57 protein-coding genes and 1 pseudogene (1 of these 58 running past the window's edge) are annotated in these 57,671 nt (G+C 34.8%); 45 read left to right on the top strand and 13 right to left on the bottom strand.

Translation table 11 applies throughout. From position 1 onward, the window contains the following. The 3 genes from P8H68_RS03655 to P8H68_RS03645 form a co-directional block, all read left to right on the top strand. Positions 1–89 carry the final stretch of a sulfatase gene (locus P8H68_RS03655; RefSeq protein WP_300321741.1) on the top strand. 1,333 nt of this gene lie to the left of the window's left edge, so 89 of the gene's 1,422 nt are visible here — the last part of the coding sequence; the start codon falls outside the window, past its left edge; it ends in the stop codon at positions 87–89. A gap of 102 nt (positions 90–191) precedes the next feature. Then, entirely contained in the window at positions 192–1,643 is a 1,452-nt protein-coding gene (locus tag P8H68_RS03650; RefSeq protein WP_300321739.1) for a twin-arginine translocation signal domain-containing protein, read from the top strand. A 47-nt stretch (positions 1,644–1,690) separates the two neighbouring features. Next, positions 1,691–3,166, top strand: a complete 1,476-nt coding sequence (locus tag P8H68_RS03645) for a sulfatase (RefSeq protein ID WP_300321737.1) — start codon at positions 1,691–1,693, stop codon at positions 3,164–3,166. 191 nt (positions 3,167–3,357) lie between these two features. Here the strand turns inward: P8H68_RS03645 and P8H68_RS03640 are convergent, their stop codons facing one another. The 5 genes from P8H68_RS03640 to P8H68_RS03620 form a co-directional block, all read right to left on the bottom strand. Further along, positions 3,358–4,860 carry a DUF3360 family protein gene (locus P8H68_RS03640; protein WP_300321735.1) on the bottom strand — a complete coding sequence of 501 codons (1,503 nt, stop codon included), beginning with the start codon at positions 4,858–4,860 and terminating at the stop codon, positions 3,358–3,360. A 115-nt stretch (positions 4,861–4,975) separates the two neighbouring features. Next, positions 4,976–5,731: a pyruvate formate-lyase-activating protein gene (gene pflA, locus P8H68_RS03635; protein ID WP_300321734.1), complete on the bottom strand. Its 756-nt coding sequence runs from the start codon at positions 5,729–5,731 to the stop codon at positions 4,976–4,978. A gap of 53 nt (positions 5,732–5,784) precedes the next feature. Beyond that, entirely contained in the window at positions 5,785–8,010 is a 2,226-nt protein-coding gene (pflB, locus tag P8H68_RS03630; protein ID WP_300321731.1) for a formate C-acetyltransferase, read from the bottom strand. 299 nt (positions 8,011–8,309) lie between these two features. Further along, positions 8,310–10,670, bottom strand: a complete 2,361-nt coding sequence (gene gldG / locus P8H68_RS03625) for a gliding motility-associated ABC transporter substrate-binding protein GldG (protein ID WP_300321728.1) — start codon at positions 10,668–10,670, stop codon at positions 8,310–8,312. A 43-nt stretch (positions 10,671–10,713) separates the two neighbouring features. Next, positions 10,714–11,553, bottom strand: coding sequence for an SAM-dependent chlorinase/fluorinase (locus P8H68_RS03620; RefSeq protein ID WP_300321726.1), 840 nt, complete (start codon positions 11,551–11,553; stop codon positions 10,714–10,716). A 142-nt stretch (positions 11,554–11,695) separates the two neighbouring features. On the opposite strand from P8H68_RS03620, the gene P8H68_RS03615 reads away from it, so the two are divergent. Continuing rightward, positions 11,696–12,643 carry a PhoH family protein gene (locus P8H68_RS03615; RefSeq protein ID WP_300321723.1) on the top strand — a complete coding sequence of 316 codons (948 nt, stop codon included), beginning with the start codon at positions 11,696–11,698 and terminating at the stop codon, positions 12,641–12,643. Positions 12,644–12,745: 102 nt separating this feature from the next. Beyond that, positions 12,746–13,696 (top strand): phosphoribosylaminoimidazolesuccinocarboxamide synthase, encoded by a 951-nt coding sequence (locus P8H68_RS03610; protein ID WP_300321720.1) that lies wholly within the window; start codon positions 12,746–12,748, stop codon positions 13,694–13,696. A 66-nt stretch (positions 13,697–13,762) separates the two neighbouring features. On the opposite strand, the gene rlmB is transcribed toward P8H68_RS03610, so the two are convergent. From rlmB to P8H68_RS03585, 5 genes are all read right to left on the bottom strand, one after another. After that, complete coding sequence (rlmB, locus tag P8H68_RS03605) at positions 13,763–14,503, bottom strand: 23S rRNA (guanosine(2251)-2'-O)-methyltransferase RlmB (protein ID WP_300321717.1); 741 nt, start codon at positions 14,501–14,503, stop codon at positions 13,763–13,765. 76 nt (positions 14,504–14,579) lie between these two features. After that, a complete protein-coding gene (locus P8H68_RS03600; protein WP_300321714.1) occupies positions 14,580–15,326 on the bottom strand; it encodes a hypothetical protein in 747 nt (248 codons plus the stop codon). A 10-nt stretch (positions 15,327–15,336) separates the two neighbouring features. Next, positions 15,337–16,770, bottom strand: a complete 1,434-nt coding sequence (locus P8H68_RS03595) for a RagB/SusD family nutrient uptake outer membrane protein (protein ID WP_300321711.1) — start codon at positions 16,768–16,770, stop codon at positions 15,337–15,339. Positions 16,771–16,780: 10 nt separating this feature from the next. Then, complete coding sequence (locus P8H68_RS03590) at positions 16,781–19,942, bottom strand: TonB-dependent receptor (protein WP_300321708.1); 3,162 nt, start codon at positions 19,940–19,942, stop codon at positions 16,781–16,783. Positions 19,943–20,092: 150 nt separating this feature from the next. Next, the gene (locus P8H68_RS03585; RefSeq protein WP_300321706.1) at positions 20,093–21,616 is read right to left on the bottom strand and encodes a hypothetical protein; all 1,524 of its coding nucleotides are present in this window, start codon (positions 21,614–21,616) and stop codon (positions 20,093–20,095) included. A 339-nt stretch (positions 21,617–21,955) separates the two neighbouring features. On the opposite strand from P8H68_RS03585, the gene rpsL reads away from it, so the two are divergent. From rpsL to P8H68_RS03405, 36 genes are all read left to right on the top strand, one after another. Then, complete coding sequence (rpsL, locus tag P8H68_RS03580) at positions 21,956–22,330, top strand: 30S ribosomal protein S12 (RefSeq protein WP_152285527.1); 375 nt, start codon at positions 21,956–21,958, stop codon at positions 22,328–22,330. Positions 22,331–22,394: 64 nt separating this feature from the next. Beyond that, positions 22,395–22,871 carry a 30S ribosomal protein S7 gene (gene rpsG / locus P8H68_RS03575; RefSeq protein WP_139958430.1) on the top strand — a complete coding sequence of 159 codons (477 nt, stop codon included), beginning with the start codon at positions 22,395–22,397 and terminating at the stop codon, positions 22,869–22,871. A 3-nt stretch (positions 22,872–22,874) separates the two neighbouring features. Further along, complete coding sequence (gene fusA / locus P8H68_RS03570) at positions 22,875–24,998, top strand: elongation factor G (RefSeq protein WP_300321702.1); 2,124 nt, start codon at positions 22,875–22,877, stop codon at positions 24,996–24,998. 17 nt (positions 24,999–25,015) lie between these two features. Then, positions 25,016–25,321, top strand: a complete 306-nt coding sequence (rpsJ, locus tag P8H68_RS03565) for a 30S ribosomal protein S10 (protein WP_139958432.1) — start codon at positions 25,016–25,018, stop codon at positions 25,319–25,321. A 367-nt stretch (positions 25,322–25,688) separates the two neighbouring features. Continuing rightward, complete coding sequence (gene rplC / locus P8H68_RS03560; RefSeq protein WP_300321698.1) at positions 25,689–26,306, top strand: 50S ribosomal protein L3; 618 nt, start codon at positions 25,689–25,691, stop codon at positions 26,304–26,306. Further along, a complete protein-coding gene (gene rplD, locus P8H68_RS03555; RefSeq protein ID WP_300321695.1) occupies positions 26,306–26,935 on the top strand; it encodes a 50S ribosomal protein L4 in 630 nt (209 codons plus the stop codon). Before rplC ends, rplD begins: the two co-directional genes overlap by 1 nt. Positions 26,936–26,942: 7 nt before the next feature. Beyond that, positions 26,943–27,233: a 50S ribosomal protein L23 gene (rplW, locus tag P8H68_RS03550; protein WP_300321692.1), complete on the top strand. Its 291-nt coding sequence runs from the start codon at positions 26,943–26,945 to the stop codon at positions 27,231–27,233. A 9-nt stretch (positions 27,234–27,242) separates the two neighbouring features. After that, on the top strand, positions 27,243–28,067 hold the full coding sequence (gene rplB / locus P8H68_RS03545) for a 50S ribosomal protein L2 (protein WP_300321689.1): 825 nt from the start codon (positions 27,243–27,245) through the stop codon (positions 28,065–28,067). 6 nt (positions 28,068–28,073) lie between these two features. After that, positions 28,074–28,355 (top strand): 30S ribosomal protein S19, encoded by a 282-nt coding sequence (gene rpsS, locus P8H68_RS03540; RefSeq protein WP_300321686.1) that lies wholly within the window; start codon positions 28,074–28,076, stop codon positions 28,353–28,355. A 5-nt stretch (positions 28,356–28,360) separates the two neighbouring features. Continuing rightward, entirely contained in the window at positions 28,361–28,768 is a 408-nt protein-coding gene (rplV, locus tag P8H68_RS03535; protein WP_300321683.1) for a 50S ribosomal protein L22, read from the top strand. 12 nt (positions 28,769–28,780) lie between these two features. Further along, the gene (gene rpsC / locus P8H68_RS03530) at positions 28,781–29,497 is read left to right on the top strand and encodes a 30S ribosomal protein S3 (RefSeq protein ID WP_300321680.1); all 717 of its coding nucleotides are present in this window, start codon (positions 28,781–28,783) and stop codon (positions 29,495–29,497) included. A gap of 10 nt (positions 29,498–29,507) precedes the next feature. Next, on the top strand, positions 29,508–29,936 hold the full coding sequence (rplP, locus tag P8H68_RS03525; RefSeq protein ID WP_300321677.1) for a 50S ribosomal protein L16: 429 nt from the start codon (positions 29,508–29,510) through the stop codon (positions 29,934–29,936). 12 nt (positions 29,937–29,948) lie between these two features. Next, complete coding sequence (gene rpmC / locus P8H68_RS03520; protein ID WP_300321674.1) at positions 29,949–30,140, top strand: 50S ribosomal protein L29; 192 nt, start codon at positions 29,949–29,951, stop codon at positions 30,138–30,140. A 12-nt stretch (positions 30,141–30,152) separates the two neighbouring features. Then, positions 30,153–30,410: a 30S ribosomal protein S17 gene (rpsQ, locus tag P8H68_RS03515; RefSeq protein WP_152285516.1), complete on the top strand. Its 258-nt coding sequence runs from the start codon at positions 30,153–30,155 to the stop codon at positions 30,408–30,410. 1 nt (position 30,411) lies between these two features. Further along, entirely contained in the window at positions 30,412–30,780 is a 369-nt protein-coding gene (rplN, locus tag P8H68_RS03510; protein WP_300321670.1) for a 50S ribosomal protein L14, read from the top strand. Positions 30,781–30,791: 11 nt separating this feature from the next. Beyond that, the gene (gene rplX, locus P8H68_RS03505) at positions 30,792–31,100 is read left to right on the top strand and encodes a 50S ribosomal protein L24 (RefSeq protein WP_300321667.1); all 309 of its coding nucleotides are present in this window, start codon (positions 30,792–30,794) and stop codon (positions 31,098–31,100) included. Between the two features lies 1 nt (position 31,101). Beyond that, positions 31,102–31,653 (top strand): 50S ribosomal protein L5, encoded by a 552-nt coding sequence (gene rplE, locus P8H68_RS03500; RefSeq protein ID WP_300321664.1) that lies wholly within the window; start codon positions 31,102–31,104, stop codon positions 31,651–31,653. 3 nt (positions 31,654–31,656) lie between these two features. Next, positions 31,657–31,926 carry a 30S ribosomal protein S14 gene (gene rpsN, locus P8H68_RS03495; protein ID WP_300321662.1) on the top strand — a complete coding sequence of 90 codons (270 nt, stop codon included), beginning with the start codon at positions 31,657–31,659 and terminating at the stop codon, positions 31,924–31,926. Between the two features lie 249 nt (positions 31,927–32,175). Further along, positions 32,176–32,574 (top strand): 30S ribosomal protein S8, encoded by a 399-nt coding sequence (rpsH, locus tag P8H68_RS03490; RefSeq protein WP_300321660.1) that lies wholly within the window; start codon positions 32,176–32,178, stop codon positions 32,572–32,574. A 15-nt stretch (positions 32,575–32,589) separates the two neighbouring features. Beyond that, positions 32,590–33,135 carry a 50S ribosomal protein L6 gene (rplF, locus tag P8H68_RS03485; protein WP_300321659.1) on the top strand — a complete coding sequence of 182 codons (546 nt, stop codon included), beginning with the start codon at positions 32,590–32,592 and terminating at the stop codon, positions 33,133–33,135. A 17-nt stretch (positions 33,136–33,152) separates the two neighbouring features. Then, positions 33,153–33,506, top strand: a complete 354-nt coding sequence (gene rplR / locus P8H68_RS03480) for a 50S ribosomal protein L18 (protein WP_300321656.1) — start codon at positions 33,153–33,155, stop codon at positions 33,504–33,506. Positions 33,507–33,516: 10 nt separating this feature from the next. Further along, positions 33,517–34,041, top strand: coding sequence for a 30S ribosomal protein S5 (gene rpsE, locus P8H68_RS03475; RefSeq protein WP_300321653.1), 525 nt, complete (start codon positions 33,517–33,519; stop codon positions 34,039–34,041). A gap of 11 nt (positions 34,042–34,052) precedes the next feature. After that, positions 34,053–34,235, top strand: a complete 183-nt coding sequence (rpmD, locus tag P8H68_RS03470; protein WP_300321652.1) for a 50S ribosomal protein L30 — start codon at positions 34,053–34,055, stop codon at positions 34,233–34,235. A 14-nt stretch (positions 34,236–34,249) separates the two neighbouring features. Further along, positions 34,250–34,699, top strand: a complete 450-nt coding sequence (rplO, locus tag P8H68_RS03465; protein WP_300321649.1) for a 50S ribosomal protein L15 — start codon at positions 34,250–34,252, stop codon at positions 34,697–34,699. Between the two features lie 15 nt (positions 34,700–34,714). After that, positions 34,715–36,058, top strand: a complete 1,344-nt coding sequence (gene secY, locus P8H68_RS03460) for a preprotein translocase subunit SecY (protein WP_300321646.1) — start codon at positions 34,715–34,717, stop codon at positions 36,056–36,058. A gap of 1 nt (position 36,059) precedes the next feature. Continuing rightward, entirely contained in the window at positions 36,060–36,275 is a 216-nt protein-coding gene (gene infA / locus P8H68_RS03455) for a translation initiation factor IF-1 (RefSeq protein ID WP_093668881.1), read from the top strand. 11 nt (positions 36,276–36,286) lie between these two features. Then, positions 36,287–36,403: a type B 50S ribosomal protein L36 gene (gene ykgO / locus P8H68_RS03450; RefSeq protein ID WP_013621733.1), complete on the top strand. Its 117-nt coding sequence runs from the start codon at positions 36,287–36,289 to the stop codon at positions 36,401–36,403. A gap of 3 nt (positions 36,404–36,406) precedes the next feature. Beyond that, positions 36,407–36,781, top strand: a complete 375-nt coding sequence (gene rpsM / locus P8H68_RS03445) for a 30S ribosomal protein S13 (RefSeq protein WP_300321639.1) — start codon at positions 36,407–36,409, stop codon at positions 36,779–36,781. Positions 36,782–36,793: 12 nt separating this feature from the next. Next, a complete protein-coding gene (rpsK, locus tag P8H68_RS03440; RefSeq protein WP_152285502.1) occupies positions 36,794–37,177 on the top strand; it encodes a 30S ribosomal protein S11 in 384 nt (127 codons plus the stop codon). 81 nt (positions 37,178–37,258) lie between these two features. After that, positions 37,259–37,864: a 30S ribosomal protein S4 gene (gene rpsD / locus P8H68_RS03435; RefSeq protein ID WP_300321633.1), complete on the top strand. Its 606-nt coding sequence runs from the start codon at positions 37,259–37,261 to the stop codon at positions 37,862–37,864. A gap of 20 nt (positions 37,865–37,884) precedes the next feature. Then, positions 37,885–38,877, top strand: coding sequence for a DNA-directed RNA polymerase subunit alpha (locus tag P8H68_RS03430; RefSeq protein ID WP_300321630.1), 993 nt, complete (start codon positions 37,885–37,887; stop codon positions 38,875–38,877). A 63-nt stretch (positions 38,878–38,940) separates the two neighbouring features. Beyond that, complete coding sequence (gene rplQ / locus P8H68_RS03425; RefSeq protein ID WP_300321628.1) at positions 38,941–39,426, top strand: 50S ribosomal protein L17; 486 nt, start codon at positions 38,941–38,943, stop codon at positions 39,424–39,426. A gap of 171 nt (positions 39,427–39,597) precedes the next feature. Further along, positions 39,598–40,698, top strand: coding sequence for a glutamine-hydrolyzing carbamoyl-phosphate synthase small subunit (gene carA, locus P8H68_RS03420; protein ID WP_300321625.1), 1,101 nt, complete (start codon positions 39,598–39,600; stop codon positions 40,696–40,698). Positions 40,699–40,858: 160 nt separating this feature from the next. Beyond that, complete coding sequence (gene eno, locus P8H68_RS03415; RefSeq protein ID WP_300321622.1) at positions 40,859–42,148, top strand: phosphopyruvate hydratase; 1,290 nt, start codon at positions 40,859–40,861, stop codon at positions 42,146–42,148. Positions 42,149–42,429: 281 nt separating this feature from the next. After that, entirely contained in the window at positions 42,430–43,716 is a 1,287-nt protein-coding gene (locus tag P8H68_RS03410; RefSeq protein WP_300321619.1) for a citrate synthase, read from the top strand. Between the two features lie 64 nt (positions 43,717–43,780). Next, positions 43,781–44,617, top strand: a complete 837-nt coding sequence (locus tag P8H68_RS03405) for an arginine deiminase-related protein (RefSeq protein WP_300321616.1) — start codon at positions 43,781–43,783, stop codon at positions 44,615–44,617. Positions 44,618–44,645: 28 nt separating this feature from the next. Here P8H68_RS03405 and P8H68_RS03400 read toward each other — a convergent pair whose 3' ends face one another. Next, complete coding sequence (locus tag P8H68_RS03400; protein WP_300321614.1) at positions 44,646–47,183, bottom strand: ATP-dependent Clp protease ATP-binding subunit; 2,538 nt, start codon at positions 47,181–47,183, stop codon at positions 44,646–44,648. Between the two features lie 262 nt (positions 47,184–47,445). On the opposite strand from P8H68_RS03400, the gene gyrA reads away from it, so the two are divergent. Both gyrA and P8H68_RS03390 read left to right on the top strand, forming a co-directional pair. Next, complete coding sequence (gyrA, locus tag P8H68_RS03395; protein ID WP_300321611.1) at positions 47,446–49,995, top strand: DNA gyrase subunit A; 2,550 nt, start codon at positions 47,446–47,448, stop codon at positions 49,993–49,995. 16 nt (positions 49,996–50,011) lie between these two features. After that, positions 50,012–51,265 (top strand): tetratricopeptide repeat protein, encoded by a 1,254-nt coding sequence (locus P8H68_RS03390; RefSeq protein WP_300321608.1) that lies wholly within the window; start codon positions 50,012–50,014, stop codon positions 51,263–51,265. Between the two features lie 75 nt (positions 51,266–51,340). Here the strand turns inward: P8H68_RS03390 and rlmD are convergent, their stop codons facing one another. Beyond that, entirely contained in the window at positions 51,341–52,750 is a 1,410-nt protein-coding gene (gene rlmD, locus P8H68_RS03385) for a 23S rRNA (uracil(1939)-C(5))-methyltransferase RlmD (protein ID WP_300321606.1), read from the bottom strand. Positions 52,751–52,839: 89 nt separating this feature from the next. Continuing rightward, entirely contained in the window at positions 52,840–54,699 is a 1,860-nt protein-coding gene (locus tag P8H68_RS03380) for a DEAD/DEAH box helicase (protein ID WP_300321603.1), read from the bottom strand. Positions 54,700–55,071: 372 nt separating this feature from the next. Here P8H68_RS03380 and rpsA point away from each other — a divergent pair, with 372 nt between their 5' ends. Both rpsA and P8H68_RS03370 read left to right on the top strand, forming a co-directional pair. After that, positions 55,072–56,868 carry a 30S ribosomal protein S1 gene (gene rpsA / locus P8H68_RS03375; RefSeq protein ID WP_300321600.1) on the top strand — a complete coding sequence of 599 codons (1,797 nt, stop codon included), beginning with the start codon at positions 55,072–55,074 and terminating at the stop codon, positions 56,866–56,868. A 186-nt stretch (positions 56,869–57,054) separates the two neighbouring features. After that, positions 57,055–57,671 (top strand): annotated as a pseudogene (locus P8H68_RS03370) (phosphoglucosamine mutase); the annotation flags it as partial.

Genomic DNA, 57,671 nt, shown 5'->3' with positions numbered 1-57,671 from the left:
CTATGGAATGGAAAAACATTGCTAAAGAGTCTAGCAGTAAAAAAGTTTTGAAGAATTTTAGAGAAGAATTAAAAGAACTTGTCAAATAGTCAAATAACTTTAAAAAAACGGCAGAGATTGAAAGTTTAACCTCTTTGAATCTTTTTTGATATGTCGAATTAAAGGCACAAAATATTTAAATAAAAATCAATATGAATAATAGAAGAAATTTTTTGAAAAAGGCAGGGCTTGGAGGATTGGCAATAGCGGGTACTTCTGTTGGAGCAATGAACAATTTGACCAACCTGAAGGGAGATGAGTTGTTTGTGGACAATAAAGTAATTCAGGGAGAAGGGAAGCAAGTTAAAATAAAAGTTTCCGCTCCTTTATTTTGCCCTTTTCAGAGTATAAATGGACCAGGTGAAAAAGGTGGTAATTCCTATTATTATCTGAGTAAGCCTTTTACATATAATCCCTTTACTTGTCAAGCAAGTGGAATGTCGGGTTCTCCTGTGATTGTTGATGCTAAGGGGACCTTTATAGGATTTATGACTACTGCGGGATATGAAAATTCTATATATAGTTTTGATGGAAAAGATACGTTAACGGTAACTGTTCCAGAGGGACAAGAAGTGTTCTTGGACGAAACTGGAAACGGAGATGAAGCTTGGAAAGCATACAATCGTATCATGATGCAACGATTGAATATTACTCCATACAAGCAGACACCTAAGTTTTGGGAAGATGTTGAATACTGTACGTGGTCGGAACAGAAAAAACAAGCAACAAAAAGACATGAACATTTTAATTTGCTCAATCATGATTTTGTGAAATATTATGTAGATAAGATTATTGAATTTGGATATCCTAAGGGGAAATTAACCCTAGATCATGGATGGGGAACTTTTCCTGATGGTAGCATTAAATCGGGATTCGGATCCTGGGTTCCTGATCCAAAGAAATTCCCGGACTTTAGAAAAACAATGGATTTTATCAATGAGAAAGGATTTACACCCGGATTATGGATTGGTTTTCCTAAGATTCATAAAGAAAGTCTTGCCGCGCAAAAATATCCTGAATTGTTGGGGAATTATTCTTTTGGCACAAAACCAGGTAGAAAAGACGATGTTCAATATTTGAATCCTCAATCGGATATTTATGGATACGCTTCAGAAGTTATTGCTCGTTTTCATAAAATGGGAGTGATGAAGTTTAAGATAGACATGTCATATAATACCAAATCAGAGATGTTGCCAATACATAGGGCTTTATACAGAGCAGCTAAGGATATCGATCAAAATATAGAAATGGAATTTCATGTGCCTGATATTTTTCTTTCTAAATATGCCGATGTTGTTAGAACAAATGATATTTGGTTGTTGGATGAATACAATTGGAAAGGAAGGGTAAAAACACATTATGAAATATGCTATAAATCGGCTCCAGGAAAAGGAATCAATTTAGATCATATTGGAGGAAATGCCACAGAAGCAATTACAGAAAAGAAATATCTAGAACATTTAGAAAGCTATAAAACAAAAACAGGATTCCCTTTGGTGTCTGTATTGCCACATCATTATGGGAAAAAATGTATCAAGGAGACTGGAGATTATTTATGGGATTATGAAAAAGGTCCTAAAAATATCTTGTCTGATTTTTATTAGAGAGAATTGAGTAACAAAAGAATTGAAAATTACTAAATAATATTATAATGAAATTTAATTTTAAAAATGTAGCAACAGTAGTGTTTGCCTTTTGTGGACTGTTCAGTAATGCTGCTGAAGATGAAGGGAAAAAAACTAAAAAGCCAAACCTAATTATTATCCATACAGATGAACACAACTTCCGAACGCTAAGTTGTTATCAAAATTTATTACCGGAAGAGCAGGCTTTTGTATGGGGAAAAGGAAATAATTCCAAAACACCGAATATTGATAAAATTGCAAATGAAGGAGTGATTTGTACAAGTTATTATGCATCGTCTCCGGTATGTACTCCTTCGAGAGCATCTTTAGTCACTGGTTTGTATCCTCAAGCAACAGGGGCGCCAAAAAATGGATTGCATATTCGTGAGGATATTCCAACATTTGCAACTATTTTGAGAGATCATGGTTATGCGACTTCTTATGTTGGAAAATGGCATCTCGCCGGTCATGAAAAATATAGTTTTGGTATCAAGTACAAAGCAGGTTTTGAAGACAATCGTTATATGATGCGAGGGGGACATGCTCCTTATTTTCATATCAAAAATGGAAAGTACAAAGGTATCAATGAAAAAGTAGCGGCTAATTTGCCAGAGGATGAGGTGATTCATTTGACAGATTTTTTCACAGATAAAACATTAGAGATATTAGAAAGAGATAAAAAGGAACCTTTTGCTCTGATGCTTTCTATTCCAGATCCACATACACCTGATTTTGCGAAGCCACCTTATGATAAAATGTATGCCGATTTAGATGTTCAAGCACCGATTACCATGAAGCCCGAATATGCTGATAATAGACCGTCTTGGGGAAAAGGAGGGAGTAATGAAGCAGAAAAGAAAAAGGCTTTTGAAAAAGAAAAAGAAGCTTTGAAGCAATATTTTGGGATGGTGAGTCATATTGACGATAGTGTTGGTAGAATTATGAATTTCTTAGAAGAAAATAATTTGGTCGAAAATACAATCATCATTTTTACTTCTGACCATGGCGATATGTTTTTTGAGCACAAAAGAAGGAATAAAGGAGTGCCTTATGAAGCCTCTTCAAGAATTCCTTTTGTATTGCGTTACCCAGCAAAAATAAAAGCTGGTAAAATTATTAACAAAGCATATACAAATGTAGATTTTACTCCAACCATTTTAGGAATTATGGGAGTGGATACAGAGGCAAAGTTCCAAGGCCTAGATACTTCTGATGATTTTCTAAACAAAAAGAAAATTGTAGATAGTGACCGAATGACTTATTTTGCCAAAACCGGGGGATGGTGGGTAGCTGCAGTTACCGATAGATACAAATTGGTGCTGGATAAAAAAGAAAAGCCGTATTTGTTTGATATGAAAAATGACCCATTTGAACTAGAAAATGTATATGCTAAGGAAGAATATAAAGCTGTAGCGGAAAAAATGCAGGCTGAACTTTTCAATCAGATGGAAGCAGTAGATGAACCAGGATTGAAAAATTCACAAAAGTATATAGTAGAATAGTTTTAAAATATTTTGATGATACTTATATCGCAATCTACAGATATTGTAAAGGAATCAATTTAATCAGGTTTGAAACGCTTGTTTAGTTCTAATCAAGATAATCAAAGAATACATAAAAAAGCTCTCTAGAAATCGAGAGCTTTTTTATGTAGATTATAAATTTTATAAGTTCATCCAGCCTATCAACCAAATTATAATAAGGCATGGATTCCGTACTTTCCGTCGAGCATACCAACAGCAAGTACGGCTGCTAGACAGATGAGTAGAATTCCTAGTGGTATATATAATCTATCCGTCATGGATAGGTTTTTGGGTCTATCTTTATCTCCAATCAAACCATTATTATCTAAAAACATAGCCAATGCCCATGCTAATACAGGGTTGGTAACCATGGCCATAAAAATGCAAATACCAGCAGCTTGAGCAGATGCACTTTCCTTTACCATTTGAATTCCAGCTTCAATCATTGGTAAGAAAACCCCTACCAATAAAGCAATGGATCTAACGGGTGGCCAAACTGCCACGTCCATGGGACTCCCTAAAATTGCAACAGCGATCACCATAATTCCCAATAGGATGGCGCCCGCAGGAATAGGACGTTTTGCTATGGCTGCAGGAATCATATAAGTACCCCATGAAGAGGTGATATTACCTCCTCCAACAGCGGTTCCTACCATTTGACGAATAGAACACATCGTCATCGTATCGTCTACATCCATCAAAACTTTTTCTGTTTTTTTTGGATAATTCATTTCTTGGAAAATTCTATGGCCCAAAAAATCTGGAGACCACATGGCAACAGCTAAGATGGCAAACGGAAGAGAGGCGATGAAATGTTCGGTATTTGGAAGTCCTAACATCCATCCTTCTGAAGTATTTCCCCACCAATAGACTGGGTTTAAATTGGGAATCCCCATCTCTGTAGTGAAGCTAAGATCAAATCCAGCACCGCCAATTAATGCGATTGCTAGAGCTGTTGCAGAACAAGCTGGAATAGCGAGCCAACGTTTGTCAATTCTTGCAAGAAAACTGTATAATATAACTGTAATACCTAAAATGATCAGACCAAGATAACCTAAAGATTTAGTGGCAATTTCCGAAGTATGTAGCCCAAGACTCCAGGTTTGTATTGTTTTGATTTGACTCAAAGCTCCCATAAACCCTAAAAAAATCAAGAGACCTCCGGCGACCCCTTTGCTGGTTAAATTCACCAAGCGAGAACCACCTTTTACAATGCTAAGAATAAGACCAAAAACACCAATCAAAATAGCCAATGCTAATGGATGTGCTCCTGCAAGGGCAATACTTGCAATTAATGGAATCATTGGTCCGTGATTTCCTGCTAAATTTGCTCTTGGGTTTATAAAACCAGAAGCCAGAATTACAAAGAGAAAAGCAGGGATGATCATTTCAACACGTGAAACTTCTATGGCAAATTCTTTTCCTAAGGTAACATGGTCCCAAGCTTTTGTTAAGCCTTCTGCCCATGCCATCATTACAGAAGAGTACATGGCAATGATTCCTAGAGTTCCTGCAAGTGCAGGAACTAAATCTTCCCATTCAAATCGAAAATCTCTCCCAGGGAGGTTCAGACGATACCTTTTGGGTTTCATTATTTTCAATTCATTTTCTAAATATTCAGTTCTCGTTTCAAACTCTGAAGCAGGTTTGTGTTCGTCTTGGTAGGTGCTCATTTGTGTCAATTTACAATGAACTGACGTGATGTATCAAAGTTGGCTAAGTATGTTTTCCATTGATTAGGTTCATAGTTAGTCAGGTTTTCAAATGTTTCTATAAATAAAAATCAGATTAATTTATTTTCACTTCTTTGAAGTAAGCTTTCAAAATAGATTCAGCTTCTTTGAGTTCGTCATCAGTATTTTCTTTTATATGATTCAGTTTGTACTCCCAACCTAAGGCATCCCATTTATGCACGCCCAATTTATGATAAGGTTGAAGTTCTATTTTTTCTATGGTTTTATACTCTTTAAAATAATTTCCCATGGCATGGAGCAACTCGGGTTTGTTTGTAATTCCCGGAATTAAAACATATCTCAGCCACATTTTTTTTCCAGAGGCTTCACGATGTTTGGCAAAAGTGAAAGTGGTGTTTTTGTTTTTTGCACCTGTAAGATATTGGTAACCGTCTTCAGTCATATGCTTGATATCCAGCATTACCAAATCTGCATAGTCGTCCAACAGTTCTTCTGTGAAATGATTGAGGACTCTACCGTTAGTGTCAATATTGGTATGTATTCCTTCCTCTTTAAGCCTTTTGAAAAAGTGTATCAATTCCTTTGATTGTAATAAAGGTTCTCCACCTGAAACAGTAACGCCTCCTTTTATACCAAAGTAAGACTTCATGTTAACAGCTCGTCTTACCAGGTCTTCGATAGCATGTTCTTCACCACCATGAGTGTCGATGGAATCTGGATTGTGACAATACAAGCATTTTAATTTACATCCTTGTAAAAAAACAACCATTCTTATCCCCGGACCGTCGTGGGTTCCATAAGATTCTATGGAATGAACTTTTAAAGTGTTTTCTGCTGTTTTGATAGGCAATTATTTTAAAAATAGGGTGCCCGACGGGGTAGTGCCGAACACCATAATAAATTCTACATAGATTCGTGGAAAGATCTTGTGATAACTTCCATTTGTTGTTCTTTTGTCAAACGGATAAAGTTTACAGCATAACCAGATACACGAATTGTTAATTGTGGATACTCTTCTGGATTCTCCATAGCGTCCAATAATGTTTCTTTGTCAAGTACATTTACATTTAAATGTTGGGCTCCTCTATCAAAGTAACCATCTAAGGTAGCTGCTAAATTGTCAATTCTGTCTTCTTCATTTGCTCCTAAAGATTTTGGAACGATAGAGAATGTATTAGAAATACCATCTTGAGAATCTTCATAATTTATTTTTGCAACTGAATTTAAAGAGGCTATAGCTCCATTGGAGTCACGACCGTGCATTGGATTGGCACCGGGTGCAAATGGAATACCTTTAGCTCTACCATCAGGTGTAGCTCCTGTTTTTTTACCATACACAACATTTGAGGTAATGGTTAAAACAGACATAGTTACAGCGGCATCTTTATAAACTGGAAGTTTTTTCAATTCATTATTAAAGTCCGCTACTGCATTTGCAGCAAATACATCTACACGATCGTCATCATTTCCATATTTAGGGAATTCTCCTTCAATAATAAAGTCGACTGTTAAGCCTTCTTCATTTCTAATTGGTTTCACTTTTGCGTATTTGATAGCAGATAAGGAATCGGCAACAATTGATAAACCGGCTATACCATAAGCAATATTGATCATTGGATTGGTGTCAATAAGAGCCATTTGAGCTTTTTCATAATAGTATTTATCATGCATATAGTGAATGATATTCATAGAGTCGTTATAAACTCTAGCCACCTCTTTCATGGAGATTTTGAAATTGTCCATTACTTTGTCAAAGTCAAGAACTTCATCTGTCATAGGCGCAATTCCTTCAACCATTTGTGTTCCTGTGTTTTCACACTTACCACCGTTGATCGCTAATAATAAGGTTTTCGCAAGATTGGTACGTGCACCAAAGAACTGTATTTGTTTCCCTATTTCTTGGAATGATACACAACAAGCAATACCATAATCGTCAGAATCACGCGTAATTCGCATCAACTCATCGTTTTCAAACTGGATAGATGAAGTGTCTATAGAAACTTTAGCACAGTAGTTTTTAAAATTTTGTGGAAGACCATATGACCAAAGTATGGTAATATTTGGCTCGGGAGATGGACCTAAGTTGTATAAGGTATGTAAGAAACGGAAAGATGTTTTGGTAACCTTAGTACGACCATCAGCAAACATTCCTCCAATAGCTTCCGTAACCCAAGTTGGATCTCCCGCAAAAATTTCATCATAGGCCTCCATACGCAAGTGACGTACCATTCTCAATTTCATAACAAATTGATCAATGTATTCTTGAGCCTCCTCCTCTGTAATAAGTCCAGCTTCTAAATCTTGTGTGATGTAAATATCTAAGAAAGAAGAAACATTACCTAAAGACATAGCAGCACCATCCTGTTCTTTCACAGCAGCCAAGTAAGCCATATAAGTCCATTGAACTGCTTCTTGTGCATTTTGTGCAGGTCTTGAAAGGTCTAATCCATAATGGTTCCCCATGGCAATCATATCCTTTAATGCACCAATTTGTTCTGCTACTTCCTCACGCAAACGAATGACACTGTCACTCATAGGACCGTTGATTTTTGAAAAATCTTCTTTTTTAGTTTCGATCAATTTGTCGATACCGTATAAGGCAATTCTTCTGTAATCCCCAATCACACGTCCACGAGCATAATTGTCAGGCAATCCTGTAAGAAAACCTAAAGATCTAAATTTTTTGATCTCCGCAGTGTAGGCAGAGAAAACACCATCATTATGTGTTTTTACATATTTTGTAAATAGCTCATTTACGGCATCGCTAGGAGCTAAGCCATGTTCAGAGAGAGCTTTTTGAACTACTTTATAACCACCGAAAGGTTTCATAGCTCTTTTTAAAAGTTCGTTTGTTTGCAAACCAACAATGGTTTCGTTCTCTTTATCAATATATCCTGCCTCAAAAGAGTTTACCCCTGAGATAGTTTCTGTATCAACAGATCTTACTCCATTGTTTTGTCTTTCTTCTTTTACAGCAGACTTACAAATGTCCCAAAGTTTTTGTGTTTTTTGAGAGGGACCAACTAAAAAATCATGATTCCCATAGTAAGGAGTAATATTCTGAATAACAAAGTCTCTAACGTTAATTTCTTTATCCCAAATTCCATTTTTAAATTCTAGTACTTTCATGTCCAATGTTTTTTAATTGTATAAATCTACCTTTTGTTTTATAGGTCAAATTTACAACTATTAGATATAAAATACAATTTAGTCCTTTATCAGGAGGGGTGAAATTGAGGTTTTTGGGTGTAAATATTTTAACGGTTTTTGTAAAAGTTTGATACTATGAAAAAGAAAGGTGAAACAGTTTACCTGATAGGTCTAATTATGATGATTTTTATGCGTAATTCATAAAAATAAAGATATTTTAATCTTTTTTAATAATAGTGCGGTAAGCTGCGTTATCGCAGGTTTTACAGCTTTAAATACTAAGATTTAGGTGTAGAATATAATTTCTTTTTACGCAGGTGTAAAATGAATCCAATAATGGAAACCATTAAAATTGGACCAAATAAATTAAATAATTGCCAATAGGTTTTATTTTCAAATACCTTTTGCTTGTTCAACAGTCGTAAATTGATTTTTTTAGAACGGATACGAATCAATCCAGTATCATCTAAAAGGTATTCGATGGCGTTTGATAAAAATTCTTTATTTCCATAATATTGTTGGGTCCATTTATCAACACCTAATTCTAATGGTTTTCCCTTGTGAATTTGATTTTTACCGATATTCCCATCGGCAATAAGAATCATTTTATTGTTGTTCCCTTTTTCTAAGGCATTTGGTACTTGCAAAGGTTTGATACGATCTTTATAAGCAGAGGTGAAATTCCCTTCCAACAAAAGTCCTAGAATTTTACTTCCGTTTTTATAGGTTTTTGGATCAGGGTTTTCCATCACAGAATTCAATTCTATAATAGTAGGAACTTGTACTTCTTTTGAAAGTAAAGAGCTCTGTAGCAAAATTGTCTTCTTTACATCGTTTTTTAAAGTGTCTATAGAGGACACAAAAGACAATGAAACCGGACTTATATTATTTACAATCGGATGATCTGTTTTAGAACTAACCAAAGGGGCATAAAACCATAAGAAATTTTCGAAGTTTGTTTTGTTTCCGGTATTCCCAGTCGCTAAGGCTATTTTAGAGGCGTATAGATCTTTTACCAGATTTTGATTGACTCTTGCTCCATATCTAAAAAAGAAATCATCTAGGTTGAGGTTTTTTGAATAGGCGAGTGTTTTTCCGTTTTGAAATAAACTATCCATTTCAGCCTGTACATTATCTAACATCCACAAGCTTCTACCACCATTTAATATATACTGATCTATGGTGTATTTTTCCTCCTCGGTAAAAGCTGTAGTCGGTTTGGCTATCAAGGCCAGATCAAAAGATTTTATATGTTCAACCGTTTTCAAAGGATTGGTTTGAACAGAATCCAACGTAAATTTAGCGAGGTGGTAATTGGACCCAATGGATTTTAATAAACTATATAGATAGATGTCTTCAAGTTCACCATTTCCAGAAAGGATTGCAATACTCTTTTCTTTTTTTGAACTTATATTTTTTACAGCATGTAAGAAGGCATATTCTAAATTTTGTATCGAATTTTCTAATTGTTGTTCTTGAGTATCCTTTGGATCACCATCTTTTAGCAAAGAAATGTTTTCTTGTTTGTTTTTATAAGAAAGCGTTGCCCATGGGATGATTACACTTTCTGACACAACTCCATTTTCCTCAATAGTAAGTCGACTTGGGGAGAGACCTTTAGCCGTTAATTTTTGTAATTGTTCTTTTGGATCAATGAATAAAACCTTTATTTTATCATTTATCATTTTTAACTCCTCAAGAAACTGCTTTGTTTCTGTTTGTAATCTTTTAAACTTAGGAGGGAAATCACCTTCTAGATATACTTTGATAACTGCATTTTCATCCAAAGTTGCTAAAATAGATTCTGACGCTGGGGATAAAGTATATTTTTGATCACTTGTCAGGTCAAATCTATTATGAAATGAATTGCTCAAACCAACGAGCGAAACACTTATCAAAATTAAGGAAGCAATTTTCTTTTTAGAGCGAATCGAAGATAGGCTGAACACCGCACATTGGCAAAAGAAAATGGTGACTACCAAAAAGTAAACTAGATCCGCTGTATCAACCACCCCTCTCGCAATACTAATAAAATGAACAGAAAGACTGAATGAATCTAAATTTAAACCAGGGAGGAGTGAATTAAGATCAGACAGACCACTGTAGATGATAAATGAAACAAAAACAGAACTCAAAAGGGAGATCAGAATGTTTTTAGTCCAGGAGGAAATCCATAATCCTATAGCAATAAAAGAGCTTGCTAGTAAAAATAATCCGAGATAGGATCCAATAATACTTCCTATTTCAATAGAGCCTACTGGAGTGGCAAGTTCATAAATACTATATACATAGATCAAAGTAGGACTCAACATGAATCCAATAATGATTAAAATAGAAAAGAATTTACCAAGAACAAATTCTAAGTTGCCTATTGGTTTTGTTTTGATGATTTCAATGGTTCCAGAGATGTATTCTTCTGAAAAACTTTTCATCGTCAATGCGGGGATTACCAAAATAAAGAGCCAAGCGGTACTATGGAAAAAGTTTGATAAATTGGCAAAACCACTGTCTAATATATTGGCATCCGTTTTTAATACCCATAACCATAAACCGTTAATAATTAAAAAACCAAGAATAATAGTATATGCTCCTAGAGATCCAAAAAATAATCGAAGTTCCTTTTTTAATATGGCTAGCATAAATAGTGGCGTTTTACTTTTTTATAACGACTCTTTTGAGAAGTTATTCTGTTTTATGGAAGTCTAATGTAATAGAATCTCGATAATCCAATCCAAGAAGACTGGAGGCTCCTCCAACGGTTGTTAAGTTGCTTTTATAAATAGCAATTTCAATAAAGCCAGCGGAATTAAAAATAGCCAGTTTATTTCCATCACTTTGTCTTAAAACGGGATCCAAGCTAAAGTCAACGATATCACAATATTTATAATTGATTTTAGAAAAAGTATACCTACTTGCACTTAGCGTAAATTGACGCCCTTTCCCCACGTCTTTAAAAAGCTTTTCGGTGATGTTACTAATTACATTACCGTAATTATCAATATAGATCACATTACCAGAAATACTAGAGAGATCACTAGATATTTTAGGCTGTAGCTCAAATATTTTCTTATAGGTTTCCAAAGGCTTTCCAATCACCTCCAGAGTACCACCTCTAGCAATGTGAGCAGCAACTTGTACAAAAACATCCAATACAGAAAAACTAGATTCCAATCTATCATGGATATTTATTTCTACAATTTTAGAAGGTTTGATTTCAGAAGCAATCATAGAGATCAGTCCATTATCAGGACATACAAAATAATGACCATTTAATAAGAGAGCAATGTGTTTATTGTCTTCATTTAATTCTGAGTCAACCCCTACAATATGTATGGTGCCTTCAGGGAAACTCTTATATGCATTTTTTAAAATATATGCTGTTTCCGTAATGTTAAACGGAGAAATTTGGTGAGATATGTCAACAATTTTTGCATCGGGAACTGCAGAGTAAATAGCACCTTTAACTGCACCTACAAAGTGATCTTTGGTTCCAAAATCTGTAGTTAAAGTAATAATTGACATCTGCGCTTAGCTTCCTTTTTGGGGTTCGTTCTAAAGGATATTATTCCTTAAAAATCTTAAACAAATTTATACAAATATATAGGAATTAATAGTATTTTTAGACATGAAAATAAAGGAAATATAAACAATAAAAAGCAAGCAGTTGAACGAACGTATTATCAGTCTATCAGAGATAAATCCAATTGAGTTTTTTGGTCATCAAGAAGCCACAATTAAGCAGTTAAGAGCTTATTTTCCAAAACTTAAAATAGTAGCTAGAGGTTCTGAAATCAAAGCGTATGGGGAACCCACTATTTTGGATGAGTTTGAAAAACGTTTGGAAATGATAGTTAAGTATTTTGAGAAGTACAATAAAATTGATGAGAACTCTATTGAGCAATTGCTTACAAATACAGGTAAAAAACAAGCAACTTCTTCTAAGGCAGATGGTGTTTTGGTGCATGGAGTAGGAGGCAAATTGATCAAGGCACAAACAGAAAATCAAAGAAAGATGGTTTCTAAAATGGAAACAAATGATATGTTGTTTGCCATTGGACCTGCAGGAACAGGCAAAACATATACAGCGGTTGCTTTGGCTGTGAAAGCTTTAAAAGATAAAGAAGTCAAAAGAATCATATTAACGCGTCCGGCAGTAGAGTCTGGTGAAAATTTAGGGTTTTTACCTGGAGATCTAAAGGATAAATTAGATCCCTATATGCAGCCACTATATGATGCGTTACGCGATATGATTCCGTTTGAAAAATTAGATGCTTATATTGAAAAAGGAGTTATTCAAATTGCTCCATTGGCTTTTATGAGAGGTAGAACTTTAGACAACGCTTTTGTGATATTGGATGAAGCACAAAATACGACTGCCGGACAAATGAAGATGTTCTTAACGCGTATGGGAAAAAGAGCTAAGTTTATTATAACTGGTGATCCTGGCCAAGTGGATTTGCCAAGAAAGCAAGTTTCAGGATTGAAAACATCCTTATTAGCATTAAAAGGAGTGAAGGGAATTGCCAATATATTTTTAGATGACAAAGACGTAATTCGTCATAGGTTGGTTAAAGAAATAATCAAAGCCTATAAAAATATAGAAACAGAATAATATATTGTAATAAAGTAAATGTTCAAGTGAAGTTTCTAGTTTAGAATTCTTTATTTTTGCAAAACCATTTTACACAATATTAAGAGCAATAAAATTTTTATAATGACAAAGACAATCAACGACACAAATTTTAATTTCCCTGGACAAAAAAAAGTTTACAAAGGAAAGGTAAGAGAAGTATATACAGTGAGTAATGATCTTTTGGTTATGGTTGCAACAGATCGATTGTCAGCTTTTGACGTAATCATGCCAAAGCAAATTCCTTTCAAAGGTCAGATATTAAATCAAATTGCTTCTAAAATGTTGGAGGCAACTAAAGATATTGTTCCGAATTGGGTAGTTGGTACGCCAGACGAAAATGTTACTATTGGTCATTCATGTGATACTTTTAAAGTAGAAATGGTGATCCGTGGGTATTTGACAGGGCATGCTTGGAGAGAATATAAATCGGGAAAAAGAGTTCTATGTGGGGTTGCTATGCCCGATGGAATGATAGAAAATCAAAAATTTAAAAATCCAATTATTACACCCTCTACAAAAGCAGATATAGGGGATCATGATGAGGATATTTCTAGAGAAGATATTTTAGCAAAAGGAATTGTATCAGAAGAAGATTATAAGCAATTGGAAGCTTATACCTTTGCTTTGTTTGAAAGAGGAACTGAAATTGCAGCCAAACAAGGATTAATTTTAGTAGATACTAAGTACGAATTTGGAAAAACTGCGAATGGAGAAATAGTGGTGATTGATGAAATACATACACCAGATTCTTCTCGTTATTTTTATGCGGATGGATATGAGGAGATTCAAGCGAAAGATCAAAAACAAAAGCAACTGTCAAAAGAATTTGTGCGTGAGTGGTTGATCGAAAATGGTTTTCAAGGAAAAGAAGGACAAGAAGTACCTGAATTGACGGAAGCTAAAATCACCGATATCTCTAATAGATATATTGAATTGTATGAGAAAATTACGGGTGAAACTTTTGTAAAAGCAGATGTGACTGATGTAATTGAACGCATTGATACAAATGTGAAAGCATTTTTAAATTCCTAGTAAGAATTGATACTTCATAAAAAAGCCTCTACTAATTTAGTAGAGGCTTTTTTATAGATGTGTTTTTTATAATCTTTGTCTTACAGCTTCATATAAAAAGGCTCCACAGGCTACAGAAACGTTTAAGGATCCTATATTCCCTTTTAGTGGTAGTTTCGCTTTTGCATTGACCATTTTTAAAATAGAAGGATTGATTCCTCTATCTTCAGAACCCATGATTATCGCTGATGGCTTTTTTAGATCAACATCAAATAATAAATCATCTGTTTTTTCCGTGGCAGCAACAACTTGTATCTCGGCAGCTTGTAGGATAAACAAGGCATCCTTGATATGGTTTACCTTACAGATTGGTATATTAAATGCTGCACCGGCAGATGTTTTTACGGTCTCTGCATTGACTGGCGCGTTCCCTTGATTTTGAATGATGATACCATGTACTCCAGTACATTCAGCAGTTCTAATAATAGCCCCGAAATTTCTTACATCTGATACTTGATCTAACAGTAAAAATAGGGGAGTTTCTTCTTTTTCAAGAGTTGCTTCAACCAACGTATCTAAATCATGAAAATTTATTGGAGCAATTTGTGCTACAGCCCCTTGATGGTTGTTGTACTTAGAAAGTTTATCTAGTTTTTCAACAGGAACATAACTAAAGGCAACCTTATTTGTTTTGATCTGCGTCATCAATTCATTCATCAAATGTCCAGAAATTCCTTTCTGAATAAACACTTTATCTATGGAGCTTTCGCTATTGATTGCTTCAATAACCGCTCTTAATCCAAATATTTTTGACGTCTTTATTTCCATGGCGCAAATGTACTGCTATTATCTGTATAAAAAAACCCGCTTTTAAAGCGGGTTTTGCATTTGATATGTGCGGGTTTTATTTTGGTGTGAAATCATGTATAGTTCCAGCTACATCTCCTTGGTATTCCATGTGAAACGTTCCGTTACATGCATTATATGTTCCTGATCCAACACAGTTATACGTTTGTCCATCTCCCATAACAATAGGCTGAGAAGGCATAACAATCGTTCCGTCTTCTGGATTGAAATCATAATAGGCAAGATCAGTAGTCCAATCCCAAAAATTTGTTACCCAAATTCTATTATCAATAGTAGGGTCTAAGGTAATAGTCGTGTCGTAATCACCATAACCAGCTTCAGTAATAGTATAATCACCAATAAAGTTGTTAATGTCTAATGGACAGAATCTAAAAATATTTAGATTAAGGTTGTCTCCTGTGAATATTCCGTCTTCAGTATTATTAAATGCAATAGTTAAAGATTCCCCAGAATCCCCTATGTTAACATCAGTTATTGTGATTATAAATTCCCCAATATTTGAATTAGCAGGAATTGATACAGAATTAGGAAACGAGTAAGTATTTTCGTCTGCTGAAGTGTTGTCTGCATCAATAGTTAAATTAATGATTCTTTCACTGCCGGAGTTCTGAGATGAATAAAACAAAACAGCCTGTTCATAGGTGCTGTTTTGATTGACAGTAATGTCAGGTGTGTCTCCAAAAGTTAAATAATTGAAGTTAGAGTTTAACTCAGGGTTGTCTTCACAACTAATAACAGTTATGAAACCAAATAGGACTAAAATAATTTTGTATACGTATTTCATATCTTATGTTTTATCGGTTTTTTCCATCATTAACGGATGCATCAATATTGTCATTCGCATCAATTTCCTTTTGTGGTACTTTTAAGAAAAAGTGAGGGTCATCTGCAGACAAGAATGATTGAGGCAAACGATGATTACCTGTTCGAGGTATTCCTCTTCTCATTCTTTTTGCATCAAACCATTCTACTCCAATTTCAGCATATAGTTCTTTTCTTCTTTCAACAAGAATTTCTTCTAATAAATCAGCTCCTGTATTTGATGATTTTGTCGCGTTAGGGTCTCTATTTGATTGTAAGGCGAATAAAATATCATGAGCAGTTGCGTCGTTAAGGCGATGTTTTGCCTCAACTTCAATTAAAATCATTTCGGCAGTTCTCATTAATGGAAGATCAGAGTCAAAAGCGAATTTAAATTTAGTTGTTGTCAAAAATTTATATTCGGATCCAACAGCTGGTGTGTACGTTTCGTCGAATAAGTTTCTAATATCTGTAGCGCTAAATAAAGCTCTAAAATCTTCATTAATGTAAGATGCGTAGTACCCGTCTGCCATATGATCGCTGAATGCGTGAGGAGCCGCATAGTAATAGTTCGATTGATCTGTTGTTTGTGGACTTCCCCAAATCCATTCAGTGTTTTCAATTTTGTCAAAACCATTACCATATTCTGATGCATTAAGAGCTGCAGTTGGATTACCTCCATAAGCAATTATGGCTGCGTCCCTTGCACCTTGCCAGTCTTCAGTTACTAGGTAGACTCTAGCTAATATTCCAGCTGCCACCTGTTTGTTAATATACGATTTCCCAAGTCTAGTGTCATCTAGATTAGCAACTGCTTCGGTTAAATCATTTATGATTAAGTTGTACATTTCTGATAATGTAGACATCGGTTTACCTTCGGTAGCCATTTCTGTATAGATAGGAGGTGCAGGTAAAGTTGGGTCATAACTGTAGGTATGTTGAAACTCCATTGCTAATTGAAAATAGAAAAATGCGCGATGTGTTAAAGCTTGAGCTCTAAGTTCTTGAACATCATCAGCTGCGATATTACTTTCTGCTAGGCCAGCAATTATAGAGTTTGCTTGGTTTATCATGTAATACGGATAGTCCCAAGTGAATATTGATCTTCTGTAATTAGGTTCCCTGTTATCATTGTCATAGTCGAATAAAAACCAACTAACACCTTGAATAATGTCATTCGCTTTTACCGTTCTAACAAAGTACATAGAGTACATACCACCAGTGTCAGTTGAACCATCCGCTCCTCTAAATTGATCACGGTAAAAACGTTGCATACCTGAAAGATGTGCTTCAACTCCGGCTCTTGAGTCAAAAATAACGGCTTCTGTAACCGCATCAGTAGGTTTTGGTTCGTTTAAAAAATCATCGCTACAACTGAATAAAATCATTGCAACGCAAATACTTGCTGTATATATAAGTTTTTTCATGTTGTATAAATTAAAAGTCTAAATTTAATCCTAGAGAAACAGTCTTTAAGTTATAAGACCTATTGTCTGTTGTACCTGCTAAGTTTTGCTCAGGGTCAAGTCCTTTATGGCTTTGCCAAGTGAACAAATTATCACCCTGAAAAAATAAACGAAGTCTGGAGATACTCATTTTATCTGTTATTGTTTTGGGTATGTTATACCCAAAAGTCAATGCCTTTAGACGGATATAGTCATTTTTAAAAAGGAATCTGTCTGATCTACTGTTAAAGTCGTTTTGTGAGTTGAAAAGAAGAGGAACATGGGTTACGTCACCAGGTTCTTGCCATCTATATTGCAAATCAGTATGACCAGCCCTTCCAACATCAGCCATACCTTCCATAAGTGATGCGTAAGAGGAGTCATATACGTATGCTCCGAAACTAAAATTAAATAAAAAGTTTAAATCAAAATTTTTGTAAACCAAATTATTTGAAAAACCTCCGATCATATCAGGAAGAGATGTTTTATCCGTGTATTTTCTTGTTGCATCGGCATATAACTCTGTTACGTCTCTCGTAATGTTTCCTTCAGTATCTTCAGTTTCAATGTACCACATCCCTTTTCCATTTGCTGGATTTACACCTGCCCATTCAGCAAGATAAAAGTCATATAATGATCTACCAACTTCCCATCTTTTTGTTCCATTAATGAAGGATTCTTGAGTAAGTTCAGTTATTTTATTTTTATCAAATGATACGTTTAAACCGGTAGTCCATTTGAAATTTTTGTTACTAATAATATTTGATCGAAGCGAAACTTCAACACCATAATTCTTCAAAGATCCTACGTTAGTTTTTATTTTGTCGTTACCGGTAGACGAAGGTAATGGTCTGTCGTAAATTAGATCCACAGAGGTTTTTGTGTAGTAGTCAATTGATCCATTTAGGTATTGTCCAAATAAGCCAAAGTCAAGACCAATATTTGATGAAGCTGTTTTTTCCCAAGTTAACCCTGGGTCTGAAACGTCACCTAAAATAACTCCAGTGTTATCCAATTCGTTCCATCCGGTTTCATAAAGAGATAGGTAAGGGAAGTAATCAGCATTATCGAATTCATCCTGTGTTTTGTTGTTTCCTAATTCACCATAAGATGCTCTTAATTTTAGAAAGTTGATTTGATCTATGTTTTTCATGAAAGCTTCTTCTGAAATGATCCAAGATCCCCCTACAGCAAAAAAGCTACCAACTCTTGTTTCTGGACTGAATCTACTTGAAGCATCCTGTCGAAATGAAATTTCACCAAAATATTTTTCTTTATAATTATAGGAAGCTCTACCTAAATAAGAATTAAGTGTTTCATCGGTTAAAGATCCTCTAACAGCTTCGGGAGTTGTGCTACCATTTAATACTTTTACATTAGGAAGAAAACCAACTCCTTGAGCTCCCAAATTGCTAATGTTTCTCTCAAAAGCTTCATGCATTACATCAAGGTTGATATTGTGTTCTCCAAATTTTCTTTTGTAGTTTAGAGTATTTATAATGTTTTTTGTAACTGTAAAGTTCCTATCTTGATCAACTCTACCGTTTACACTTGCAGCAACACCATACTGATTATGGTTGTATTCATAAAAGTCGTAAATATATTTTTCAAAAGATATTTGAGTTTTAAAACTAAGATTTTTCATTAGTTGAAATTGCATATATCCATTGGCCGTAAAATTATCTCTTTTGTATTGTTTTTCATAAAGGTATAAAGAACCTAAAATGTTTTCTCCTTGATATTGCGGTCTTACGGCGTTAAGTGCACCTGAATTATTTCCATAATCATATATGTTATTGCCTTTGGCATCGTATATGAAATTTCCATTAGCATCTCTTCTGTATACTGGATAGTAAGAAGATAGATTGTTAATCCATTGAATGGTGCTAGTAAAACTTGTTCCGCTTTGCTCAGGGAAGTTTTGAACAGAAGTAGAGTAGAATAATGAAACCCCCGTTTTAAACCATTTGTTTACCTTGGTGTCTACGGAAAGACGTGTTGTAACCCTTTCGAATTTTGATGTTTGTATGCTTCCCTCCTGATCTAGGTAATTTAAATTGAATGAATGAGTCGTATTCTCACTACCTCCGGATATTCCGAGGGTGTGTTCAATTCTTTTAGCACTATTGTTTTCAATCAGGTCCCCCCAATTTGTATCCCATTTTTTGTCTGTAGACAAAAGTTTTCCGTCAGTACCCACAGGTGTTGGGGAGCTATATGGGTTGTAGCCAAGAGTTGTAACAAGGCTGTTGCTGGCTGCAGAAGCAGCATCTGCAGGAGACATACCTTGGTTGTACTGATTGTTGTTTCTAATTGCTTCCCATGTATATTCTGTAAAAGTATCAGTGTCAATCAACCCATGCCTTTCAACTGCCCTGCCGGATACACCATAAGTTGTTTTTACAGATACAGAGGTTGGAGAGTTAAATTTTCCTCTTTTTGTGTTTATCAAGATAACTCCATTAGCACCTCTAGATCCATATAAGGAGGTGGAAGCAGCATCTTTTAGAACATTCATGGATTCTATTTGGTCCGGACTAATTGTATTAAGGTTCCCGTTAAAAGGAGCTCCGTCAACAATTATTAACGGTGAAGCATCAGCGTTTATTGAGCTTACACCTCGTATTCGTATAGTTGGGTTTTCTCCAGGTTGTCCACCACTAGAGATAACATTAACACCAGCGACATTTCCTTGAAGAGCCGTCGCAACAGATGTAAGTTGTTGATTTTCTACAATATCGGAAGATACAGTTGAGATTGCACCAACAATTGATTTTTTAGTCTGTTTACCAAAGGCAACAACTACAACTTCTTCAAGTGCCTCGGTATCTTCTTCCATAGTAATTTGCAGTGGAGAAGAGTTCTTAACCGTTTTTTGAAGAGAAATCATACCAACATAACTGATATCGAGAATAGCCCCAACTTTCGCTTCAATAGAAAAATTCCCGTCAAAGTCGGTTTGAGTTCCATTTGTTGTATTGTTGATAATGACAACGACCCCAGGTAATGGTCCTGACGCATCAGAAATAGTACCTGTAACGGTAATTTTCTGGCTTTGTGAATAAGTGATTTGAACAACGAGCATACACAAAAGCATCGCTATTCGACGTAATTTTAGATTCATCTGGGTAGAGTTTTTTAAATTATTTAACATAATTATAACTTTTTTCTGTAATACGATTAAAAAAGGCACGAAAAATTTCTAACTATATTGAATTATTAACGTTTGTATATTTGCAAAAGGTTAAAAAACTTCTTTTGGCATATTTTTATGTGTGAAAGGTTCGTTTTTGTTTAAGAATGGTTAAAATTCAGTTGTAAGTTTGATGTGGAATATTCCTTGGTTGAAATTGAATGGGGCTTTGTTGGTTTTACCAAAAGCGTAATTAAAGTTTATAAATCCTCCTTTGGTTTTATAAGCATAACCAAGACCAAAACTATAATTTCTGTCATTAATAGAATTGATTGGGTTTTTTGTGATTCCAAAATCAGTTAAAGTGTAGAGGTAAGACTCTAATGAGGTTAGTAATTGGTATTCTAAGTTTGTGAAATTGTAAGAAGATGTAAAAATGCTCTGTTCGTAAAAACCTCTTATGGTGTTAGCACCTCCTATTTGAAAAAGTTCATTGAGAGTGAGGTTTTGACCAGTGATGTTTTCGGTTCTGTTGTGTATGTAAATCCTACTTCTTTTGGATAGTCTTTCTTTTAATATTATATCCAAATAAGTATAATATTGAGCTTCGGTGTTTGTTTCTGTTGTTTTATTACCAGCACTTGCTTTTGCGGAAATTTGGAAATATGTGTTTGTTTTTTTTGGTTGGGTGTATTCGTACTGTGTCCCGTACAATCGCTTTTTATAAGTTTCGATATTAAGGGTGTTGTCCTCGATTAAGTTTGTTGAGTTTTTTAATAGGAAATTAAATCCAATTGCGTTGTTTGTGTTTAATGCGTAATTGATCGAGGCGTTGAAGTCGGTGTTGATAAAGGAAGAATCTTGTTTGTAAATTTCAAATTTAATTTCCGGACTGATTGGAGAGTTAAAAATGTAAGGTGTTGCGGCTTTAAGTTTGAAGTTTTCCTGTTGGTTTCCATTGTTGCTCCAATAGAAGGAGAGATGTTCTCCTTTGTTAAAGCTGTTGTTAAGAGCGACATCGAGATATCCATTAAATCTTAGTTTGCCGTTTTCTCCATTTGTAAAACCGATAAGTCCATCAAATTTATTGGATTGTTGTTTTTGTAAGTATACATATATATGAGTGGAGTCTTTAGTGAAAAGAACTTCAGGTTTTCTTGTTTCTGTAACAAAGGGAAGTGTTTTAAGGTCTTGACTTATTTTTTCTAAAGTACTTTTCTTGTAGATTTCTTTATTGGAAAGTCCAAAATGTTGGTCTATAAATTTTTGAGGGAAATTTTTGTAGCCCTTCACTACAACCTTATCTATACTTCTTTTTTTTGTGGTTTTGATTTCTATATTGGTGTACAAAGTGTCATTTGATTGGCTTATTTTTGTAGGGGTGATTTCTGTAAAGGTGTAGCCCTGATCTTCATAATAATTATAAAGTAGTTTTATGTTGTTGTCTAGTTTTGAAAAAGGAACAATTAGTTGTTGGTTGGAGATGTGTTCCGGAAGGTCGTTCGTTCTGCTGAATGTCAAGTGTGCAAAATTTAGTTGTACCCCTTCTTTTGTTTCGTAGCTGTATACACTGTCATTTGTTTTCTCTAAAGTAATTTGATGATTAATAAAACCTTCTTTGTTTAATCGCTTAGATATATCCTTAATATATAAGTCTAGTGCATTTTGGTTTTTAAACAAAGTATCTCTAATCAATGAGAGTTGCGTTTCTTTTTGTTGGGTTTTAAGTTGAACTCTGACTTTTTGTGCGGTGCAATCAGAAGAAAAAATCGAAAAAAATGCAAAAAGCGGAAAGAAAATAATTTTTCTTGGAAAAATAGGAAGAGTTAAATATCTGTTCTGCATGTATGAAAACATTTCTTTCTGAGTGAAATGGCTAAAGTCAAAGCTAAATTATAATTACCCAAATATCAAGAAATTTGTAAATATTAAAATTTAACTTGCTGGTATTTGAATAATTAGATAAAAAACGTATATTTGCACCCTCTAAAAAATAGAGAATTATAAAATAAACACAATTTATAACATTTTAGTATGCCAACTATTCAACAATTAGTACGCAAAGGAAGAACCCAAAACACTAAGAAGAGTAAATCGGCTGCTTTAAATTCGTGTCCTCAAAGAAGAGGAGTATGTACACGTGTTTACACTACAACACCTAAGAAACCAAACTCTGCAATGAGAAAAGTTGCCAGAGTTCGTTTGACTAACGGTAATGAGGTAAATGCATACATTCCTGGAGAAGGACACAATTTACAAGAGCACTCGATAGTATTAGTAAGGGGAGGAAGAGTAAAAGATTTACCAGGGGTAAAGTATCACGTAGTTCGTGGAGCTTTAGATACAGCTGGTGTTGAGGGAAGAACTCAACGTAGATCTAAATACGGAGCCAAACGTCCTAAGAAGTAAATTTTTTAATGTTCGCTAGGAATCAAAAATGATTGATTAGCAACAACAACAAACTCAAGAAAACATGAGAAAAAGAAGAGCCAAAAAAAGAGTTCTTTTACCGGATCCTAAGTTTAACGATCAATTAGCAACACGTTTCGTGAACATGCTAATGTGGGATGGTAAGAAATCAGTAGCTTTTAAAGTATTTTATGATGCTTTAGATATCGTAGAAGAAAAAAAGGGAGAAGAAGAAAAATCTGCCTTAGAAATTTGGAAAGATGCATTGTCAAATGTAATGCCTCAAGTAGAAGTTCGTAGCCGTCGTGTAGGGGGAGCAAACTTTCAAATTCCAATGCCAATTAGACCAGATAGAAAAGTTTCTATGGCTATCAAATGGATGATTTCATTTGCTAGAAAAAGAAACGAGAAAACAATGGCTCAAAAATTAGCAGGTGAGATTTTAGCTGCGGCTAAAGAAGAAGGTGCTGCTGTTAAGAAAAGAGTAGATGTTCACAAAATGGCTGAAGCAAATAAAGCATTCTCACACTTTAGATTCTAAGAAATGGCAAGAGACTTAAAATTTACAAGAAATATTGGTATTGCTGCGCATATTGATGCTGGTAAAACTACAACAACTGAACGTGTATTGTACTACACAGGAGTTTCTCACAAAATTGGGGAAGTTCATGATGGTGCAGCTACTATGGACTGGATGGAGCAAGAGCAAGAAAGAGGTATTACAATTACTTCTGCTGCAACAACTTGTGAGTGGAAATTCCCTGTTGAAAACGGGCAAGCAACGCCTGATACAAAAGGATACCACTTTAATATTATTGATACTCCAGGACACGTTGATTTTACTGTAGAGGTAAATAGATCATTACGTGTATTGGATGGTTTGGTTTTCTTGTTTAGTGCTGTTGATGGTGTAGAGCCTCAGTCAGAAACTAACTGGAGATTGGCTGACAACTATAAAGTGCCAAGAATTGGTTTTGTTAACAAAATGGACCGTCAAGGATCTAACTTTGCTAGGGTTTGTACTCAGGTAAAAGAAATGTTAGGTTCGAATGCAGTTGAAATCGTTTTACCAATTGGTGAAGAAGCGGATTTCAAAGGTGTGGTAGATTTAGTAAAGAACAGAGCTATTTTATGGCATGATGATACGCAAGGGGCAACTTTTGATGTTATCGATATTCCTGAAGACATGGTGGACGAAGCTGCTGAAGCTCGTGCTAGATTGATCGAAGAAGTTGCATCTTACGATGAGAACTTGTTGGAGAAATTCATGGAAGATGAAAATTCAATTACTGAAGAAGAAGTACATGCTGCTTTAAGAGCTGCAGTTATGGATATGGCGATCATTCCTATGATTGCTGGATCTGCATTTAAAAACAAAGGGGTTCAATTCTTGTTGGATGCTGTTTGTCGTTACTTACCTTCTCCATTAGATAGAGATGAAATCGTTGGGACGGATCCTGCTTCAGGTGAGGAAACTTCTAGAAAACCAGATGCTAAAGATGATTTCTCAGCATTGGCATTTAAAATCGCTACCGATCCTTTCGTAGGTCGTTTGGCTTTCTTCCGTGCTTATTCTGGACGTTTAGATGCTGGTTCTTATATTTTGAACAACCGTTCAGGTAAAAAAGAACGTATTTCTCGTATCTATCAAATGCATGCTAATGAGCAAAAAGCTATCGATTTTATCGAAGCTGGTGATATTGGTGCGGCTGTTGGGTTTAAAGATATTAAAACTGGAGATACAATGTCTTCTTTAGAAGCTCCAATTGTTTTGGAATCTATGGATTTCCCTGATCCGGTAATTGGTATCTCAATTGAGCCTAAAACAAAAGGAGATATGGATAAATTAGGAATGTCTTTAGCTAAGTTAGCAGAAGAGGATCCTACATTTACCGTAAAAACGGATGAGGCTTCTGGTCAAACAGTAATCTCAGGAATGGGTGAATTACACTTAGAGGTTTTGATTGATCGTTTGAAGCGTGAATTCAAGGTTGAAGTGAACGAAGGTGAGCCTCAAGTAGAATACAAAGAAGCTGTAACAAGAGCTACGGAGCACAGAGAAACTTATAAAAAGCAATCTGGTGGACGTGGTAAGTTTGGTGATATTGTTTTCGAGATGGGACCTGCTGATGAAGATTTCAAAGGACCTGGATTACAATTCGTTGATAAAATTAAAGGAGGACGTATTCCTAAGGAATTTATCCCTGCTGTTGAGAAAGGATTTAAAGAATCTATGCAAAATGGACCATTAGCTGGTTTCGTTATGGATACTTTGAAAGTTACGTTAACAGATGGATCTTTCCACCCGGTGGATTCTGATGCTCTTTCTTTTGAATTAGCTGCAAAAATGGGTTACAAAGCATGTGCAAAAGCTGCTGGTGCTGTAATCTTAGAACCTATTATGAAAATGGAGGCTATTACTCCAGAAGAAAACATGGGTGATATTGTAGGTGATTTAAATAGACGTAGAGGTCAAGTAAACGATATGGGAGACCGTTCGGGAGCGAAAGTTATCAAAGCAGATGTGCCATTATCTGAAATGTTTGGATATGTAACTACGTTACGTACACTTTCTTCAGGTAGAGCAACTTCTACAATGGAATTTTCTCATTATGCACAAACTCCTTCTAATATTTCAGAAGAAGTTATCGCAAAATCAAAAGCATAATCTCTAAAATATAAATCATGAGTCAAAAAATTAGAATAAAATTAAAATCTTACGATTATAATTTAGTAGATAAATCTGCTGAAAAGATTGTAAAGACTGTAAAGTCAACTGGTGCTGTTGTAAACGGACCAATTCCTTTACCAACGAATAAAAAGATTTTCACTGTATTGCGTTCACCACACGTAAACAAAAAATCTAGAGAGCAATTTCAATTAAGTTCTTTCAAAAGATTGTTAGATATCTATAGTTCATCTTCAAAAACTATTGATGCTTTAATGAAATTGGAATTACCAAGTGGAGTTGAAGTAGAAATTAAAGTATAATTTCTTTCTCAATCATATTAAAAAGCTATATCATTTGATATAGCTTTTTTTTTTTGCTCTTTTCGATAATGATGTTACTATTGATGAAAGTGGTAATTTCATAAGGAAAGTTATGGATTGTAACTTCTTTTTTTTGAGTCATTTAGAATTCTATAATTAATATGAAATTCGTTTTTTTATTCAAATTATATATTCTATATTTGCACCTCATTAAAAATAGGCGTTTTGTAAAATATTCGCGTATATACATGTCCGGAGCTGCGAGCGAAGGAAAAACGGTAAAAAATAGATTCAGAGCTGAAGATATTTTTGCTCTGTTTTTTTTGAAATAAAATAAGAGAATAATAATTAATATAAATAAATAAAAATGTCTGGGTTAATAGGAAGAAAAATCGGAATGACCAGCTTATTCGATGCAAACGGGAAGAATATTCCTTGTACTGTTATTGAATGCGGTCCTTGTGTAGTTACCCAAGTCAGAACTGAAGAAGTTGACGGTTATGCCGCTTTACAATTAGGTTTCGATGACAAAGCAGAGAAACGCACGTCAAGCGCGTTAAAAGGTCACTTTAAAAAGGCTGGAACTACTGCTAAGAAAAAAGTCGTTGAGTTTACAAGTTTTGATGAGGAGTACAAATTAGGAGATACTATCACAGTAGATCTATTTGAAGAAGGAGAATTTGTAGATGTATCTGCAGTTTCTAAAGGTAAAGGATTCCAAGGGGTTGTAAAACGTCATGGATTTGCCGGAGTTGGTCAAGCAACACACGGTCAACACAACCGTTTAAGAGCTCCTGGTTCTATCGGTGCTGCATCATATCCAGCGAGAGTATTCAAAGGAATGCGTATGGCCGGAAGAATGGGTGGTGAAAATGTAAAAGTTCAAAATTTAAGAGTTTTAAAAGTATCTTCTGATAAGAACTTACTTGTAGTGAAAGGATGTGTTCCAGGTCACAAAAACGCTTACATAACTATTGAGAAGTAATGAAAGTAGCAGTTTTAGATATTACAGGAAAAGACACAGGAAGACAAGTTGAGCTTTCTGATGCTATATTCGGATTAGAGCCTAACAAGCACGCTATTTATTTAGATGTTAAGCAGCACTTGGCTAATAAAAGACAAGGAACGCACAAAGCTAAAGAAAGAGCTGATATTGCTGGTTCTACTAGAAAAATCAAAAAACAAAAAGGGACAGGTACTGCACGTGCAGGATCTATCAAGTCTCCTGTTTTTAGAGGTGGAGGTAGAGTTTTTGGTCCAAGACCAAGAAACTATTCTTTCAAATTAAACAAAAACTTAAAAAGATTAGCTCGTAAGTCTGCTTTAAGTACACAAGCTAAAGATCAAAACATTGTAGTGATAGAAGATTTTTCTTTTGAAACTGCAAAAACTAAGAACTTTACAGATGTATTGAAAGCTTTTGGTGTTGAAAATGCTAAGTCTTTGTTTGTACTAGGGAATACTAATAACAATGTTTATTTATCTTCTCGTAATTTGAAAAAGACAACTGTAATTACTGGCGATGCGTTGAGTACTTATGGAGTCTTAAATACAAATAAAGTTATCCTTTCTGAAGGAGCTTTAGAAGGAATTGAGTCTAATTTAAGCAAATAGGGAAGAGATGAGTATTTTAATTAAACCTATTATCACAGAAAAAGCAACTGCTGATAGTGAAACGTTCAACCGTTACACTTTTAAAGTAGCTGTTGGAGCAAATAAAGTAGAGATCAAAAAAGCTGTTGAAGCTGCTTACGGAGTATCGGTAGAGAAAGTAAGAACAATGGTTTACCCAGTAACAAGAACACAAAAATTCACTAAGAAAGGTGTTGTTTCTGGTATGGTTGGTCAATACAAAAAAGCAATCGTTCAATTGTCAGATGGTGAAGCAATTGATTTTTATAACAATATTTAATAACTAGAGATGTCAGTTAGAAAATTAAAACCAATTACACCAGGTCAGCGTTTTAGAGTAGTGAATGGGTTCGACGCCATAACTACTGATAAGCCGGAAAAAAGTTTACTTGTTCCGAATAAAAGATCTGGAGGTCGAAACAACAGTGGAAAGATGACCATGAAATTCATGGGAGGTGGACACAAGAGAAAGTATCGTGTTATCGATTTTAAAAGAGATAAGGCTGGTGCTGCTGAAGTATTGTCAATTCAATACGATCCAAACCGTACAGCGTTTATTGCTTTGTTGCAATTTGCTGATGGTGAAAAGAGATATGTAATCGCTCAAGGAGGATTACAAGTAGGTCAGAAAGTAGAAGCGGGTTCAGGAGATATTGCACCAGAAGTTGGGAATGCAATGCCTTTATCTGAAATGCCTTTAGGAACTACAATTAGCTGTATCGAATTAAGACCAGGTCAAGGAGCTGTTATGGCTCGTAGTGCTGGATCATTTGCTCAGTTAATGGCGAAAGATGGTAAGTATGTTACTGTAAAGATGCCTTCAGGAGAAACAAGATTAATTCTTGCGACTTGTATGGCAACTATTGGAGTAGTATCTAACTCAGATCATCAATTACTAGTATCTGGTAAAGCAGGTAGAAGTAGATGGTTAGGAAGAAGACCTAGAACGAGACCAGTGGTGATGAACCCGGTTGATCATCCAATGGGTGGTGGTGAAGGTAAATCTTCAGGAGGACATCCTAGATCTAAGAACGGTATCCCTGCAAAAGGTTACAAGACTAGATCTAAGACCAAAGCGAGTAATAAGTATATTATAGAACGTAGAAAAAAATAATAAGATATGGCACGTTCATTAAAGAAAGGACCTTACGTATTTCATAAACTTGAGAAAAAAGTTTTAGCTAATGTTGAGGCAGATAGTAAATCAGTAATCAAAACTTGGTCTAGAGCAACAATGATTACTCCAGATTTCGTAGGACAAACAATTGCAGTACACAATGGTAGAGCATTTGTACCTGTTTATGTTACTGAAAATATGGTAGGTCACAAATTAGGAGAATTCTCACCAACTCGTTCATTTAGAGGACACGGTGCGGATAGAAAAAACAAAGGTAAAAAATAGTAGGTATGGGAGTTCGTAAGAAAAATATGGCAGACCAACGTAAAGAAGCGAATAAGTCTATCGCTTTTGCAAAGTTGACTAACTGTCCTACATCACCAAGAAAAATGCGTTTGGTGGTTGATCTAGTAAGAGGTTTGGAAGTTGAAAAAGCTTTACAAATCTTGAAATTTAGTTCAAAAGAAGCATCAATCAACGTAGAGAAACTTTTGCTTTCTGCTATTGCTAACTGGCAAGCGAAAAACGAAGGAGCTAGCATCGAAGAAGCGGCTTTATTTGTAAAAGAAATCAGTGTTGATAGCGCAGGTATGTTAAAAAGGTTAAGACCGGCACCACAAGGTCGTGCACATAGAATTAGAAAACGTTCTAATCATGTGACTATCGTGTTGGGAAGTAAGAATAATGCAACTAATTAATCGTAAGTAGAAATGGGACAAAAAACAAATCCAATTGGAAATCGTTTAGGAATTATCAGAGGATGGGAATCTAACTGGTATGGTGGAAATGACTACGGTGATAAATTAGCTGAAGATGATAAAATAAGAAAGTACGTTCGTGCTAGATTATTTAAAGCAAGTGTTTCTAGAATTATTATTGAGCGTACGCTTAAACTTGTAACCGTTACTATCACTACTGCAAGACCTGGTATTATTATTGGGAAAGGTGGAACAGAGGTAGACAAGTTGAAAGAAGAACTTAAGAAAATTACTGGAAATGAGGTTCAAATCAATATTTTTGAAATCAAGCGTCCAGAATTAGATGCTACTTTAGTTGCTTCAAGTGTTGCTCGTCAGATTGAAAATAGAATCTCTTACAAGAGAGCTATCAAGATGTCTATTCAAGCAGCTACAAGAATGAATGCTGAAGGAATCAAAATTGAAATTTCAGGTCGTTTGAACGGTGCTGAGATGGCACGTTCTGAGCATTTCAAAGAAGGTAGAATTCCTCTTTCTACTTTTAGAGCAGATATTGATTATGCACTAGTTGAAGCACATACTACTTATGGAAGATTAGGTATTAAAGTGTGGATTATGAAAGGTGAGGTTTATGGTAAGAGAGAATTGTCTCCGCTAGTTGGCTTAGAGAAAAAGCAAGGTGGTAAAGGTGGTAATTCAAAGAAACAACAACCTCGTAAAAGAAAATAAAACTTAAGAAATGTTACAGCCAAAAAGACTAAAATACCGTAAGGTACAGAAAGCGAAGGGTAATATGAAGGGTAACTCTCAAAGAGGAAACCAACTTTCTAATGGAATGTTTGGAATCAAATCTTTGGATCAAAACTTACTTACATCTCGCCAAATTGAGGCAGCTCGTATTGCGGCAACACGTCATATGAAAAGAGAAGGGCAGTTATGGATTAAAATATTTCCAGACAAGCCTATTACTAAGAAACCTTTAGAAGTACGTATGGGTAAAGGTAAAGGTTCTCCAGAATATTTCGTAGCAGTAGTAAAACCAGGAAGAATTCTATTTGAAGTAGGAGGAGTTCCTTTTGAAGTTGCAAAAGAAGCATTACGTTTAGCAGCACAGAAACTTCCAGTTCAAACTAAGTTTGTAATTGCAAGAGATTTTGATAACGCTTAATATCTAAGAGACATGAAACAATCAGAAATTAAAGAATTATCAGTTGCTGAGTTACAAGAGAAACTAGCAGGATTCAAAAAAAACTATACTGATCTAAAAATGGCACATGCGATTTCTCCTTTGGAAAATCCTTTGCAATTGAAAGCTATTAGAAAAACTGTTGCTAGAATAGCAACTGAATTAACTGGTAGAGCAGCTCAGTAAATATTAGAAAAGATGGAAAAAAGAAATCTTAGAAAAGAAAGAATTGGTGTTGTATCTAGTAACAAAATGGAGAAATCTATCGTTGTTGCAGAGGTAAAGAAAGTAAAACACCCGATGTACGGAAAATTCGTTTTGAAAACGAAAAAGTATGTTGCGCATGACGAATTAAACGACTGCAATATCGGAGATACTGTAAAGATCATGGAAACTAGACCTTTAAGTAAATCTAAACGTTGGAGATTAGTAGAAATCCTAGAAAGAGCTAAATAATATGTTACAGACAGAATCAAGATTAAAAGTAGCAGATAATACTGGAGCTAAAGAAGTTTTAGTAATTAGAGTTTTAGGAGGAACTAAAAAGCGTTACGCTTCGATCGGAGACAAAATTGTTGTTTCTGTAAAAAGTGCAACTCCTAACGGATCTGCAAAGAAAGGACAAGTTCATAGAGCAGTTGTTGTAAGAACTACAAAAGAGATCAGACGTAAAGACGGATCTTATATCAGATTTGATGACAATGCATGTGTATTGTTAAATGCTTCTGAAGAGATGACAGGAACTCGTGTATTCGGACCTGTAGCTAGAGAACTTCGTGATAGACAATTCATGAAAATTGTATCATTAGCACCTGAAGTGCTTTAAAATTATAAAAAATGGCGAAGCTAAAATTAAAGACAGGAGATAACGTAAGAGTTATTGCTGGTGATCAAAAAGGAAAAGAAGGAAAAATCACTCGAGTTTTTGCAGAAAAGAACAGAGCGATTGTAGAAGGTGTTAATTTAGTATCTAAACATACTAAGCCGAGCGCTCAAAGCCCTCAAGGAGGAATTGTGAAGAAAGAAGCTTCTTTAGATGTTTCTAATCTTGCGTTGTTAGAAGACGGTAACGTAACGAAAGTTGGTTATAGATTAGAAGATGGAAAGAAAGTTCGTTTTTCTAAAAAATCAGATAAAGCTATATAATATGAGTTATATACCAAGACTAAAAGAAGATTACGGAACAAGAATTGTATCTGCCTTGACTGAAGAGTTTGGATACAGTAACGTAATGCAAGTACCGAAATTAGATAAGATCGTTATTAGTAAAGGAGTTGGTGCTGCTATTGCTGATAAAAAGTTAATCGAGTATGCTGTTGAAGAATTGGCTACGATTACAGGTCAGAAACCAGTTGTTACTCTTTCTAAGAAAGATATCGCGACATTTAAATTACGTAAAGGTATGCCGATTGGTGTAAAAGTTACGTTGAGAGGTGTTAAGATGTATGAGTTTTTGGATAGATTAATTACTGCTTCATTACCACGTGTAAGAGACTTTAACGGAATCAAAGCCAATGGTTTTGATGGACGTGGAAACTATACATTAGGAATTACTGAACAAATTATTTTCCCTGAGATCAATATTGATAAAGTGAATAAGATTGGTGGAATGGATATTACATTTGTAACTTCTGCGCCAACTGATAAAGAAGCTAAATCATTATTAACTGAAATGGGATTACCATTTAAAAAGAACTAAGATATGGCTAAAGAATCAATGAAAGCCCGTGAGGTGAAAAGAGAGAAAGTTGTAGCTAAGTATGCAGAGAAAAGAAAAGCTTTGAAAGAAGCTGGTGATTACGATGCTTTACAAAAGTTACCTAAAAATGCATCTCCAATCCGTTTGCACAATCGTTGTAAGTTGACTGGAAGACCTAAAGGTTATATGCGTCAATTTGGAATTTCTCGTGTGACTTTCCGTGAGTTGGCAAACCAAGGTTTGATCCCAGGTGTAAGAAAAGCTAGTTGGTAAACTACCAATTAACAATATTAAAAACTCTATTTCTTTGGAAATAGAGTTTTTTTTCATATAAATTTCAGAAAGGTTGAAGATATTATACATATTTTAGTATCTTTGCACGCTGTTATTTGTATGAGAATGACTGAATTCAACGAAAATTGACCTCGAAAGGTGCGATTTTGTTGAGAAAAAATGAATATAAATTGATTTCAGGTTTTGTCTTAGAGTAAGACGAAAAACCGTAATCGCAAATAAGTATATATGTACACAGATCCAATTGCAGATTATCTTACAAGGATAAGAAATGCTGCAGCAACCGGACACAGAGTTGTGGAAATTCCTGCTTCAAACCTGAAGAAGAATATGACCAAAATTTTGTTCGAGCAAGGTTACATTTTGAGCTACAAGTTCGAGAGCACTACTGTTCAAGGAACTATCAAAATTGCCTTAAAGTATGATGCTGACTCTAAAGAGCCAGTGATTAAAAAATTAGAACGTATTAGTACACCAGGACTAAGACAGTATGTGAATGCATCAGAGATGCCTCGCGTATTGAATGGTTTAGGTATTGCTATCGTTTCAACTTCTAAAGGTGTGATGACTAACAAGAAAGCACGTCAAGAGAATGTTGGAGGAGAGGTTTTATGTTACGTTTATTAATAAAGAGATAGTATTATGTCAAGAATAGGAAAAAACCCAATCGCAATCGCAGAAGGTGTGACCGTTACTATCGCTGGTAATTCAATTACTGTAAAAGGTAAATTAGGTGAATTGACTCAGGAAGTTAATGGAGGTATCACAGTAAAACAAGAAGAGAATACTTTAATCGTTGAAAGACCGTCAGACAGTAAAGCTGATAGAGCTAACCACGGTTTATATAGATCTTTGATCAGTAATATGGTTCAAGGAGTTGCAACAGGATTTACTAAAGAATTAGAATTAGTAGGTGTTGGATATAGAGCTTCAAACCAAGGACAAAAATTAGATTTAGCCTTAGGATTTTCTCATAATATCGTTTTGGATATTGCTCCAGAAGTAAAAGTTGAGACAGTTTCTGAAAAAGGTAAGAATCCAATTGTAAAGTTAAGTTCATTTGATAAGCAATTAGTAGGTCAAGTAGCTGCTAAGATCCGTGGATTCAGAAGACCAGAGCCGTACAAAGGTAAAGGTGTTAAGTTTGTTGGTGAAGAATTAAGAAGAAAAGCAGGTAAATCTGCATAATTTATAGAAAATATATTATGGCATTATCAAAGCTTGAAAGAAGACAAAGAATTAAATCTAGAATTAGAAAAGTTGTTTCTGGTACATCTGCAAGACCTCGTCTTTCTGTTTACAGAAGTAACAAAGAAATCTATGCTCAGATTGTTGATGACGTAGCGGGAACTACTTTAGTATCTGTTTCGTCTAGAGATAAGGGAGTTGACGCTAAGGGATCTAAATCCGAAGTAGCTACTACAGTTGGAAAAGCAGTTGCTGAAAAAGCAATCGCAGCAAAAATCGAAACAGTTTCTTTTGATAGAAATGGGTTTTTATACCACGGAAGAGTTAAAGCATTAGCTGAAGCAGCTAGAGAAGCTGGTTTAAAATTTTAAGAAGTAAAGTATGTATCAAAAATATAAAAACGTAGAATTAGTTAAGCCAAGTGGTTTAGAGCTTGTTGATCACTTAGTAGGTGTAAACAGGGTTACTAAAGTAACGAAGGGTGGACGCGCATTCGGATTTTCTGCAATTGTTGTTGTAGGAGATGGAAACGGAGTTGTAGGTCACGGTTTAGGGAAATCTAAAGATGTTGCATCTGCAATTGCAAAAGCAATTGAAGACGCTAAGAAAAACTTAGTTAGAATTCCAATTATCAACGCTACTTTGCCACATGAGCAAAAAGGGAAGTTTGGTGGAGCAAGAGTATTCTTGAAGCCTGCATCTCATGGTACTGGAGTTATTGCCGGTGGAGCTGTACGTGCGGTATTAGATTCAGTTGGAGTACATGATGTATTATCAAAGTCTCAAGGATCTTCTAACGCTCATAATGTAGTAAAAGCAACTTTTGACGCTTTGTTACAATTACGTAGCGCTCATACTATTGCTAAGCAAAGAGGAGTTTCTTTAGATAAAGTTTTTAACGGATAAATCGAAGAACGATGGGAAAAATTAAAATAAAACAAGTAAAAAGCCAAATCAGACGCGAGGGTTCTCAAAAGAAAACCTTAATAGCTTTAGGGTTACGTAAACTGAATCAAGTTGTAGAGCACGAAGCTTCAGCAACGATACTTGGTATGGTAAATAAGGTTAATCACTTAGTTTCTGTAGAAGAAATTAAATAAACAATATTCACGTAATGAGTTTAAATAACTTACAACCCGCAGCTGGTTCAGTTAAAAAGGGTAAGAGAATAGCAAGAGGTGAAGGTTCTGGTAAAGGTGGAACTGCAGCTAGAGGTCACAACGGTCAAAAATCACGTTCAGGATATTCAAGAAAAATTGGATTTGAAGGTGGTCAAATGCCTTTGCAAAGACGTGTTCCTAAGTTTGGATTTACAAACATTAACCGTAAAGAGTATCAAGGAATCAATCTTGATAAATTGCAAGAGTTTTTGGATGCAGGAAAAATTACTGAGACTGTAGATTTAGCATCTTTAGTAGCATCTGGTTTAGCTCACAAAAATGATTTAGTAAAAGTACTAGGTCGTGGTGAGTTAAAAGCAAAGTTGAACATTACTGCACATAAATTTACTGCATCTGCCAAAGCGGCAATCGAAGCAGCAGGTGGAACAGCAGTAACTTTATAAGAAAGATTTAAGTAAATGAAAAATTTTATAGAAACCTTACAAAACATTTGGAAAATAGAAGAACTTAGAAATAAGATTCTTTTAACACTTGGTTTAATGGCGGTTTACCGTTTTATGGCTCAAATTCCTCTTCCAGGAATTGATCCTACTCAGTTGACAGCTTTGGAAAATCAAGCAGATGGAGGTCTGTTAGGTTTGTTAAATGCATTTACAGGAGGGGCGTTTTCTAGAGCATCTATAATGGCTCTAGGGATTATGCCATATATTTCTGCTTCAATTGTAGTTCAGTTAATGGGAATCGCGGTTCCTTATTTACAGAAGCTTCAAAAAGATGGTGAAAGTGGAAGAAAGAAAACTACACAAATCACACGTTGGTTGACTATTGGAATTACTTTAGTTCAAGGACCTGCTTACATTACTAACATGGCTTCTATTTTGCCAGAATCTGCTTTTGTTGCAGATGCAGTAGTTGGTACTGGATTCTTCTGGTTCTCGTCTATGATTCTTTTGATGGCAGGTACTGTGTTTGCTATGTGGTTAGGAGAGAGAATTACTGATAAAGGAATTGGTAACGGTATTTCGTTATTAATTATGATTGGTATTATCGCTCGTTTCCCTTCATCTTTTGCACAAGAGTTAGCTTCTAAAACAGCTAGTGGTGGTGCAGGTGGAGTAATGATGATATTGTTAGAAATTGTAGTTTGGTTCTTAGTGATCTTGGCTTCAGTGTTACTTGTGACAGCGGTTCGTAGAATTGCGGTTCAATATGCAAGAAGAACTGTAGTGGGAGATGTTAAGGATGTGGAAGGTACAAGACAATACATTCCGTTAAAATTAAATTCAGCCGGTGTAATGCCTATCATTTTTGCACAAGCAATTATGTTTATCCCTGGAGCTTTGGCTCAAAAAGCAGAAGGATCTTTCCAAGCGATTGGAGCTAGTTTTGCTGATATGAATGGGTTAGGATACAATGTTTTGTTTGCTGTGTTGATTATTGTGTTTAGTTATTTCTATACTGCGATAACAATTCCAACAAATAAAATGGCTGACGATTTAAAGCGTAGTGGAGGGTTTATTCCGGGAATAAGACCAGGACATGAAACTGCTGAGAGATTGGATTCAATCTTGTCACGTATTACATTTCCAGGTTCATTGTTCTTAGCGTTGTTGGCAATTTTACCAGCGATCGCTGTTCAATTTGGAATTCAACAAAACTGGGCATTATTTTACGGGGGTACGTCATTGATCATTATGGTTGGTGTAGCTATCGATACTATTCAACAAATTAACTCTTACTTATTGAACAGTCATTATGACGGTTTGATGAAGGTAGGAAATAAAAGAAAATCATCATTGTAATATGGCTAAACAAGCTGCAATACAACAAGACGGAACAATTACTGAAGCATTGTCTAATGCAATGTTTAGAGTAGAACTTGAGAACGGTCATATCGTAACCGCTCATATATCTGGTAAAATGCGTATGCATTATATCAAATTGTTACCTGGCGATAAAGTGAAGTTAGAAATGAGTCCTTATGATTTATCTAAGGCTCGAATTACTTATAGATACTAAAACATTATACGATGAAAGTAAGAGCATCAATAAAAAAGAGAAGTGCCGAGTGCAAGATTGTGCGTAGAAAAGGCAGATTATATGTAATCAACAAAAAGAATCCTAGATTCAAACAAAGACAAGGGTAAGTTATGGCAAGAATAGCAGGAATTGACATACCAAAAAACAAAAGAGGAGTTATTTCTTTAACTTACATTTTTGGAATTGGTAGCAGTAGAGCTAAAGAAATTTTAGCGAACGCAGGAGTAGATGAAAGCATCAAGGTTCAAGATTGGACTGATGAGCAAATTGGAGCAATCCGTGAGCAAGCTGGATCATTCACTATTGAAGGTGAATTACGTTCAGAAACTCAATTGAACATCAAACGTTTGATGGACATCGGATGTTACAGAGGAATTCGTCATAGATCTGGTCTTCCATTAAGAGGACAAAGAACTAAAAACAACTCTAGAACAAGAAAAGGTAAAAGAAAAACTGTAGCTAACAAAAAGAAAGCTACTAAATAATAACTAGAAATTATGGCTAAATCAAATTCAAAAAAGCGTAAGGTTATTGTTGAGTCTGTGGGTGAAGCGCACATCACGGCTTCATTTAACAACATCATTATTTCTTTAACAAACAAAAAAGGAGATGTGATTTCTTGGTCATCTGCTGGTAAGCAAGGATTTAGAGGTTCTAAAAAGAATACTCCTTATGCTGCTCAAACGGCTGCAGAAGATTGTGCAAAAGTTGCTCATGAAGCTGGATTAAGAAAAGTAAAAGTTTATGTAAAAGGACCAGGTAACGGACGTGAGTCTGCGATCAGAACTTTGCATAACAATGGAATTGAAGTTACTGAAATCATTGATGTAACACCTATTCCTCATAATGGTTGTCGTCCACCAAAGAGACGTAGAGTATAATTAATTTTAAATTTGATTAGGAATTCGGTTGTCGGAGGAGTTCGCCTTAATTCACAATCCCTAATTATAAAACAATAAGAAATGGCAAGATATACAGGACCAAAAACTAAAATTGCTCGTAAGTTTGGAGAAGCGATTTTCGGAGATGACAAATCTTTCGAAAAAAGAAATTACCCTCCAGGGCAACATGGTAATGCAAGACGTAGAGGAAAGAAATCTGAATACGCAATGCAATTACAAGAAAAACAAAAAGCAAAGTATTCTTATGGAATATTAGAGCGTCAATTCAGTAACTTGTTTAAAAAAGCATCAAACAGTAAAGGTATTACTGGTGAAGTTTTATTACAATTATGTGAATCTCGTTTGGATAATGTGGTTTTCCGTATGGGGATCTCAAATTCTCGTAGAGGAGCTCGTCAGTTAGTATCTCACAGACATATCACTGTAAATGGAGAAATCTTAAACGTTCCTTCATATTCATTACAACCAGGTGATGTTATTGCTGTAAGAGAAAAGTCTAAATCTTTAGTTGCTATTGAAGATGCATTGGCTGCAAACAGCAATGTATACGAGTGGTTAACTTGGAATTCTGATACTAAGCAAGGAACTTTTGTTTCTGTACCAGAAAGACTTCAGATTCCTGAGAACATCAAAGAACAATTAATAGTAGAGTTATACTCTAAATAATTTTTGACACCCGTTAAACTATGGCAATTTTAAATTTTCAGAAACCCGACAAAGTAATAATGATTGAATCTACTGATTTTGAAGGTAGATTTGAGTTTAGACCTTTAGAACCAGGTTTTGGTTTAACAGTAGGTAACGCATTGAGAAGAGTATTACTTTCTTCTTTAGAAGGATTTGCAATTACATCTTTGAGAAAAGAAGGTGTTGAGCATGAATTCTCTACTATAGAAGGAGTTGTGGAAGATGTTACTGAAATTATCCTTAATCTTAAGCAAGTACGCTTTAAGAAACAAATTGAAGATACTGATAGAGAAACAGTTTCTATTTCAGTTTCAGGACAAGAGCAAATCACTGCTGGTGATATCCAGAAGTTTACATCAGGTTTCCAAGTATTAAATCCAGATTTAGTTATCTGTAACTTAGAAAGCAGTGTAAAGTTTGATATGGAAATTACTATCGAAAAAGGTAGAGGTTTCGTACCTGCAGAAGAGAACAAGAAAGTAAATGTGCCTATGGGAACTATTTTTACTGATTCAATTTACACTCCGATAAAGAATGTAAAATATGCAGTAGAAAATTACCGTGTAGAACAAAAAACGGATTATGAAAAATTAGTTTTTGACATCGTTACTGATGGTTCTATCAACCCAAAAGATGCATTAACAGAAGCAGCGAAAATTTTAATCCACCACTTTATGTTGTTCTCAGATGAGAGAATTACTTTGGAGGCTGATGAAATTGCTCAAACTGAAACATATGATGAGGAATCATTACATATGCGTCAGTTGTTGAAAACGAAACTAATTGATATGGATTTATCAGTTAGAGCGTTGAACTGTTTGAAAGCTGCAGAAGTTGAAACTCTTGGAGATTTAGTATCATTCAACAAAAATGACTTGATGAAGTTCCGTAATTTCGGTAAAAAGTCTTTAACAGAATTAGATGAATTAGTTCATGTTAAAGGTTTGAATTTCGGTATGGATTTAAGTAAGTACAAATTAGATAAAGATTAATCTTTCATAATTTGCTCTCCGCACAAGGCGGATTGAGCAAGATGAAAGCAAAAAACAAAAGTCATGAGACACGGAAAAAAATTCAACCATTTAGGGAGACAAACTGCACATAGAAAGTCTATGTTGGCTAATATGGCATGTTCATTAATTGAGCACAAGCGTATTAACACTACAGAAGCTAAAGCGAAAGCTTTACGTCAGTTCGTTGAACCGATTATCACAAAATCTAAAAATGACACTACGCATAACCGTAGATTAGTTTTTAGCGTTTTAAGAAACAAGTTTGCTGTTACTGAATTGTTTAAAGAAGTATCAGTAAAGGTTGCTGACCGTCCAGGTGGATATGTTCGTATCATCAAATTAGGAAACCGTCAAGGAGATAATGCTTCTATGTGTATGGTGGAATTAGTTGATTACAACGAAATTTACAATCCAAATGGAGCTAAGAAGAAAAAATCTACTCGTAGAGGAAGAAAGAAAGCTGACACTGTAGCGGCACCGGCTGCTGAAGCCCCTGCTGCGGAAGAAACTAAATCTTCTGAAGAATAAGATGTTATATCAATAACAATAATATAAAGGATAAACTAATTTTTAGTTTATCCTTTTTTTATATACGATAAGGAAATGTAATACGCATTTATTATCTTTGCACAGCGAAAAAAAGTACATTATAATTTTTGAGTTGAAACAGAAGTTTTAACGAACGTAGATCTTATACATATGAATTACAAGAATTTAAAAAGAGCAATTTTATTATTAGAAGACGGAACTATTTTCGAAGGTAAATCGGTAGGAATCGAAGGATCTTCATTTGGGGAAGTTTGTTATAATACAGGTATGACAGGATACCAAGAGATTTTTACGGATCCTTCTTATTCTGGTCAACTAATGGTTACAACCAATGCGCATATTGGTAACTATGGAGTGAATGATGACGAGGTTGAATCAGATGGTATTAAGATCGCTGGATTGATTTGTCGTAATTTCAGTTTTCCATATTCTAGAGATAGATCTAATGGATCTTTAGAAGAATATTTAGAGAAGCATAATTTACTTGCTATTACTGATGTTGATACAAGAGCATTGGTTAGTTATATTAGAGATAGAGGAGCGATGAATGCTGTTGTTTCTACTGATGTTGAAAATATTGAAGGTTTAAAAGCGCAATTGAAGGAAGTTCCTAATATGGAAGGTTTGGATTTAGCTTCAACAGTTTCTACTAAAGAACCATATTTTTATGGGGATGAAAATGCAACGTATAAGGTTTCTGCACTTGATTTAGGGATAAAAACAAATATCTTAAGAAATTTAGCAAAAAGAGATTGTTATATCAAAGTGTTTCCAAATACAGCTTCTTTAGAAGAATTGAAAGCATTTAATCCTGATGGATACTTTTTATCAAATGGACCTGGTGATCCAGAACCATTAAAGAATGCTCAAAAAGTTGCGGGAGAAATTATCGACCAAAACTTACCGTTATTTGGAATCTGTTTAGGACATCAAGTGATTGGAATTTCTCAAGGTGTTACAACTAAAAAGATGCATAATGGACATAGAGGGATCAACCATCCTGTGAAAAACTTAATTACTGGTAAAGGAGAAATTACTTCTCAGAACCATGGTTTCGTAATTGATAGAGCTTCTTTAGAAGGAAATGAAAATGTTGAAGTAACGCATATTCATTTAAATGATAATACAGTTGCAGGAATTGCGATTAAAGATAAGAACTGTTTCTCTGTACAATATCATCCAGAAGCAAACCCTGGACCACATGATTCTTCATATTTGTTCGATCAATTTATCGGAAATTTAAAGAAATAAAAACCTTAACGTTATCGTGATATGGCTGTTCTTAGATAGTGTTATATTGGAGCTTGAATTAACGAATACGATTTAGGAAATAAAATAGAAATAAGAAAGTAATTTATAAGTGCTTTTGTAAATTGCATACGAATTAAGAATAAACTAAAAAATAAATAAAATGAGCGTAATTATTAGCATTCATGCACGTCAGATTTTTGACTCAAGAGGAAATCCTACAGTAGAAGTAGATGTTATCACAGAAAGTGGAGTATTAGGTAGAGCAGCAGTTCCTTCTGGGGCTTCAACTGGTGAACACGAAGCTGTAGAATTAAGAGACGGTGGATCTGATTTTATGGGGAAAGGTGTTTTAACTGCAGTGAACAATGTAAACACTTCTATTGCTGAAGAATTATTAGGTTTTTCTGTATTTGAGCAAAATGCTATTGATCAAGCAATGATCGATATAGATGGTACGCCAAATAAATCTAAATTAGGTGCTAACGCAATTTTAGGAGTTTCATTAGCTGTAGCAAAAGCTGCTGCTAACGAATTGAATCAACCTTTATACCGTTATATTGGTGGAGTAAGTGCAAACACACTTCCAGTACCAATGATGAACATTGTAAATGGTGGATCTCATTCAGATGCGCCGATTGCATTCCAAGAGTTTATGATTATGCCAGTTATGGCTACTTCTTTTTCTCATGCATTGAAAATTGGATCTGAGGTATTCCATAACTTAGCTAAGATTTTACATGGTAGAGGATTGAGTACTGCAGTTGGAGATGAAGGAGGATTTGCTCCAACATTTGATGGAACTGAAGATGCTATTGAAACTGTATTATCTGCAATTGAAAAAGCTGGATATAAGCCAGGTGAAGAAGTAATGTTGGCATTGGATTGTGCTGCTGCTGAATTCTTCGAAGATGGTAAATATAACTATGCTAAGTTTGAAGGAGAAAATGGAGCGGTAAGAACTTCTGAAGAGCAAGCTGATTATTTAGCTGAATTATCTCAAAAATATCCAATCATTTCTATTGAAGATGGAATGGATGAAAATGACTGGGAAGGATGGAAATACTTAACTGAAAAAATCGGTGATAAAGTACAATTAGTTGGTGATGATTTATTCGTAACTAATGTTGAGCGTTTATCTAAAGGTGTTGAAGAAGGTATTGCTAATTCTATTTTGATTAAAGTAAACCAAATCGGAACTTTAACAGAAACTATTGCTGCTGTAAATATGGCCAAGAATGCTGGATTTACTTCTGTAATGTCTCATAGGTCTGGAGAGACTGAAGACAATACAATTGCTGATTTAGCAGTTGCTTTGAATACAGGACAAATTAAGACAGGTTCTGCTTCAAGATCTGATCGTATGGCAAAATACAATCAATTGTTAAGAATTGAGGAAGAGTTAGAAGAGCAAGCATACTATCCACAGGATAAAGCTTTCAAATTGAGCTAAGAATCTCATAATTATATTATAAGCCGTTTCATGTTCGAAACGGCTTTTTTTTGTTTAAAATCCACGGTGTTAATTGGAAAACCAATTATTGTTTTCACTACGATTTAGCGAAATTCACATATTTACACTAACACTATCCCTGTTCGTGGTTGAAATATTAAGTAATTAACAAAAATATATGGATTTTATTGCGAATTTTTTTGGTAGAAAAACAAGGGATTTTATGTAAATTTGCATCTCTTGGAAAGAGAAGCTTAAAATCCAACAAAAAAAATTAAAATATGTCTGAAACAGCGAAACTAAAAGTAAACGGTAAAGAATACGAATTTCCTTTATTAAAAGGAACTGAAAATGAATTAGCAATTGATATAAAATCATTGAGAGCCGCTACTGAAGGAGTTATCACGTTGGATTCAGGATATAAAAATACAGGGTCTTGTGAAAGTGCTGTAACTTTTTTAGATGGAGAAAAAGGTATTCTAAGATATAGAGGTTATTCTATTGAAGAATTGGCTAGCAAGTCTAACTTTTTAGAAAGTTCATATTTGTTGATTTTTGGTGAATTGCCAACAGCAGTAGAGTTGAAGAAATTCCATGATGATATCTTAGCTGAATCATTGGTTGATGAGGATATTAAAAAAATCTTAGATGGTTTTCCTAAATCAGCGCATCCAATGGGAGTGGTATCTGCCTTAACAAGTTCTTTGATAGCTTTTAATCCTGAGTCGGTTAATATCGAGTCAAGTGAAGATATGTACGATGCTATCGTAAAATTATTAGCTAAGTTTCCAGTGTTAGCTGCTTGGACGTTGCGTAAAAAACAAGGATTGCCATTAGATTATGGTGATGTGAATTTAGGCTATGTTGAAAACATGTATAAAATGATGTTCTCAAAGCCAAACTGTGAGTTCAAAGCGAATCCTGTTGTTTTAAATGCGTTGGATAAGTTATTGATTTTACATGCTGATCATGAGCAAAACTGTTCTACTTCTACGGTAAGAATTGTTGGTTCTTCTCATGCTGGTTTGTTTGCCTCTATCTCTGCAGGTATTTCTGCATTATGGGGACCATTACATGGTGGTGCAAATCAAGCTGTAATTGAAATGTTGGAAGATATTAAAAATGACGGTGGTGACTACAACAAGTATATCGCTAAAGCAAAAGATAAAAATGATCCTTTCCGTTTGATGGGATTCGGACATAGAGTTTATAAGAATTTTGATCCTCGTGCAAAAATTATTCAAGTAGCAGCAGAAGAAGTATTAGCTGATCTTGGAATTAATGATCCAGTATTGGAAATTGCAAAAGGATTGGAAAAAGTTGCATTGAGTGATGAGTACTTTAAATCTCGTAACTTATATCCAAATGTAGATTTCTATTCAGGAATTATTTACAGAGCTTTAGGAATTCCTGTTGAAATGTTTACAGTAATGTTTGCATTAGGTAGATTACCAGGATGGATTGCTCAATGGAAAGAAATGAGAATGAAGCATGAACCAATTGGACGTCCACGTCAGTTGTATACTGGAGAGGTTTTAAGAGGATTCGAGCCTATTGAGAAAAGATAATTAAATAAATTATATTTGAACCCCCATAGTTTTTCTATGGGGGTTTTTTGTTAAAAATAGTTTTATGGCTGAAAAGTTTTTAATGGTGGCACCACTTACAGCAACTGCCGAATTGAAAGATGAATTTGAAACAGTAGTTTCAAAATTAAAACATATTGGATTACAGATTTTGGTAATGCCGGTTTCTGATGTAGTTAAGGGAAATCAATATTTGTGTTCTAGAGATTGGATTTCATTCGACGTTGGAAAAGTAGCCACGGTGTATCCAATGTCCTTGTTGGAGCGTCAAAGAGAAAGAAATGACATGGTGTTTGAAATATTGGAACAAGATGGGTACGAAGTTTCGGATGTGATAGATTTTACCGATGCTGAAACGGAAGGTGTCTTTTTGGAAGGATTGAGTAGTGTTGTTTTGGATAGAAATGCTAAAGTGGCTTATTTAAGTGTATCTAGTGTTTGTGATCTAGATCTGTTTATTGAGTTTTGCGAGGAATTAGAATATACTCCAATCATATTTAATGAAGAATTTTCAAATAAAAATGAGGTTTTAAAAACATCTAAAATTATTACCATTTGTAAAGACTTTATTTTAGTTTGTTCAACGTTTATAGAGAATAAAAAAGAGAGAAAATTAGTTTTGACACAGCTAAAAAAATCAGGAAGGGAAATAATTTATTTAGATAAAAATCAAATTGAATCATTTGCTAATGATGTGGTACAATGCGTTGGTAAGGATGGAGATGCGTTTGTCTTGGTCTCTAAAACAGCATTTGCTGTATTGAAGGACGACCAAAAAGAAAAAATAAAAAAGTACGGGGCAATTAAAGTGATTGATTGTACGACGATAGAAAAATTTGCAAATCATAGTCTTGGAGCTATGATGAATAAAATTGTTGAATAAAAAAAGGAGCCCAAAGGCTCCTTTTTTGTTATTCTATTTTCTCTTTGTTTTTCTTGATTTTAACAGTTAATTCGTTGCTTTTTTTGTCGAGATCCATTACAATGGAATCCCCTTCAGAAAGCTTGGAATTAACAATTTCCTCAGCCAAAGCATCTTCAACATATTTTTGAATAGCCCTTTTTAGTGGTCTGGCTCCGTAATTTTTATCAAAGCCTTTTTCAGCAATATAATCCTTCGCACTATCACTTAGTTGAAGTGTGTATCCAAGAGAAGAAACTCTGTCTAAAAGTTTTTTCAATTCAATAGTGATGATATTATGGATGTCTGCTTTTTCTAAGGAGTTGAAAATAATTACATCGTCAATTCTGTTAATAAATTCAGGAGCAAAAGATTTTTTCAATGCATTTTCAATAATTCCTTTTGCATGATCATTTGCTTGTTCTACTTTTGCAGCAGTTCCAAAACCAACTCCTCCGCCAAAGTCCTTTAATTGACGTGCTCCAATATTAGAAGTCATTATGATCACGGTATTTCTAAAGTCGATTTTACGACCTAAACTATCGGTAACAAATCCCTCATCTAAAATTTGAAGTAACATATTGAAAACATCAGGGTGCGCTTTTTCGATTTCATCTAATAAAACTACCGCATAAGGTTTTCTTCTTACTTTTTCCGTTAATTGTCCGCCTTCTTCATAACCAACATAACCTGGAGGCGCACCAATTAATCTTGAAATAGAGAATTTCTCCATGTATTCACTCATATCAATTCTGATCAATGAATCACTTGAGTCAAATAATTCACTTGCTAAAATTTTAGCCAATTGAGTTTTACCAACACCCGTAGAACCTAAAAAGATAAAAGAACCAATAGGTTTGTTAGGGTCTTTTAGACCGATTCTATTTCTTTGAATGGCCTTTACAACTTTTGCTACAGCATCATCTTGTCCGATTACCTTTCCTTTGATTTTTTCTGGTAATTCTCCAAGTTTATTTGTCTCTGCTTCAGCAACTCTGTTAACAGGAATTCCGGTCATCATCGAAACAACTTCGGCTACATTATCTTCTGTTACAATTTGTTTGTTTTCTTTAGACGCTTCTTCCCATTGGTTTTGAGCTGATTTTAACGCCGCCTCAATGTTTTTCTCGTCATCTCTTAGCTTTGCTGCTTCTTCGTATTTTTGACGGTTTACAGCGTTTGTTTTACTTTCTTTAATATCTTCTAATCTTTTTTCAAGTTCTAAGATTTGTTCTGGTACAACAATGTTTGTAATATGTATTCTAGATCCGGCTTCATCTAAAGCGTCAATAGCTTTGTCTGGTAGAAATCTATCCGTCATATATCTATTCGTTAATTTAACGCAGGCTTCAATCGCATCTTCAGTATATAGCACATTGTGATGATCTTCATATTTTTCTTTGATATTATGAAGTATCTGCACCGTTTCATCTATAGAAGTAGGCTCTACAATGATTTTTTGAAAACGTCTTTCTAAGGCTCCATCTTTTTCAATGTTTTGTCTGTATTCATCAAGAGTGGTAGCTCCAATACATTGAATTTCTCCTCGAGCCAAAGCTGGTTTTAACATGTTAGAGGCATCCAAGGAACCAGTAGCCCCTCCTGCACCTACAATAGTATGAATTTCATCAATAAACAAGATGATGTCTTGGTTTTTTTCCAATTCATTCATCAAGGCTTTCATTCTTTCTTCGAATTGCCCTCTGTATTTTGTCCCTGCAACTAAACTTGCAAGATCAAGAGAAATTATACGTTTGTCGAATAGGATTCTAGAAACTTTTCTTTGAACAATTCTTAAAGCAAGTCCTTCAGCTATGGCAGATTTACCAACTCCTGGTTCTCCAATAAGCATTGGATTGTTCTTTTTTCTTCTACTTAAAATTTGAGAAACGCGTTCAATTTCTTCCTTACGGCCAACTACTGGGTCTAAGGAGTGATCTTCTGCCATAGCTGTCAAGTCTCTACCAAAATTATCTAATACCGGAGTTTTAGATTTAGTATTTGCTTTTTTTGCCGGTTGTGGGTCAAAAGGATTTGGTTTGCTATCCGAAAACTCGTCATCTTGACTACTTTCAGCAGTCGGTAATTCTGGTAAATCATCCGTGCTGCTTTCTAGTTGCTTGAATAATGATTTTACATCATTGTAATTGATTTCAAAATTATTCAACAGTTTTGTTGTAGGGTCATTTTCATTGCGTAAAATACACAATAGAAGATGAGCAGTATTTACCGCTGTGTCTTGATATAGTTTAGCTTCTAAGAAAGTTGTTTTCAACGCCTTTTCAGCTTGTCTAGTCAAATGTAGTTTTTTCTTATCAGTATCTTCCATGATACTTGGCTCTGAAGGGTTCAAAGCCTCAATTTTTTTCTTTAAATAATCTAGATTTACATCCAGTGTTGTCAATATGTCAATAGCTTTCCCTTCAGCTTTTCTTAGAATGCCTAAAACTAAATGTTCTGTGCCAATAAAATCATGGCTCAGTCTTAATGCTTCCTCTTTGCTGTATCCTATAACATCTTTTACTTTTTGTGAGAAATTATCGTCCATAGTTATTGTTTTGATTTAGGTAAATTTAGTAGAAATTTTTATAAAAAATTACAAAATTTCGTTTATAGTTGATCAAAAATTAGATTATTAACATTTTTTTATAAAAAAAGACGCTGATTTTCAGCTGTATAAATGATGTTGAAAACCTGGTGAAAATGTTAATAACTCTATTCAAATGAAGCACTAGTATTTCTTGCCTAAAAGTGTAAAAATTGTATCTTGCTTATCAGAAAAAAAACTAAGTAAAACTAAATATATTTTTATGGCAGACGGGGATAAGTTGATACCTATCAATATAGAAGAACAAATGAAATCGGCATACATTGATTATTCAATGTCGGTTATCGTATCGAGAGCATTACCAGATGTACGTGATGGTTTAAAACCAGTACATAGAAGGGTTTTGTTTGGGATGCATGAATTAGGTATTAAGGCTACCGGATCTTATAAGAAATCGGCAAGAATTGTTGGAGAGGTATTAGGAAAATTTCACCCCCATGGTGATACTTCTGTGTATGATGCAATGGTTCGTATGGCTCAGGATTGGAGTGTACGTTACATGATGGTTGACGGTCAAGGGAATTTTGGTTCTGTGGATGGTGATAGTCCGGCAGCAATGCGTTATACAGAGGTGAGGATGAAGAAAATATCAGAGGATATGTTGGCTGATATTGAGAAAGATACTGTAGATCATAAGTTGAACTTTGATGATACTTTACAAGAACCAACAGTGTTGCCAACACGTATCCCAACTTTATTAGTAAATGGAGCTTCTGGTATTGCAGTAGGGATGGCGACAAATATGCCACCACACAACCTTACAGAAGTAGTAGGAGGGACGATTGCTTATATAGATAATAACGATATAGAGATTGATGAATTGATGGAGCACATTAAAGCTCCTGACTTCCCAACTGGAGGTGTGTTGTACGGTACGGAAGGTATCAAAGAGGCATTTCATACAGGTAGAGGAAGAATTATAATGCGTGCAAAAGCTTCTTTTGAAGAAGTAAATGGACGTGAGTGTATCATTGTTACTGAGATTCCTTATCAGATCAACAAGGCAGAAATGATTAAGAAAACTGCCGAGTTGGTAAATGAAAAGAGATTGGAAGGGATTGCAAATATTCGTGATGAATCCGATAGAAACGGAATGAGAATCGTTTATGTTTTAAAACGTGATGCGATACCGAATATTGTAATGAACAAGTTGTTTAAATATACTTCTCTTCAAACATCATTCAGTGTAAATAACATTGCTTTGGTGAATGGACGACCTGAAATGTTGAACTTAAAGCAAATGATTCATCATTTTGTAGAGCACAGACATGAGGTAGTTGTGAGAAGAACTCAATTTGAGCTGAAGAAGGCTGAAGCGAGAGCTCATATTCTTGAAGGATTGATCATTGCAAGTGATAATATTGATGAAGTAATTGCTATCATAAAAGCGTCTGGTAATGCAGATGAAGCAAGAGCTAAATTGATTGAAAGATTTAGTCTTACCGAGATTCAGGCGAAAGCAATTGTAGAAATGCGATTGAGACAGCTAACGGGTCTGGAGCAAGATAAATTAAGAAGTGAGTATGATGAAATAATGCTTTTGATTACTGACTTGAAAGATATTTTAGCGAATGAGTCAAGAAGAATGGGGATCATTAAGGATGAGCTTATTGAAGTAAGAAGCAAATACGGTGATGAGAGAAGATCTCAAATCGAATTTGGTGGTGCTGATATGAGAATTGAGGATATGATTCCTGATTCTAAAGTGGTGGTTACTATATCTCATGCAGGGTATGTGAAAAGAACATTATTGTCTGAATACAAAACTCAAAATAGAGGAGGTAGAGGACAGAAAGGAGTTTCAACGAGAAGTGAAGATTTCTTAGAGCATTTATTTGTTGGGACAAATCATCAATACATGATGTTCTTTACTCAAAAAGGAAAAGTTTTCTGGATGCGTGTTTACGAAATTCCAGAAGGAGGTAAAGTTGCCAAAGGGCGTGCATTGCAAAATCTAATCAACATCGAAAATGATGATAAGGTAAAAGCGTTTTTGGTAACTCAAGATTTAAAAGATCAGGATTATATCAACAGTCATTATATCATTATGGCGACCAAGAAAGGTCAGGTGAAAAAGACCTTGTTAGAGCAGTACTCTAGGCCACGTACAAATGGTATCGCAGCCATTACAATTAAAGAGGGTGATGAGTTGTTAGAAGCAAAACTGACTACAGGTGATAGCCAAGTGATGTTGGCATTGAAATCTGGGAAATCTATTCGTTTTGAAGAAGAAAAAACGAGACCAATGGGGCGTGGAGCTTCTGGTGTTAGAGGTATAACACTAGGACATGAAGAAGATGAAGTTGTTGGAATGGTTGCAGTGAATGATATGGAAAGCAACATCCTTGTGGTTTCAGAAAAAGGATATGGTAAGCGTTCTAGTTTAGAAGATTATAGAATTACGAACAGAGGTGGTAAAGGTGTTAAAACTTTGAATATATCTGAAAAGACTGGTGATGTTGTAGCAATTAAAAATGTTACAGATGATGATGATTTAATGATTATCAATAAATCGGGTATTACTATTCGTCTTGCCGTTAGTGGACTGCGCGTTATGGGTAGAGCTACGCAAGGAGTGAAGTTGATCAATATCAAAGGAAATGATTCTATTGCGGCAGTTGCTAAAGTAATGCATGAAGAAGAAGAAGAGGAGGAAATAATTGATGTGGATGCAGAAGTGACTGAATCAACAGAAACTCCAAATACAACGGAAGATTCAAGTGAAGAAATTAACCAAAATTCAGAAGAATAAATATAAACCTTAATTAATGAAAAATAAATTGACCTTACTGATGATGCTAGCGATTAGTATCTCAGTGTTTGCTCAGAAAAAAGAGTTGAAAGTAGCTGAAAAATCTTTAAAAAAGAAGGAGTATGCTGCAGCACAAGAGCAATTGAAAGCTGTAGAACCTTTATTGGAAGCTGCAGATGATAAATTAAAGGAGAAATACTATTACATAAAAGCTAAGTCTATTTATGGTGATGGTAAGAGTTGGAAAAATGATAAGCCGGCTGGTTTAGCATTCAAAGAATTGATTGAATTCGAAAAAGAATCTGGTCAAAAAAAGTATTTGAAAGAAGCAGAAACTACCTTATCTACGATTGTACAGAAATTCGCTAAGTCTGGTTCTAAAATGTACAAAGAAGAGAAGTATAAAAATGCAAGTTATCAGTTTGAAATGGTGTATACTTTAAGCAAACAAGATACGTCGTTTTTAGACAATGCTGCATTATCTGCTTTTTTAGATAAAAACTATGACAGGTCAATTCGTTTTTACAAGCAATTGTTAGAGATTGGTTATACAGGAATAGCAACTCAATACAGGGCAAAAAGTAAGATAAATGATGAGTATGTTTATTTTGCAACGAAAAAAGAAATGGATAACCAAATCATTTTGAAAGCTGCAACGCAACCAGAGGTGTATCAGACAGAGTCAAGAACAGGTGACATTGCTAAAAATATTGCTTTGAGTTATATAGCTAAAGGTGATGAACAAGGAGCGTTGGATGCAATTGCTGAAGCAAAAAAATCTTTTCCAAATGATTATACTTTAGTTATTAGTGAAGCAAATATCTACTACAAGTTAGGAGATAATGAAAAATTTTTAGAAGGTTTAAAAGAAGCAATCTCTATCAAACCAAACGATCCTCAATTGTATTATAATGTTGGAGTATTGACATTAGAGCAAGGCTATGTTGATGAGTCAATCAAAGCTTTTGAGAAGGCAGTTGAGTTAAAGCCAGATTATGCTGATGCTTATAATAACATCGGAGTGGCAATTTTAGAAAGAACAAAGCCTATCGTTGAAGAGATGAATAAGAATTTATCTAACTTCAAAAAATATGATGCTTTGAATGCAAAGCAAAAAGAAGTTTATAAAGAAGCGTTGCCTTATTTTGAAAAGACATTAGAACTGAAACCAACAAACAAGGGAACTTTAAGCACTTTAGTTGGATTGTATGAGCTTCTTGAGATGTATGATCAACAAAAAGCGACACAAGCTAAATTAGATGCTATATAGAGTGTTTAATTTGTAAGAATAAAAAAGCCTAGTGAAATTTTTCACTAGGCTTTTTTTATGCGATTTGTAAAATGATTAGATCAACTCCAATAATACAACATTTTCTACATGATGTGTTTGAGGAAACATATCTACAGCTTGAGTGTTGGCTACTTTGTATTTGTGTTTCATTAACGCTAAATCTCTTGCCTGTGTAGCTGAATTACAACTCACATAAACAATGCGTTTAGGTGAGATTTTTAGAATTTGTTCTACTACTTTTTTATGCATCCCGTCTCTTGGTGGGTCCGTGATGATTACATCAGGTTGTCCATGTTGTTCGATAAAGTCAGAAGTGAAAACCTCTTTCATATCTCCGACAAAGAATTCAACATTGTCTATGTTGTTGTGTTCTGCATTTCCTTTGGCATCTTCAATTGCTTCTGGAACAGATTCAACTCCAATTACTTTTTTCGCTTTTTTTGCAACAAATTGTGCGATAGTACCGGTACCTGTATATAAATCATAAACGAGTTCCTCGCCAGTCAATCCAGCTAAGTCACGTGTCACTTTATATAACTCATAAGCTTGTTTTGAGTTTGTTTGATAGAAAGATTTTGCATTGATTTTAAATCTTAAGCCTTCCATTTCTTCAAAAATATGATCTCTACCATCAAAAAGAATGATGTCTTGATCATAAATAGAATCGTTTCCTTTGCTATTTATGATGTATTGTAGTGATGTGATTTGAGGGAATCTTTCTTTGATGAAGTTTAAAAGTAATTCTCTTTTTTCTTTATCTTCTTTAAAAAACTGAATCACCAACATGATTTCTCCTGTAGAGAGAATTCTAAGCATCATTGTTCTTAGCAATCCATCTTGTTCTCTAGGGTTGTAGAATTCAATAGTATTAGAGATTGCAAAATCTTTTATAGAATTTCTGATTTCATTAGAAGGATCTTCTTGTAAAAAGCATTTTTCAACATCTAAAATTTTGTCCCACATTCCAGAGATATGAAAACCGAGTGCATTTCTGTTGTCAACTTCTTCTTCTGAATTTATTTCTTCGTAGGTTAACCAGCGATTGCTTGAAAAAGAAAATTCCATTTTATTACGATAGAAATAAGATTCTTCGCAGCCTAGGATCGGAGTGATATTTTCAAGTTCAAGATGTCCAATTCGTTGCAAATTCTGGATAGTCTCTTTTTCTTTATAAAAAAGTTGATCCTCATATTTCATGTGTTGCCATTTGCAACCACCACAGTGTTCAAAATGCGTGCATTTAGGTTCTGCTCTTTTGTCGGAGTATTTATGGAATTTTGTAGCCGTACCTTCAAAATATGCTTTTCTTTTTCTCCCGGTTTGTATGTCTACAACATCACCAGGAATTGCATTTGTTAAGAATATAACACGACCATCGGGCGCTTTTGCAACTGATTTTCCTCTGGCTCCAGCATCGATAACTTCAATGTTTTCAAACGTATAATTTTTCTTTTTTCTACCCATTTTGCAAAGATACTTTTTTCTTGAAAATATAAGCCAAAAAAAATCCTCTCTACAAATTAGCAAAGAGGATTGTTTTCAATTTTATGTTGTTAATTTCTTCTTCTTCCAAATCCAGAACTTCTGTCTGATCTATCAGATCTGTCTGGTCTGTCAGAACCTCGTCTATCAGAAGACCTTCTGTCTGAACCACCATCTCTTCTTCTGCTGTCGCTTCTGTCAGATCTTCCACCTTCTCTTCTTTCAGAACGGTTTCCTCCTTCGTAACGTCTACCACGTCCTCTTCTTTCTTCGCTACCGCCTCTACGATCTCTTCTTCCGCGTCCACCGCCACCAGAGCGTTTTTTCTTTTGAGTGATTTCAACATTTACGCTTCGTCCGCTAAATTCAGCTCCTTCAAAAGAACTGATTGTTTCGTCTGTGAAATTTTTATCTAATTCAAAGAAAGAGAATGTATCTAATATTTCGATTTGACCAATTTCTACATTGTCAGTAATCTCTTGCTCGTTGATAAGCCCAATAAGTTTACCAGGGTTAAGATCATCTTTTCTACCTAGGTTGATAAAGAAACGTGTCATGTTTTCATCATCTCTAGATTTTCCTCTGTCATCTGCTCTTCCTCTTTCCGCTTCATTTAAGTCACGAGAGTTAGTATAATATTTTAAGAACTTATTGAATTCAACAGAAACAAATTTTTGAATCAAATCTTCTCTACTTAATCCTTCTAAGCTTGAGTAGATACTTTCTAAGTAAGTGTCAATCTGATCGTGGTTTACTTCAGTCTCTTTTACATTATTGATCAAACTGAATAATTGACTCTTGCAAATTTCTTCTCCAGAAGGAACTTCTTTTTTGTCAAATTTCTTGTTGATTTTTCTTTCAATTGGACGTAATCTACCAACTTCTTTATTAGTAATCAAAGCAATTGAAATACCTTTGTTTCCTGCTCTACCAGTTCTACCACTTCTATGCGTATAAGCTTCTGTTTGATCTGGTAATTTGTAGTTGATAACGTGTGTTAAGTTGTTAACATCTAATCCACGTGCGGCAACATCTGTTGCTACCAGTATTTGTAAACTTTTGTTACGGAATTTTTGCATAACACCATCACGTTGCGCTTGTGATAAATCTCCGTGAAGTGCATCAGCATTGTATCCATCTTGAATAAGATTTTCTGCAACTTGAGCAGTTTCGCGTTTAGTTCTGCAAAATACAATACCATAAACATCTGGATTTGCATCACAGATTCTCTTTAAGGCAGGGTATCTGTTTCTTTCTGTTACAACATAGTATTCGTTTGTAACATTGTCTGAACCTTTATTTTTTTGACCTGCCGTAATTTCAACAGGATTATCCATATAGTTTCTTGCAATCGATTCAACCTCTCTAGGGAAAGTTGCAGAGAATAATAATGTTTGTTTGTCTTCAGGAGTAACCTCAAGAACTTGATCCAATTCATCCTTGAATCCCATGTTCAGCATTTCATCTGCCTCATCAAGAATTAACCATTGAACGTTTTCTAATTTTAATCTTCCTCTTTTGATAAGATCTACTGTACGTCCAGGTGTACCAACAACAATTTGAACCCCTTTTCTTAGACTTCTAATTTGCTCATCAATATTTGCTCCTCCATAAACGGTAAGAACATTTACGCCTTTCATATATTTAGAAAAACTCTCAATGTTTTTTCCAATTTGAACTGCTAATTCTCTTGTAGGAGAAAGAATAATTGCTTGAGTAGATTTATCATTTGCATTCAATTGCTGTAATACAGGCAAACTAAATGCGGCAGTTTTACCAGTACCAGTTTGTGCAAAAGCTTTTAAATCTTGTGTTGATGAAATTACTTGAGGAACAGCTTTTTCTTGAATTTCGGAAGGTGTTTCGTACCCTAAATCGGTAAGCGCTTTTAGGATTTCGTCGTTCAATCCTAATTCTTTAAATGTAGACATTTTGTATAAGTTATTGACTTACAAAATAATATCGCTACTTTGTTAGCCGTTGTTAAAAGTCTGCAAAGGTACGCCTAATAGTTATATTAATCTAAGGAATGCCATTCTTTTTTGATTTAATTATAACTTGGGTGATGAGACTTATGCATAAACAAGATACTGTGAGTTTCTGTTATTTTATAAGTCTCTAATTATCAAAGTTATTAATATGTCATATCTGTTGTGCAATTTAAAAATAAACCCTAAATTTGCACTCCTTTTTACGAGTACAGATTTGAAAAGGTTTATATACATTTATTTAATTAACATCTCTTGTTGTTGATTTCGTATAAAAAATCTGGTTAACGATAGGATACAAATAATTAAGACAACATGTCTGAAGAATTAAAAAACGAAGTTGAAGCTCAGGAAGTACCTGCAGTTGAGGCTGTAAACCCAGAACAATTTTTAGCAGATTTCGATTGGCATAAATACGAAGAAGGTATTGAAGCAGTAGACGAAGCTAAATTGAAAGAATTTGAATCTGCTTTAGAAGGAACTGTAGGGTTCGTGAATGAGTTGGATGTAATTGAAGGAACAGTTACTAGATTGACTGAGCGTGATGCTATCATCGATATCAATTCAAAATCTGAAGGTGTTATTTCTTTAAATGAATTCCGTTACAATCCTAACTTAGCAGTTGGTGATGTTGTAGAGGTATTGGTTGATAAGAGAGAAGACGTTTCTGGTCAATTAGTATTATCTCATAAAAAAGCGAGAGTAATCAAAGCTTGGGATAGAGTAATCAATGCTCAAGAAACTGGTGAAGTAGTTAACGGTTTTGTTAAGTGTAGAACTAGAGGAGGTATGATTGTGGATGTATTCGGAATCGAAGCATTTTTACCAGGTTCTCAAATTGACGTGAAGCCAATTAGAGATTACGATCAGTATGTAGATAAAACAATGGAATTCAAAGTTGTGAAAATCAACCACGAGTTTAAAAACGTTGTTGTATCTCATAAAGCTCTTATTGAAGCTGATATTGAAATACAGAAAAAAGAAATTATTGGTAAGTTAGAAAAAGGACAAGTACTTGAAGGTATCGTTAAAAACGTAACTTCTTACGGTGTATTCATCGATTTAGGTGGTGTAGACGGTTTGGTACATATTACTGATTTATCTTGGTCAAGAATCAATCACCCATCTGAGGTTGTTGAATTAGATCAAAAATTAAATGTAGTAATTCTTGATTTTGATGATCAAAAAACAAGAATCCAATTAGGATTGAAGCAATTAAACGCTCACCCATGGGAAGCTTTAGATGCTGAATTGAAAGTTGGAGACAAAGTAAAAGGTAAAGTAGTAGTACTTGCTGATTACGGTGCGTTTATCGAAGTTGAACAAGGAGTAGAAGGATTGATCCACGTTTCTGAAATGTCATGGTCAACTCACTTACGTTCAGCTCAAGACTTTGTAAAAGTTGGAGACGAGGTAGAGGCTGTAGTATTAACTCTCGATAGAGAAGACAGAAAAATGTCATTAGGTATCAAGCAATTACACCCAGATCCTTGGACTGATATTACTAAGAAATACCCAGTTGGTTCTAAGCATAAAGGAACTGTAAGAAATTACACAAACTTTGGTGTATTTGTTGAGTTAGAAGAAGGTATCGATGGATTGGTATATATTTCTGATTTATCTTGGACTAAGAAAATCAAACACCCATCTGATTTCGTAGCAGTTGGTGATGTATTGGATGTTCAAGTATTAGAATTGGATGTTGAAAACCGTAAGTTGAACTTAGGACACAAACAAACTCAAGAGAACCCATGGGACGGGCACGAGGCTACTTATAGCATCGATTCTGTACATGCAGGTACAATTAAAGAAAAGACTGACAAAGGAGCAATCGTTGTTTTTGCTGATGGAGTTGAGGCTTTCGTACCAGGACGTCATTTAGAGAAAGAAGATGGAAGCAAGCTTGGAAAAGGTGATGCTACTGACTTTAAAGTATTAGAATTCAACAAGGAATACAGAAGAATTGTTGCTTCTCATACTGCAATCTTTAGAGAGGAAGAGGCTAAAAATATCAAAGCTGTAGCTAAGAAAGCAGAATCTGCTGAAAAGTCTACATTTGGTGATATCGCTGGTCTTGCTGACTTGAAAAAGAAAATGGAAGGAAAAGAATAGTTCCAACATTTTAATAAATAATGAAAGAGTTGTCTTTAGTTAGGCAACTCTTTTTTTGTTTATTATGATTTAGTGTGCTCGAACACATAAGTTTTGTATATTTGTAAAAAAACATCAAAATAAAAGAGAATAGCGAGTAGACTTTTTTATTTTTGTGATCGAATTCAAACAAATCTAAATTGAAATATGTCATTAATTAAATCAATATCAGGAATTAGGGGAACCATTGGAGGTTCTATAGGCGATAATCTTACGCCGCTAGATGCAGTAAAGTTTGCAAGTGCTTATGGAACTTGGTTGATAGAAAGAAATAAAAATCTAGAAGGTACTTTAAAAGTTGTTATTGGTAGAGATGCACGTATTTCTGGTAAGATGATTAGCAGTTTAGTATCGAATACCTTAGTTGGTTTAGGAATTGATGTGGTGGACTTAGGATTGTCTACAACACCAACTGTTGAGGTTGCAGTACCTATGGAAAAAGCAAATGGAGGTATTATTATTACAGCATCTCATAATCCAAAACAATGGAATGCGCTGAAATTATTGAATGAAAAAGGAGAATTCTTGAATGGTGTTGAAGGAGAGAAAATCTTGGTTATTGCCGAAAATGATGCTTATTCATATGCTGAGGTAGATGACTTGGGTGCTTATACGAAAGATAGGTCTTATGTTCAAAAGCATATTGATGCTGTTTTAGCGCTGAACCTAGTGGATGTGGAAGCTATTAAAAAGGCAAGTTTCAAAGTAGTGTTGGATGCAGTGAATTCGACTGGGGGGATATTTATTCCTGCTTTGTTGGAGCA

The organism is Flavicella sp., assembly GCF_029238425.1.
GTDB lineage: Bacteria > Bacteroidota > Bacteroidia > Flavobacteriales > Flavobacteriaceae > Flavicella.
The sequence above is the reverse complement of the archived record's forward strand: the minus strand, read 5'-3'. Positions and strand labels throughout refer to the sequence as shown.

Coding starts and splice junctions, on each gene's coding strand:
- P8H68_RS03645 (WP_300321737.1), top strand. CDS start 1,691: ATGAAATTTAATTTTAAAAATGTAGCAACAGTAGTGTTTGCCTTTTGT.
- rplP (WP_300321677.1), top strand. CDS start 29,508: ATGTTACAGCCAAAAAGACTAAAATACCGTAAGGTACAGAAAGCGAAG.
- P8H68_RS03610 (WP_300321720.1), top strand. CDS start 12,746: ATGACAAAGACAATCAACGACACAAATTTTAATTTCCCTGGACAAAAA.
- P8H68_RS03650 (WP_300321739.1), top strand. CDS start 192: ATGAATAATAGAAGAAATTTTTTGAAAAAGGCAGGGCTTGGAGGATTG.
- rplQ (WP_300321628.1), top strand. CDS start 38,941: ATGAGACACGGAAAAAAATTCAACCATTTAGGGAGACAAACTGCACAT.
- rplC (WP_300321698.1), top strand. CDS start 25,689: ATGTCTGGGTTAATAGGAAGAAAAATCGGAATGACCAGCTTATTCGAT.
- P8H68_RS03620 (WP_300321726.1), bottom strand. CDS start 11,553: ATGTCAATTATTACTTTAACTACAGATTTTGGAACCAAAGATCACTTT.
- rpsQ (WP_152285516.1), top strand. CDS start 30,153: ATGGAAAAAAGAAATCTTAGAAAAGAAAGAATTGGTGTTGTATCTAGT.
- P8H68_RS03410 (WP_300321619.1), top strand. CDS start 42,430: ATGTCTGAAACAGCGAAACTAAAAGTAAACGGTAAAGAATACGAATTT.
- P8H68_RS03600 (WP_300321714.1), bottom strand. CDS start 15,326: ATGAAATACGTATACAAAATTATTTTAGTCCTATTTGGTTTCATAACT.
- rplN (WP_300321670.1), top strand. CDS start 30,412: ATGTTACAGACAGAATCAAGATTAAAAGTAGCAGATAATACTGGAGCT.
- infA (WP_093668881.1), top strand. CDS start 36,060: ATGGCTAAACAAGCTGCAATACAACAAGACGGAACAATTACTGAAGCA.
- rpsH (WP_300321660.1), top strand. CDS start 32,176: ATGTACACAGATCCAATTGCAGATTATCTTACAAGGATAAGAAATGCT.
- rpmC (WP_300321674.1), top strand. CDS start 29,949: ATGAAACAATCAGAAATTAAAGAATTATCAGTTGCTGAGTTACAAGAG.
- P8H68_RS03390 (WP_300321608.1), top strand. CDS start 50,012: ATGAAAAATAAATTGACCTTACTGATGATGCTAGCGATTAGTATCTCA.
- rpmD (WP_300321652.1), top strand. CDS start 34,053: ATGGGAAAAATTAAAATAAAACAAGTAAAAAGCCAAATCAGACGCGAG.
- secY (WP_300321646.1), top strand. CDS start 34,715: ATGAAAAATTTTATAGAAACCTTACAAAACATTTGGAAAATAGAAGAA.
- P8H68_RS03590 (WP_300321708.1), bottom strand. CDS start 19,942: ATGTTAAATAATTTAAAAAACTCTACCCAGATGAATCTAAAATTACGT.
- rpsK (WP_152285502.1), top strand. CDS start 36,794: ATGGCTAAATCAAATTCAAAAAAGCGTAAGGTTATTGTTGAGTCTGTG.
- rpsE (WP_300321653.1), top strand. CDS start 33,517: ATGTATCAAAAATATAAAAACGTAGAATTAGTTAAGCCAAGTGGTTTA.
- rpsG (WP_139958430.1), top strand. CDS start 22,395: ATGAGAAAAAGAAGAGCCAAAAAAAGAGTTCTTTTACCGGATCCTAAG.
- P8H68_RS03430 (WP_300321630.1), top strand. CDS start 37,885: ATGGCAATTTTAAATTTTCAGAAACCCGACAAAGTAATAATGATTGAA.
- rplE (WP_300321664.1), top strand. CDS start 31,102: ATGAGTTATATACCAAGACTAAAAGAAGATTACGGAACAAGAATTGTA.
- P8H68_RS03380 (WP_300321603.1), bottom strand. CDS start 54,699: ATGTCTACATTTAAAGAATTAGGATTGAACGACGAAATCCTAAAAGCG.
- eno (WP_300321622.1), top strand. CDS start 40,859: ATGAGCGTAATTATTAGCATTCATGCACGTCAGATTTTTGACTCAAGA.
- rplW (WP_300321692.1), top strand. CDS start 26,943: ATGAGTATTTTAATTAAACCTATTATCACAGAAAAAGCAACTGCTGAT.
- rplD (WP_300321695.1), top strand. CDS start 26,306: ATGAAAGTAGCAGTTTTAGATATTACAGGAAAAGACACAGGAAGACAA.
- rplV (WP_300321683.1), top strand. CDS start 28,361: ATGGGAGTTCGTAAGAAAAATATGGCAGACCAACGTAAAGAAGCGAAT.
- gyrA (WP_300321611.1), top strand. CDS start 47,446: ATGGCAGACGGGGATAAGTTGATACCTATCAATATAGAAGAACAAATG.
- fusA (WP_300321702.1), top strand. CDS start 22,875: ATGGCAAGAGACTTAAAATTTACAAGAAATATTGGTATTGCTGCGCAT.
- rplF (WP_300321659.1), top strand. CDS start 32,590: ATGTCAAGAATAGGAAAAAACCCAATCGCAATCGCAGAAGGTGTGACC.
- rplB (WP_300321689.1), top strand. CDS start 27,243: ATGTCAGTTAGAAAATTAAAACCAATTACACCAGGTCAGCGTTTTAGA.
- rplX (WP_300321667.1), top strand. CDS start 30,792: ATGGCGAAGCTAAAATTAAAGACAGGAGATAACGTAAGAGTTATTGCT.
- rpsA (WP_300321600.1), top strand. CDS start 55,072: ATGTCTGAAGAATTAAAAAACGAAGTTGAAGCTCAGGAAGTACCTGCA.
- ykgO (WP_013621733.1), top strand. CDS start 36,287: ATGAAAGTAAGAGCATCAATAAAAAAGAGAAGTGCCGAGTGCAAGATT.
- rpsD (WP_300321633.1), top strand. CDS start 37,259: ATGGCAAGATATACAGGACCAAAAACTAAAATTGCTCGTAAGTTTGGA.
- rpsC (WP_300321680.1), top strand. CDS start 28,781: ATGGGACAAAAAACAAATCCAATTGGAAATCGTTTAGGAATTATCAGA.
- P8H68_RS03400 (WP_300321614.1), bottom strand. CDS start 47,183: ATGGACGATAATTTCTCACAAAAAGTAAAAGATGTTATAGGATACAGC.
- rplO (WP_300321649.1), top strand. CDS start 34,250: ATGAGTTTAAATAACTTACAACCCGCAGCTGGTTCAGTTAAAAAGGGT.
- rpsN (WP_300321662.1), top strand. CDS start 31,657: ATGGCTAAAGAATCAATGAAAGCCCGTGAGGTGAAAAGAGAGAAAGTT.
- rplR (WP_300321656.1), top strand. CDS start 33,153: ATGGCATTATCAAAGCTTGAAAGAAGACAAAGAATTAAATCTAGAATT.
- P8H68_RS03405 (WP_300321616.1), top strand. CDS start 43,781: ATGGCTGAAAAGTTTTTAATGGTGGCACCACTTACAGCAACTGCCGAA.
- rlmD (WP_300321606.1), bottom strand. CDS start 52,750: ATGGGTAGAAAAAAGAAAAATTATACGTTTGAAAACATTGAAGTTATC.
- rpsM (WP_300321639.1), top strand. CDS start 36,407: ATGGCAAGAATAGCAGGAATTGACATACCAAAAAACAAAAGAGGAGTT.
- gldG (WP_300321728.1), bottom strand. CDS start 10,670: ATGCTAGCCATATTAAAAAAGGAACTTCGATTATTTTTTGGATCTCTA.
- rpsS (WP_300321686.1), top strand. CDS start 28,074: ATGGCACGTTCATTAAAGAAAGGACCTTACGTATTTCATAAACTTGAG.
- P8H68_RS03640 (WP_300321735.1), bottom strand. CDS start 4,860: ATGAGCACCTACCAAGACGAACACAAACCTGCTTCAGAGTTTGAAACG.
- carA (WP_300321625.1), top strand. CDS start 39,598: ATGAATTACAAGAATTTAAAAAGAGCAATTTTATTATTAGAAGACGGA.
- rlmB (WP_300321717.1), bottom strand. CDS start 14,503: ATGGAAATAAAGACGTCAAAAATATTTGGATTAAGAGCGGTTATTGAA.
- rpsL (WP_152285527.1), top strand. CDS start 21,956: ATGCCAACTATTCAACAATTAGTACGCAAAGGAAGAACCCAAAACACT.
- P8H68_RS03595 (WP_300321711.1), bottom strand. CDS start 16,770: ATGAAAAAACTTATATATACAGCAAGTATTTGCGTTGCAATGATTTTA.
- rpsJ (WP_139958432.1), top strand. CDS start 25,016: ATGAGTCAAAAAATTAGAATAAAATTAAAATCTTACGATTATAATTTA.
- pflB (WP_300321731.1), bottom strand. CDS start 8,010: ATGAAAGTACTAGAATTTAAAAATGGAATTTGGGATAAAGAAATTAAC.